The sequence below is a fragment of the Verrucomicrobiota bacterium JB022 genome (assembly GCA_030673845.1).
Lineage (GTDB): Bacteria > Verrucomicrobiota > Verrucomicrobiia > Opitutales > Oceanipulchritudinaceae > WOUP01.
On sequence record JAUTCQ010000013.1, the window covers coordinates 40001 to 96874 of the forward strand.

The following is a 56874-nucleotide window of genomic DNA, read 5'->3' on the forward strand; positions in this document are numbered from 1 at the left end:
AGCGGCTTCAGGATGAAATCCTCGTGAAAGACTTTCTAAAGAACGGAAAGATGATCACCACATCGGATTCTCAATCTTTCGTCAAGAATGTTTTTCAACTTTCTGAGAATTTTTCGTTTGGAAAAGAACAGTGAGAGCGAAGTGCTCTCGAAATCGGAAGGCAGAAGACACCGTACTAACGGGCTGTGTGCAAGTACTTTTGTGACAAATTTCAAAACTTCGTCACAAGATGCTGATCATGAGCCACTTGCTTCTACCTCTCGATCCTGCAATCGGGCGATCACTTCGATGATTTCAGCCTTGTTGTAGGGCTTGCAGAGCGCGGCGTTGAAGCCGAAGCGCTCTGGCTCCCGCATTACAGGGTCGTCCCAGAGGCCGCTGGTGACGATGGCGGGCAGCTGCGGGTAGGAAAGTCGCAGCTGTTGGATGACTTCCAGGCCTCCCATTCCTTCGACCACTGCCATGTCGAGGATCACGAGGTTGATGGGGCGGCCTTGTTTCTCGGCTTCCTGAAAGGCTTTGAGCGCTTCTTCGCCGCTGGCGGTGGGGATGACTTTGTAGCCGGCGGGAGCCAGCAGGCGGGCGAGACCGCGTCGGATAATGGGTTGATCTTCCATCAGCAGCACGCGGGGGGCGCTTTCATCGGGCAGCGCGACGGGGTCTTCGAGCGTCTCTTCGGCGGCGGCCGGCGCTTCGGGCTCATTCTCCGGCGGCGCGAGGGGCACGGCGGCGGGCAGGTAACAGACGAAGGTGGCCCCTTCCCCTATTTGCGAGCGGACACTGATGAGGCCACCATGCCGCTTCATGATCGCATAGGTGGTGGCGAGCCCGAGGCCGCTGCCTTCTCGCTTGGTGGTAAAGTAGGGGTCGAAGACGCGATCGAGGATGTGAGGGGGAATGCCGGGGCCGTTGTCCACGATCTCCAGCTTGAGGTAGCGCCCGGCAGGGAGGGTGAGGTTGTTGTCTTCCCCCAGGATGCAGTTGGAGAGGCGGGTCTCGATGCGGCCGCCATTGGGCATCGCCTGCTCGGCATTAATAAAGAGATTGCTGAGCACTTGCACGATCTGGCCGCTGTCGGCGTCGCCCGGCCAGATGTCTTCTTCGCAGTGGTGCTTCAGGCGCAGGAGGCGGTTGCGGATTGTGAACTGGCCGACTTCCTTGACGAGGCGGCGCACGTCGAGAGGGGCCTTGATCGGTTCTTCGCCGCCTTGGGCAAAGGTAATGAGCTGGCGGGAGAGGTAGCGGGCCTGGTCGAGCGCGCCGCGGCAATCGTCGAGGTAGGTGGCGGCGGGGGAGTTTTTGACGCTTTCGCGGATCAGGGCCAGGCTACTGATGAGGGCACCGATGATGTTATTGAAGTCGTGGGCCACGCCGCCAGCGAGCACGCCGAGGGTGTCGAGGCGGTCGGCCTGGATGCGGATACGCTCGACTTGCTTTTGCGCGGTCACATCGCGGATGAAGGCGATGACCGTCGTCACGGCGCCGTCTTCGTGGCGCTCGGGCGCGAAGAGGGCTTGATAGACGCGCTGGCGGTCTTCCTCGCCGACCACGACTTCCTTGAGCTGGCGCTCCCGGCGCTCGCGCACAAGCTGGCACTGCTCGCTCCACACGGTATCCCAGGGGGCGTCGAGCTGGAGTTCCTGCCCGGTGCAGCCTTCAAACTCGGCGGGTTGGCGGCGGAAAAAGTCGCCCACCACGCGGTTGACGAAGAGGAAGCGGCCCCGGGTATCGAGGCGGGCAATCATCTCTGGCGCGTGCTCCGTCACTGCCTGCAGCTCTGCGGTGCGCTCGGCAATGGCGCGCTCGCGCTCAAGGCGCCCGGTAATGTCTTCCACGATGCGGAGCCAGCCGATCATGCCGCCCGCGTCGTCTGTCACCAGAATGACGGTGGTCTCGCCGATAAAGATCGAGTCGTCGGCCCGACGGTAGGCTACTTTATAAGTAGTGGTGGTGCCGGCGTTGATTTCGCGCTGCCATGAGCCTTCGTGCTCACGAAAGACGCGGTCGTCGTCGTAGAGCATGCCTGCCTTGCGGTTGATCACCTCATCGGAGCGGTAGCCGAAGTGGCGGGAGAAGGCGGGATTGACCAGCAGGATGCTCTGGTCGAGGCGCGAAAAAATGATGGCGGAGGGGATCGACTTGAAGATGGCGTCGAACTGCAGCCGCTTGTTGCGCAGGCGCTCCTCCAGGTGGCTGGCTTCGATCAGGCCGCGCAGGCGCTCGCGCAGGATACCGAGGCGCAGGGGCTTGGGGATAAAATCGGTCGCCCCGGCGTCGTAGGCGCGGCGCACGGCAGCCGAATCGTCGAGACCGGTGATGATCAGGATGGGGATGCCGCGCCCTTTTTCCTTTTCGCGCAGGCGGCGGCAGACTTCGAATCCGTCGACGCGGGGGATGATGGCGTCGAGCAGCACGGCATCGAAATCTTCGCCCCGAAACCGCTCCAGTGCCTCGTCGCCGGTCTCCGCCTGCGCAACATTAAACCCGCGCCCCCTCAAGCCAAGAGCGATGGTCTTGCGCAATACAGCGTCGTCTTCGGCGACCAAGACTCTAAAGTCCGATCCCGGCCTGCCATTAACCTCAGACAAAGTATGAAAAGAATAGCATGATTCCTGCGGAGGTGAAAGCTGAAAAGCGCTTCCAAACGCTCCACTTTCTCTTTGCGCAGCGTTGCCTCGCCTCCGGGCTTCTCTCAGCGTGAAGCCCATGCGCGCGCTCCCGAAATCCGCCTGGGCCTGGGCCCTCTATGATTGGGCCAACTCCGCCTTCGCCCTCTCGATCCTCGTGATCTTCTACGGGCCCTTCTTTACCAGCTACTGGTACGATGGCCCCAAGGAGCAAGGGCTCTGGTGGGTCGCACTTAGCGTAACGGTCTCCAGCATCGCCGTCGCGATCCTTGCCCCCCTGCTGGGCGCAGTGATCGAGGGCGGGCGGCTGAAAAAGAAATGCCTGCTGGGCACGGCCACGCTGGGTATTGTCGCCACCGCTGGCCTCGCGGCAGTGCCCGCAGGGGCGTGGGAATGGGCACTCGGGATGCGCCTGCTCGCTTCGCTGGGTTTCTTTGGCAGCCTCGTATGCTACGATGCCTTGCTGACGGAGGTGTCGACGCGCGAAAACCGGCACTTCGTCTCCGGCCTGGGCTTTTCGCTGGGCTACCTGGGCAGCGTCATGTTGCTCATCGCCCAATTTGTGCTGGTGCAAAAGCCGGAACTGCTGGGGCTCGACGCAGCGGGAGCGGTGAAGGTGTCTTATATAACCGTGGCGCTCTGGTGGCTCGTCTTCACGCTGCCGCTGATCCTGTGGGTGCCGGAGCGCGCGGCCTCGGAACATCGCGACGGTATCCGCGCCGCCATTGGGCACACCTGGCGCGAGCTGCGCAGCACGGTCGGCTTTCTGCGCGCAACCCCCACGACAGCGATCTTCCTGCTGGCCTACTTCTTTTATACCGATGGGGCGAATACGCTCACCAACATGACGGCGACCTACGCTGAGGGCGCGGGCATCGCTTCGCAGGATTTGATGATGGCGATCATCCTGGTGCAATTCGTGGGCGTGCCCTGCGCGGTGCTGCTCGGCTTCCTCGGCCAAAAGATGCCGCCGCGCCTGCTGATTACCGGCTGTATCCTCGTCTACCTCGGGGTCACGCTCTACAGCTTCCGCCTCTCGCCCGTGCCGGTGGATCTATTTGGCTTCCAGGTCGGCTCGGTCTACATCCTGGCGGTGCTGATCGGCATCGTGCAAGGGGGGCTGCAGGCGCTCAGCCGCTCCTACCTCGCCAACGTGGTGCCGGAGACGCACATCGGCGGATGCTTCGGCTTCTATAATATGCTGGGCAAAGGCGGTGCGATCATGGGGCCGCTGCTGATGGGCGGCTTTGCCACGCTCTCCGGCGAGCAACGCTGGGGCGCGCTGGCGGTCGGGATCCTCTTCATTATCGGCCTCGTGCTGCTCTGGCGCGCACCCCGGCCGGTCGCAGCGGCGTAAACGCCTACCCGAGCACCCGCTCCAGCACCTTGCCGAGCGATTCCTCGGTGATGGGCTTGGCGAGATAGTCGTCCATGCCGGCTTCGATCGCCTTTTCGCGGTCGCCCTTCATCGCACCTGCCGTCACCGCGATGATGGGCAGCTCCGCCCAACGTGGGTCGCGACGCAGCAGGGCTGCGGTTTCATAGCCGTCGAGCACCGGCATTTGCACGTCGAGCAACAGCACGTCAAAGCTGTCCTGCTCCAGGCGCTCCAGCACCTCGCGGCCATTGGAAACCACGGAAGCCTCGCAACCGCGCCGGCGCAGCATCAGGGAGATCACCTTCTGGTTCACCTGGTTGTCATCCGCCACCAGCACGCGCAAGGAGGCCAAAGCGGGGGCGGCATCGTGGGCCGTCCGCTCCGAAGGCAGACCACCGGTCGCGCCGCCATCCTCCGCCAAACGACGGAGACTGTTGAGCACGTGGCCGGCCTTGAAAGGTTTCTGAATCATGATTTCGCGAGGGGATATTTGTAAGCCAGGTTTAAAGTAGCCTATGTAAGCCACTTTGGCCTGTCGAGCGTCATGATTTTCACGATACACATGGCGGATATTCTTTTCCGCTAAACACCGCTCCAGGAGCCAGGCTTCGTCTTCCGCCAAAACTTCGGGCAGATTACTATAGAACCCGTAATTCAAGCCTACAGGCTCCAGGATCATGCGCAAGGATTCACGCTGCGCGAGGTTGGGCTCGGCAATGTTCCAGCGCAGACCGCTGGCGCGCCCCAGGTCGAGAACCGGTGCACGAAAACCCGCCACCCGGCGCACCCGTACGTCGAAGGAAAAAGTGGCGCCGCGCCCCTCTTCGCTTTCGACCTGGATGCTGCCCTCCATCATGCGCACCAGCCGGTCGCAGATCGCCAGGCCGAGGCCCGTCCCGCCATATTGCCGTGCCGTCCCGGCGTCGATCTGGCTAAAGGGGCGGAACAGGCGGTCGCGCCGATCGCGGGGGATGCCGATCCCGGTATCGGAGACGGCGCAGTGCAGGCGCACGTGGTCGGCGTCTCGCAAGTCGGCCTCCGTCCAGATCCGCACGACAACCTCGCCCTCCTGCGTAAACTTGATCGCATTGCTCAGCAGGTTGAACAACACCTGGCGCATCCGGTTCATGTCGCCCACCACCGCCGGCGGCACGCGCGGGTCGAAGATCAGTGCCAGCTCCAGGCCCTTTTCCACCGCCAGCGGCACCACCAGATCCAGCGATTCCTCCACACACTGCCGCACGTCGAAGGTGACAGCCTCCAGCTCCAGCTTGCCCGCCTCGATTTTGGAAAAGTCGAGGATGTCGTTGATCAGGCTGATCAGTGAAGTGCCGCAGACCTCGATCGTGCGCACAAACTCCCGTTGCTCCTCACTCAAAGGCGTGCGCGAGAGCAGCTGCGCCATGCCGATCACGCCGTTCATGGGCGTACGGATCTCGTGGCTCATGGTGGCGAGGAACACGCTTTTGGCGCGGTCGGCCGCCTCCGCCGCTTCCTTCGCCTTGCGCATGACCGCTTCCGCCTCCTTGCGCTCCGTGATGTCGGAGCGAATGGCAACGTAGCGGTCGATCCGACCGTCGGCATCCTTGAACGGCACGATGGTACACTGCATCCAGTGCAGGCGCCCGTCTTTGGCCCGGTTGCAGATCTCGCCCCGCCACACATTGCCGGCCGCGATGACATTCCACATGCCGATGTAAAACTCGGGCGGATGCACCCCGCTTTTGAGCAGTGCATGCGTCTGCCCCAGCAACTCATCCTGCCGAAAGCCGCTGTGCTCGCAAAAGAGTTCATTGGCGTAGGTGATCACGCCATTGGCATCCGTCACCGCCACGATGGCGTGCTGGTCGAGCGCGTATTTATGCCGCGACAGCTCACGCAAGGCCTGCTCGACGGCCGCCTTGCTCCGTCGCAACTCCGCCTGCGCCTCCTTGTAGGGCGTGATGTCGTGGAACATCAGCAAAAAGCCGTCGCGCTCGTCGATGTAGATCGAGGTCAGCGTGGCATCGGCCACAAACGAGGACCCGTCCATGCGTTGCAACAGACACTCCGAGCGACAGGAGCCCTGCACGCGCGCCAGCTCCATCAGCTCACGAAACTTGTCGTGCGAAGCCCGGCCGTCGGGCTGAAACTCCGGGGCGAGGTTCGCCCAGGCCTGCCCGGAAAGGTTGCTCTTGCGCTCACAGCGCAACAGCAGCAGCGCGGCGCGGTTGGAATCGAAAATCTCTACCTGGTCGAGCAAGACGATGCCACTGGTTGAATGCTCGAACACGGTCAGAAAACGGGCTGCGCTGCGCTGCGCCACCTCGGTCTGCTCGTTGAGGGTCGTCAACATACGGTTGAGGTTCGAACCCAGCTCGCCCAGCTCATCCTTGCGCGTCAGGTCGACCCGTGCACTAGGGTCGCCCCCCGCCTGTCGCCGCACCGTCCGCACCACCTGGGAAATCGGGCTGATCAAGGTCCGCTCCAGATGGCCCGCCAGCCACAGCATCACCACCAGGAAGAGGATCGTCCGCCCCACGCCCACCACACGCACGATCCGGGCCGCCCCCGCTTCCAGCGAAGCGGTATCCAGCTGCAGGATCACCGCCCCGCCCTCCGGCCCGATGATCGCATCCGGCTGGATCAGCTCGACCGGCTCCACATATTCCAGCCGCCGCTCCGGCAGATAAACCGAAGACGCCACCCAGCCGCTGCGCTCCGCCGCGCCCAGGGCATCGCTGACCGCACCCGGCGGCAGATCCCTGACCTTGACGCCCACCCATTCCGGGCGCGTCCCGCCGACGATCATGCCGTCCTGCCCCCGCACAATCAGGATCAGGCGCACATCCTGCACCTCGCCGGTGGTGTCGACAAAGCTGGAGAAATTCTCCGGGACCGACATCGTGCCCGCCGCCGTCGCCAGCGCATGGACGAGGAAATCTCCCCGCAGCGCCATCTCGTTCTTCAACTGGCTGGTCAGGACCCGGTTTACCACCCAGAAACCTGGAATCGTCAGCAAAACGCTGATCAGGATCAACGGGCCCAGCAGGTTCCAACGCATGCTGTGCCCCTTCAGGACCTCCCTCAGCCTCATCGGGGCCAGCCTCCCAACCCAGTTTCGCCACACAAAACAGGCGGCTGCGCGACATCGAGCAACGCACCGGTAGAACTAAAAAGCAGCAGGGAGAAAAACAGCCTCAGCGAGATGAGCATAAGCACGCAGACAGCGGCGCCATATGATCACTTAAGTCCTCGCTAGTCTAGCACTTATCTCGTACGCAGAGCCTTTTCCAGCACTTTGATGATCTCCTCGACCGGCTCCGTCCCTACCGACAAACGGAGTAAATCCGGCGCCAGACCTGCACGATCCAGCTCATGTCGCCCCTGAGGGTCTGACACCAGGTCGTAGTGGGCCAGGTAGATAAAAGGGCAGATCATGGAGAAGCTCGCGCCAAAACTCGGCGTCTTCGGCATGGCCAACCGGTCGTAAAAATCCTGCCATGGCGTATGGAGGACAAAGGAGATGATCGCACCCGGGCCTGGCGCACGTCCGTCGCGCCCCAGGCGCTCGAAATGCTCCACGCAAGCCGCCTGCCCCGCCCAGTAGACCGCCTTGACCTCCGGCTGCTTTTCCAGCCAGGCCACCACCTCTCGCGTATTGGCGTTTACCTGCTCCACGGTGTCTTCAAAGCGGTCGATCTCAAAGGCCAGACGCTGCAGATCGGCCCAGAAGGGCGCGCAACGATGCCGGTCGACCAGCGCCGACACGCCCTCGTAAAAGCGCGAGGACGGGTTGACCGCCAGCACGCCGATCATCACGTCCCCATCCGGCGAAGCATACTTCGTGAGGCTGTTGACGTGCAGGTCCGCATACGGGAAGAGGTGCATGTTGACGGGGCTCGCCAGCGAAGGATCGAGCACCAGCGCCGCGCCATACTGGTCGGCCAGGGCGCGCAACCACGGCAGGTCGGGCGTCTGCACCAGCGGGTTGGTGGGGGCCTCGGTCACGATGCCAGCCACCCGGCGGCCCCGCTCGCGCATCAACGCTTCCAGCGCGTCGAGGCTGTCGACGCGCAACACCTTCTCCGGCTGCTGATAGCGCGGCGAGTATTCCTCCAGCAGGCGCGTCGTGTCCACATACAGCCAGCCCAGCTGGATCCACAGATCGCGCCCCTCCTTGGCCGCCACCGCACGCAAGGCACGGAAACCGGCGTAAAAGGCATTCATGCCACTGCGGCACAGGTAGATATCTTCCACCTCCGCGCCATAGAGCACCGAAAGATAGCCCCGGACCTTGGCATCGGCCACCATCGCCGGAGCCTCCAGGCGTGCCTCCGCATAAGGCTCCTCCAGCCCGCGCGCCACCAGCGCCGCCTCGGCCTGGCGCGAGCTGACCCCGCAGCCTGTGTGCACGAGGAAGGCGCGCGCGCGGCGGACTGCATCTTGACCGGCCCCGCGCGGCAGGCACACCCACCACGCCCCATCGACTTCGGCCACATCGGCCCCTTTGGCCACTTCGCCCACAAACTCCGTCCACTCGCGCACCGCCTGCTCGGTCGCGAGGCCAAAGCCCGCCCGCTCGCCCCAGCCCAGATCGCGCCACACCTCGGCCCGCCAGCGGCGGATCATCGGGTGGATGATGAAGCGGGGGTAGCCGCTTTCCATGGCCTGCAATACGCGCGGGTCTTTCTCTTCGTAGCCGATGACATCGGCGGCGGTGGGCAGGCTGACCGTTACGCTGTGCGGGCTGCCGGTGATCGAGTCGCCCAAGGGGAAGTGCTTCCCCATGGCATCGGCGTTAAAGGGGCGGTAAGGCAAAGCAGTATGACTTTAGGCGAGTGAAACCTCGTTGGCCAGCATTTGCTCCAGCGTCTGCCGGCGGCGGACCAGCGCAAAGCTGCCGTCGCTGCGGCACATGACTTCCGGAGCTTCCGGGAAGCTGTTGTAGTTCTTCGACGGCATGGCGGCGCAATACGCCCCCGTGTCGCGGATCAGCACAAAATCTCCCACCTGAGCCTCGGGCAGGCGACGGGGCTGCAGCGCCTCGGCGTCGCCCGGTGCGGGCGTCAGGATATCGCCCGATTCGCAGCAGTGGCCTACCAGAATGTAGTCCGCCTCGGCCGCACGCGGCTCTGCCGTCAGCAGCTCCATGCGGTGCTGTGCGCCATAGAGCGAAGGGCGCAGGATCTCCGTCATGCCCGTGTCGAGCTTGAGGAAGCGATAGCCCTCCGCGCCCGTATCCACAATATCCTGCACGCGCGAGAGCAGCGCGCCGGCGGTGGCAACCAGGTAGGTGCCGGGCTCGACTTCCAGCTTCAACTGGCGACCCGTCTCCTGGGCAAAAGCTTCGAAGCGGCCCTTCACCCGTGCACCGATCACCTGCAGGTCGGTCGTCTTTTCACTCGGGATACGCGCCACCTTGTAGCCGCCGCCGAGGTTGACCGATTCCACCGCCGGGAGGCGACGCACGATCTCGAGATTCAGCTCCACCACGCGCTCCCACACCTCCGGGTCGGTGCCCGAGCCAATGTGGCTGTGCAGGCGCTCGATCGTGAGGTTGTGGCGCGCCGCAATCTCGACCGCGCGGTCGAGCTGCGCATGCCAGACGCCAAAGCTGGAGGCCGGGCCGCCCACATTCGTACGGTTAACGTGGCCCGAGCCGAGGCCGGGATTCACCCGCAGGCCCACGCGGCCACCGGGGAAAGCCTGGCCAAAGCGCTCGAGCTGGTTCAGCGAGCAGGCGTTGACCTTGAGCCCCTGGCGCACGTATTCGGCAAAATTATCCGGCAGCTCCTGGGTCGAAAGCGAGATATGCGAGGCCGGCACGCCCGCGCGCATCAGCCGCTGGACTTCGTAGCCGCTGCTGGCATCGAAGTGCAGCCCAAGCTGGTGGAAGAGCTCGATCACCGCCAGCGTGGGGCAGGCCTTGACCGCGAAACGGGCCGTGAGGCCAAAGGCGTGCGGGAAGCCCAGCACTTTTGCCGCCTGCGCCCGCAGTCGCTGCTCGTCGTAGACATAGACGGGCGTACCGTGCGCTTCGGCCAGTTGACGGGCCTCCGAATAGCCAAGAAAGGGCTGCCAATCGCTCATGCGCCCAATCTGCCGTGCGGTCTCGCCGGGTCAAGCGGGGAGTAGGGCCCGCACCCTCGGAATATTGGATACCCCCCGCCACGCCGATTGACCTTTGCCGCCCCAGCCCCTATCTCATGCCCATGGCCAAGGATCTGCACGACATGCGGCAAGAATACGGCGCCTACTCTCTGGAGCGCCAAGACCTGAGCGACCAGCCCCTGCCCTTTTTCCGGCAATGGCTCGAACAGGCGGAAGCGGCCGGGCTGCTCGAGCCCAATGCGATGACCGTCGCCACCGTCGACGCCGACGGCCAGCCCTACACCCGCACGGTGCTCCTCAAAGAACTCGATGAGCGCGGCCTCGTCTTTTACACCAACCTCGGCAGCCGCAAGGCCGACCAGCTGGCGCACAACCCCCGCGTCTCCCTGCTCTTCACCTGGCTGCCCCTGCAGCGCCAGGTCAGCATCAACGGCACGGCGGAAGTCCTCAGCCGCGGCGAAGTGATGAAGTATTTCATCAAGCGCCCGCTCGGCAGCCGCCTTGGCGCCTGGGCCAGCCCGCAAAGCAAGGTCATCAGCTCCCGCAGCCTGCTCGAAGGCAAGCTGGCCGAGCTGAAGGCCAAATTTGCCCAAGGCGAAGTGCCCCTGCCCGACTTCTGGGGCGGGTACCGCGTGGTGCCCCAGAGCTTCGAATTCTGGCAAGGCGGCGCCCACCGCCTGCACGACCGCTTCCTCTATCAACGTGAGGATGGGGGCAACTGGGCCATCTCCCGTTTGGCACCTTGAGCAATGTGTAAAAATCCCCCGGCAGACCCAGAACATCGTTTACAGTCTCCGGCCATTTCCATGAGATAAGCGCCTGCATGCGGTTCGACTGTCATATGCACACCCCGCTCTGCGGGCACGCGCGCGGGACGCCCCAGGAATTCATCGAACGGGCGCAGGCCCAGCAGCTCAACCTGCTCACCTTCACCTGCCACATCCCGATGGAGAACCGCAAGTTTGGGGGCAGCGGCATCCGCATGCGCCGCGACCAGCTGCCGGAATACCTCAAGTGGGTCGACCAGGCCCGCGAGCTGGGCGCCGAGCGCGGCATCAAGGTGTTGACCGGGATCGAAGCCGAAGTCTTTCCCGACGCCGGAGAAATGAACCAGATGGACGAGGTGCTGCAAAGCTACCCCTTCGACTTCATCCTCGGCTCCCTCCACCACCACCTGCCCGCCTACCGCGACTGGCTCAACGACAGGGGCAAGAAGTTCGACGAGGAGATCATCCCCACCTACTTCGCCCACCTCTCCGTCGGAGCGCTCAGCGGGCGCTACCACAGCCTCTCGCACCCCGACGTCATCCGCCTCTACGGCACGCTGCGCGGCACCTTCCTGCCCCAGCTCTTCGAAAAAGACATCCGCCAGTTTCTGGAGACGGTGAAGCGCGCCGACGTGTGCCTCGAAGTCAACACCAGTGGCCTGATCAAGGGCGACTACGTCGTCCACCCCGACCCCATCATCATGACCTGGGCGGCCGAGCTGGGCATCCCCTTTACCATCGGTTCCGACTCGCACGCGCCGGAGCAACTGGGCCAGCACTTCGATGAAGTCGTCGAGCTGCTGCGGAGCAAGGGTATCCACCACCTGCACTACTTCGAAGACGGCCAGCGCATCGCCATGCCGCTCGAATCCTGGACACCCCTCCCCACCTCCCCCGACGCATGATCCTTTACCTCCTCCGCCACGCCGAAGCCGTCGACCTCGCACCCGATCCGCAGCGCCAACTGACGCACAAGGGCCGCGAAGATTCCCTCGCGCTCGGCCAATACCTGCAGTGCCAGCACCTGCTCGATGTCGGTGCGATCTGGCACAGCCCTTACGTCCGCGCCCGCGAAACGGCCGAGCTGCTGGTCCACGCGCACGGCGGTGGGCTGCCCAAACTGCAGGCGATAGACGGGATCACGCCGGAGGACGATCCGCGCGCCCTGGAGGCCAAACTGCAGATGGTCACCAGCCCCACGCTCATCGTCAGCCACAACCCCTTTCTCAGCCTGCTGGCGGCCTGGCTGCTCACCGGCAGCTTCTCCGCCTTCTCCGTCCGCTTCAAAAAAGCAGGCCTGATGTGCCTGGAAGTGCACGCTGGCCCCGGGCAGCCCCTGCGTGGCTCGGCCAGCTTCCGTTGGATGATCACCCCTGCGCACTACCGGAGCGACTTCTAGAAAATCCTCTCATGCAAACTGCATGAGGGCGCTGAGGCGAGACACGAAAACAGCATTGACAGGCGCTCTCGACGCGCACTTTGTAAGGGAAATTTTACAAACTCCTTTACGAAAAATCTTCGATGCAACAGCGTGACACTCGACAGCGCGCGGCCATCAAGCAGGCATTCCTCCAGGCACAACGCCCGCTGGGGCCAAAGGAAGTCCTGGAGATCGCCAGCGCCGACGTCCCCAAACTGGGCATCGCGACCGTCTACCGCAATATCAAGAGCCTCGTTGAACAAAACGAACTTCAAGTGGTGGACATCCCGGGCGGCACTCCTCGCTACCAGCTGCCGCAAGCCCAACGTGCCCACCTCTTTATCTGCGAAGCCACCGACCGCGTTTACACGCTGAGCGTACCCGCAGACCGCCTCTCGCCCGAGCTTCCGGTCGGGTTTACCCTGCGAGAGGCGCAGCTGATCTGTTACGGGCGCGGCCCGGATGCCGAGCTGGCCTGAGGCCACCAGTCGAGCGCCTGCATCAGCAGCAGCATGGCCTGATAGGCCAAGGCATGGCGGATTTTGCCCTCCTGGAACCACTGCCACAGCTCATCGAGCGGCAATGCGACCACCGCCAGCTCCTCAAAAGGCTCCCACGCAGCATCCATCGCCTTCTCCGCCTCTTCCACCAGCACGAAGTGGCAGCGATTGTTTTGCAGCGCCGGGTTGGGCCAGCCTTCGCCCAGGTAACGCGCCTGCGGGCCCGCATAGCCCGTTTCTTCGCGTAACTCCCGCTGCGCGGCCACCATGGGTGCCTCACCCGGGTCGATCAACCCGGCGGGGAACTCCCAGGTAAGCGCGTTCATGCCAAAGCGGAACTGCTGCACCAGCACCACCTTGCGGTCGCGCGTTACCGGCAGCGCCACCACCCAGTCGGGCATGTCGAAAACGAAAAAATCGCCCTCCGTCTCACGCACTGGATGCCGGAACCCCCGCCGATAGACACGGCAGACGCGGCACTCCGCATGGAGCGCATCATGAGTCTGGAGCCAGGAGGGCGGCGCGGAAGGCAGCGGCGTGGACGGTTTCATCACCCCCCAACCTAAGGCCTGTTTCGCGAATGTCTATGGCGATGACACCTCTGCCCGCTACTGCACCGGCAGGTTCAGCTTTTGATCTACCTTCAGCTTGGTGGGATCCACACCTGGGTTTGCCGCCGCGATCTGCTCGACCGTGGTGTTGGTCTTGCGCGCGATGCGGTAGTAATTGTCACCCGCCACCACCGTGTAGGTGCCGCCAGTCGACTCGCCTGTGCTGCCCGTGGCCGTCTCGGACGAACCGGAAGCAGTCGTCGGGCTCGGGCGGGTGGAGGAAGTGCCTGCGGTGCTACTGGTGGAAGGGGTCGAGCGGCTGCTGCCACCGCTGGTGCGCATCTCCGAAACACCCTGATTGAGCGTATTCATGTTGCCGGCAAGCTGGCCCATCGTGTTGCGCTGCTCCTGGATGTCGCGCGTGATGCCGTCGATGGCAGCCTGCATGCCGTCGCGCAACTGGCGATCGGTCCGGCCCAGCTTCACGATCTCGCTGCCCAGCGTCACCACTCGGTTGTCGAGATCGTCGAAACGCGTCTGCAGCTCCTGCGAAGGGTTGCCCAGCGCCTCGATCTGCGCGCGCAAAGTTTTCGCTTCCTGCCCCGCCTGGTTGGCCATGACGATGCCTGCTACCCCGGTAGCCAAGCCGCCCAGCGCCAGCAACATGGCAACGACCAACAGCTTCGAGCCGCCTTCGGCAGCGCGCTCTTCCGGCTCGTCGTCCGGCGTAAGCGGATTCAGTGGCTTATCGTCAAAATCCTCCATGGGCCTTCAGATTAGCACCCCCGCGCCCTCACGCAAGCGAGAACCAACACCGATGGCACATCCGCCATTGACTTTCCACCCAGTTGCACGAAGATGGCGTTTTGATCGGGGCGTAGCGCAGTCTGGCTAGCGCATCTGCTTTGGGAGCAGAGGGTCGCAGGTTCGAATCCTGTCGCCCCGACCAATTTTTCTCCGGAGGGAGATTCCGTCCTGGAAGAAACAGATTTTCAAACCAGGTACTACTCAAGGCTTGCCGCGTATCCAAAGTGGATTGGGCGACACAGAGAAACCCGGGCGCGTGATCGCTACCCGGGCTGATAAAGCGGCGATTTCGGGTTGTCCTTAGTGCTCCATCGCCCCTTCGATGTCGGTGGCGGGGGAGAAGCCTTCGGGCTCGCGCACGCCGTCGATCAGCGCCACCACTTCTTCCGACGGACGGGGCGTGAAGGGCGTAAGCACGAGGGTGACGACGAAGTTCAGCACCATGCCGATTGCGCCGATACCTTGCGGGTTGATCCCGTTTTCCACCACGCCGAAGGTCCACTTCTCCATGCCGAAGAAGACGACCGAAATGATGTAGTAGGCCGTGAAGCTGATGCCCGTGAGCATCCCGCAGATGGCCGGGATGGTGCCCACGCGCCGGCTGAAAATGCCGAGTACGATGGTCGGGAAGAAGCTGGCCGCCGCCAGACCGAAGGCAAATGCCACCACCTGGCTGACAAAGCCGGGCGGGTAGATCCCGAAAAGGCCGGCGATGACCACCGCAATCCCGATCACGCCCCGTCCTACGAGCAGGCGCATTTTCTCCGAGGCCCCGGGTGCCAGCGTCCGGTAAAACAAATCGTGCGCCACCGATGAGGAGATAACCAGCAGCAGGCCGCTCGCGGTCGAAAGTGCCGCCGCGAGACCTCCTGCCGCCACAAAGGCGATGATCCAGCCCGAGAGGTTGGCCATTTCGGGCGTCGCCAGCACAATGATGTCCTGGTCGGGGCCGTTGAGGCCCAGCGAACGCAACTTGGCCCGCCCGTCGACCCCACGCTCACCATTGGTATCGAGGTAGAGCTGGTGATTGGTATAAATGTGGCGCAGCTCACCTTCACCCAGGCTGCCGCGACGGAAAATCTCATTTTCGTCGCCCGCAGAATAGCGCACGAGGCCGTCGCCGTCATCGAGCCACAGGATCAACCCCGTCTGCTCCCAGCTTTCAAACCAGGTGGGCAACTGCTCCTGCCGCTGGCCGTTCAGGCTCTCCAGCATGTAGTAGCGGGCAAAACCGGCGATGGCTGGCGCGGTGAGGTAGAGGAACGCGATGAAGAGCAGGGCGTAAAAACCGCTCCAGCGCGCCGCCGAGGGCGACTTCACGGTGTAAAAGCGTACGATCACGTGCGGCAAGCCGGCAGTGCCCGTCATAAGGGCCAGCGCGACCAGGAAGACGTTCACCTTGTCCCAACTGCCGACAAAGGGCTCCGTATAGGAGCCGAAACCAAGGTCTCGCTGCACCTGGTCGAGTTTTTCCAGCAGCGGCATTCCCCTTTCCAGCAGCTTGTCGCCCAAGCCCGCCTGTGGGAACGGATTGCCCGTCAGCTTGAAGGAGATGGCGATAGCGGGCACGAGGAAGGCTGTGATCAGCACCCAGTACTGCGCGACCTGCGTCCAGGTGATGCCCTTCATGCCCCCAAGCGTCGCATAAATGAAGACGATCACCATGCCGATGACGACGCCGGTGTTGACGTCGACCTCCAGAAAGCGGCTGAAGACCACCCCCACCCCGCGCATCTGGCCGGCCACGTAGGTAAAGCTGACGAAGAGGGCGCAGAATACCGCGATGACGCGCGCCGGGTTATTGGCGATGCGGTTCCACACCGTATTGCCCGGCGCGTCGATCCCCGCCGGGAAGCGGTCGCCCACGAAGTCCGGCACCGTAAAGCGGCCGAATTTGCGCAAATAGGGCGCCAGCAGCAGGGCCAGCAGCACAAAGCCGCCCGTCCACCCCATCAGGTAGACGCCACCCGCGTAGCCCATGGTCGAGACGAGGCCCGCCATCGAGATGAAGGAGGCCGCACTCATCCAGTCGGCCGCCGTCGCCATGCCGTTGGCGGAGGCCGGAACGCCGCCGCCTGCCACGTAAAAGCCCTTGGTGTCGCGCACTCGACAGAGCCAGGCGATGCCCAGGTAGAGGGCGAAGCTCGCCCCGACAAAGAGGAAGGTCCAGATCTTGACGCTCATTGACCGCCCTCCTGCGCCTGCAGGGCCAGCAGCTCGGCCTTGTGCTTGCGCTCGATCCGGTTCATCGCGACGGCGTAGATCAGGATCAGGAACACAAAGGTGACGATAGAGCCTTGCTGGGCAAACCAGAAGCCGAGCGGATAGCCCGTGCCCAAAAGCTTGAATTGATTCAACCAATCGGCGAAGAGGACGCCACAGCCCAGGCCGACGAACGCCCACACCGCCAACAGGACGGACATGAGGGCAATGTTCTTCTGCCAATAGCTACGGAGCACCTCCCGCGCGGCGGCGGTATGCGTGGGGTCTTGCATATACTGAGGTAACTTGGAGTAGGAGTTAAGTGATGCTAACAACCTCCATTAGCTCCACTCAAGGCAAAAGCCAGCCCGTCAGCCCTTTACCAACGCTCCTAATGCCATGCGCCGTCTCGAATCAGTCGATCCGCACCCGCAACCGGTAAAATACTGGCGTCTCGGCAGGCTCAATTGCCGCCTCCAAGCGCTCCCCGACCACCATCGTGGGGAGCGGCTGCCAGTCAACCAAGTCGAAACTGCTCTCTACAATGGCCAGGCTGGTATCTGCCTCTGGCGCCAGCGGCACCGTCAAGGTACCTCCGCCGGTAGCGTCCAGCTCAAGTTTAAGCGGCGCAACGGCGTCGGCGATCAAAGGATCCGTGCCGATGAGGTATTCGACCGCGTTCGGCTTGCCGTCGCCGTCTGTATCCTCCCCCGGCGGCAGACGCTCTTCACCCAACGTAAGCCGGCTCCAGGTCGTGTAGCTGAGGGGCGTCGCCGACAACGCTGCCTCCGCATTGACGAGCCCCGCACCCGAGGACAGGTCGAACCCGGCCTCCCCCATATCCCACGCCGTCGCCTGCAAGAGGTCGACCACCTCTTTCGGTATCAGCGACCCCGGCCCACCCGCCTTTTCCAACATCAGGGCTGCCACCGCCGCCACGTGTGGGGCTGCCGCCGAAGTGCCGAAGAAATTGGGATAGGAATCCGTCTCCGCCGGGTAGGCGGAACTCAAGTCTTGCCCAAAAAAGGTGGTATTGCCGCCATCTGGGGCCGTGATGCAGGGCTGCCGGGTCTCCAGCGGCACCGCCAGACGGGTTCCGTCGTCGGCAATGACCAGAGGAGTCCCTCCGACCGAGGAGTAACTGTTGAGCCGCGGCGGCGTCACGCCGTAGGCGGGCGTATAAAAGTAGGCCGACGCGCCCACCGCGATGGCTCCGGTCGTGTTGGCGTGGCCGACCAAGGTCGAGCCCCCTTCCGTATACTCGTCGAGGGTCACGCTGGAAGCTTGGTCGAAGTAGATCAGCTTCATGCGCTCCGGCGCGACTCCGGCAAAAAGCTCGATCGCGAGGTTAAAGACCGTGTCGGCCCCTGCCTTCCCGTCTACGTCGATGCTCCCGTCGTTGCTCAAGCTGACGATTTCGACCGGGTCGCCTCCCACGTTGTTGCTGAGGGAGGCCGTCAAAATCCGGTTTTGGCCCCGACCGGAGCCCAGGACCAATAAATCGAGATCGGTCGCCGCGCCCGGAGCGCCGGAAACGCTGTAAAAGGGATCGTCCCACTGCAGGACAAAGCTCACGGACTCACCCACCGGGATCGTAACCTGCAACAAGGTATCCTGCGCACCACCGGGGTTGAAATCGTGCAGGCTTCCCCCGCTGACCCCGGCGGAGCGTGCAGGCGCGAAGGCCGCGTCGTAGCCCCTGTCGCCGGAATTGCCCGCCGCGCTGAAGTAGAGCACGCCCTGCGCGGCCACCTCGTTCACCGCTTGGGCGATCAGCCCGTTCTGGAAAAAGGGTTCGGCAAAGTAAAACACGTCGTCGACGATGATCGAGCAACCTGCTTCAGCCAGGCGGCGGATACCTTCGGCGAAATCGGCCTGCCCATTGTAGGCGGTGTGGAAGACCTGCTCGGCCCCCGGCGCGATGTCGTGCACGATCTGCATCATCGCACGCCCCTCGTCGGAGCCCACGCCACCGTAGTCTTTCAAGACGAGCACCCCCTGTGGCAGGTCGTCATTGGCCGCATCGACTGCGGCGGAAGTCGCCGCGCTGGCTCGGCCAAAGCTGTCCGAAAGCGTGCCCACGCGGATGCCCGCGCCGGTAAAGCCGGGAGCCTGCGCTCTTGCCTGCGGCGCGCGCAACGCCTTATCCCCCTGCGTAGTGACCAAGCCGCTGAACGTCGTGCGGTAAGCCGGACGCATGAAACGGATCTCCGAGCGTTCGGCCGCCTGCCCTACCTTCTGGAAAGGCAGCCAGGCGGTCGCGGTCTGCCCATGCCATTCAACCTCTTCGCTCCCCTCAGCGCGCAGGTAGGCTTCCATCGCGGCACGGTCCGCCCCCGGCTCGCAGGCAATCTCCACCAGGATGCGCTCGCCCTGCACGGGCAAGGTTCGGAATTCGCTCGCGAAAGGCTGCCCGGGATGGGTCGCCTTGAAGTTGGCCCACTCGTGGCACATTGCGACCAGCGCAAAATCCACCCGCCCTTGAGGCCCGTCGCCCCCCTGCCGATCGGGGCCGTGGTAGTCTTGCATCGCATCCTGAAACCACGCCTTGTCGCCGTTGACGAAGGCGGGCACGAAATCGCCAGGCCCGGCCATTTTCCTCGGGGCCGCCCAAGCCGGGGCCAAGGCCACCCCAATGGTGAGGCCGCCGAGAAGGGAACGCGTGCGCTGCTTCATCCTAAGGTTATACGGCCTATCCTGCCTAACCTTGCGCAAAACGATGACCGCGCAGATGTAAAAGACTCGCTAGTGCGCCACGGCGGCCGTGCCCTGTTCGAAACGCCCGTCGCGCATCGTCAACAGGCGGTCGCACTGCTGGGCGAGGTCGAGGTTGTGCGTCACGATGAGGATGGCCGGGCCGTAAGCGTGCGCCGCCTCCTGCAACAACCCCATCACGTTGGTCGAGTTCTGCGTGTCGAGATTGCCCGTCGGCTCGTCGGCCAGGATCAGGGCGGGCTCGTTGGCCAGAGCTCGCGCCACGGCCACCCGCTGCTGTTCACCGCCCGATAGCTGATTCGTGTAGCGGTTCACCTTCTCGCCCAGGCCAAAGCGGGTCAGCAAATCCTTCGCGCGCTCCCGCATCTCGTCTTCGCTCCAGCGGTTCAGCTTACGCATCGGCAGCAGGAGGTTTTCGAGCGCGGTAAACTCCGGCAGGAGGAAGTGGAACTGGAAGACGAAGCCGATATGCGCGTTGCGGAAAGCCGTGCGCTCCTCGTCCTTGGCCGCCGCCATCTCGATACCGCGCACGTGGATCGTGCCGTCGTTGGGGCGGTCGAGCAGGCCCAGCAGGTAGAGCAACGTGCTCTTGCCGCAACCGCTCGGCCCCACCACGGCGCAGGTCTGGCCGGGCTGCAGGTCGAGGTCGAGCCCGTCGAGCACCAGCTGGCGCCCCGGCCCTTCACCGAGGTAGCGGGTGAGCTTGCGGGTCCGCAAGATCGGTTCGTTGGGCTTGGTTTCGCTCATGCGCTCGTCCCCCGGATGATGTCGCCCGGCTCGATGCGGGCCGCCTTGCGGGCCGGAATGTAAGCCGCGCCCAGGACGATAATAACCGTCACAACGCCCGCCCACACATAGTGCATCGGGTCCCACTTCACCACAAAGTGATCGGTCGCAAAGATACCGCGGATGCGGATGGGCAGGTTTTCCACGCCGTAGGTCAGCGCGGCGGCAAAGATCCAGCCCAGCACGGTGCCCGCAGCGCAGACGATTGCGCCCTGCAGCAGGAAGATCTGCGCGATGTCGAAGCGGCGGTAGCCCATGGAGCGCAGGATCGCGATATCTCGCTGGCGCTCCATCACGATGATCGCAAGCGTGTTGAACATGCCGAGGCCAGCGATGAGGATGATGATGCTCATCGTGATGCCCGACGAAATGCGCAGGGCGCGGAATACCTCCAGCCACACGCGCTCGCTCTCCTGCCAGCTATCCACATCGTGCCAGATGGCGTGCTTCATCTGCTCGGCGATTTGAGGCGCCTTGTCGTTGTCGCGCAGGTTTACCTGCAGGTAAGTCAGCCCATCCATCTTGTTCAGGATCTGGCGCGCCTCCCGTTGAGGGATAAAGACCCAGGCTTTGTCGTAGTCGCGCACGCCAGTCTCGAAGATCGCCACCACTTGGTAACGCCGAGACTCACCTGCGTTTTTCAAGATCAGCTCGCTCCCGATGTCGAGGCTCAGGCGCTCGGCCAAAACGCTGCCGACCACTGCCGATTGCGGGATCTGGTCGAAAGTGGAAATATCACCGTAGCGGACTTGGTTGGCGATGCCGCTCACCGTCACATGGTCGCGCATCTTTACGCCCATCACCTCCGCCGTCTCGCTGCGGAAGCTGCTGCTGGCGGTGACTTTGCCCGAAAGCACGCCGGAGACGCCGATCACAGAGTGGAACTGCCAAACGGCATCCATCACACGCTCCGGGTCGTGCACGCCGGGGACATATTGCCGCCCTTCGCGCAGTGGGATGGCAAAGCCGCCTTGGCCGTCCGTCCCACGCGCGACCAACTCCGTCACGCTCGCCTGGTACTTGTCCTGCACGCGCAGGGGGCCGCGCGTCTGCCAGATGGTGCGGATAAAAAATTCCTCGAAGCCGCTGGTCTGGGCCTGCGTCAGCACAAAAAAGCCGACCCCGCAGATAATGCCCGCGAGGCTCATGCCCATGGCCCGTTTCTTGGCCCAGAGCAGGCGCCAAGCGATGAACAGGTTCAGCTTCATTAACGGAGTTCGTCTTCGGTGGCGCGCTGGACGTTCACCTTGTCTCCCGTGCGCAGGTCGGCCTGACCTTCGACGATCACCAGCTCGCCCTCCTGGACACCCTCGACGATCTCCGCCCGGTTGAGGCCGAGGAAGCCGGGCTGCACCTGGCGGATCTCGACCCTGCCGGAAGGGCTGACGACGTAGACTTCGTGGCCGATCAAGGCCCGGCGCGGGATGATCACCGTGTCTTGCCGCTCGTTCTTCACGAGGTAGCCCTCCCCTGTCAAGCCGGGCGCCATCACGTCGATCGGCGCATCTACATGGACGTAGACTTGCCGCGTCTTGTCCACCGTATTGGCCACGGGGGCAATCCAGCTCACCTCGCCCGTAAATTCTTCGTTGGGCCTGCTGGCGAGACGCACCCGCACGAGTTGGCCCAGCTCCACGCCATTAAAATCTTCTTCGGAGATGATCATACTGATCCGGCGCTCATTCGAAACGAGACGCATCAGATCGGTGGCCCCATGGACGAGGTCTCCCGGATAACGAAAGACGTCCACGATCTGGCCCTCGTAAGGAGCCGTCACCGTCAACTGCTCCAGCTCAAGCTCCAGCAGTGCGATCTGGGCCTGCAGGTAGGCCACGTTCTTTTCCTGCTCGATCCTGCTGCGCTCGGCCAGGTTTTCCGTTTTTTCCAGGTCGCGAGTCAATCGCTCGACTTCCACCGTGGAACGCTGGCCTACGTTGGCCGCAATCTTGGCCGACTCCAGAGCCTCTTCGAGGTTGGCGATGTCGAACTTCTGCGACAAAGGCAGCGCATCGACCTCCTGGGCCGCTTTCAACTGCACGCGGAAGGCTTCGAGCTTACGCTCCGTCTGGGTCGTCTCTTGCCGCGAGAGCACATCGCCCGCCTTGACAAACGCACCCTTGTCGACTGGCTGGCCGATAATCTTGCCGTAGGCCTCGGAGCGCACGTTGATGTCGTACCGTGCCTGCACGCTCACGTTGCCTGTAATGGCATCGACGGCAGTACCGCGCCCGGCGGCGACCACCAAAACGGAAGGCCGCAACATATAGCCGAGAAGAAACCAGACCGCCACAATCAAGAGCAACGGCAGGCCAAGACGTAAAAGCCACTTCATGAGTCGGATAAAATCGGGTCGTTAAAGGCCAGCAGCCCGAGACGGGCGAGGCTCAGCAAGTAGTTGATGCGCAGGTCGCGAGCGTCCTGCCTCAGGCTTTCGTAGCTCAACTGATGGCGCAGGCGGTCTTGGGCGGTCATTTCCGAGCGCCCTCCCAGCTCTGCGTCCAGCTCGAGCTGGCGATGGACGAGCTGCGCGCGGCGCTCGCGCGAATCGATCTGCAGGCGCAGGAAATTCAACTCTTCGACCAATGCCTTGGCTTGGCGGACATTTTCCTCGCGTCGCATGCGCTCCTCCAGGTCGAGGCGCAAGAGGCGAGAGCGGGCGATGCGTTGGTCCGCCTTCGCACGCCAGCCGTCCCAGATCATCCAGTCGAGCGAGAGGCCGCCGTAGCCGTAGGTGCGCAAGACCGAATCCTCGTTGTTGATATCGTCGAGGCGGTCGGTATTGATGCCGACTTCGAGATTGATGTCGGGCAGGTAGCGGCGCTTGGCCACAAAAATCTCCTTTTCCTGCTGCTCCTGCAGGGCGTCGTAGCGCTGCTGCTCCCAGTCGCCCAGCAGGTTGCCGGCGAGAATCTGCTGCTCCCAAGCCTGCAACTGCTCGCGGGTCCAAGGCTCGACTTCGGGGAATTCGACCCCTTCGAGCAAAGTCGCCACATCGTCGCGACCCAAGGCGCGCTCGAGCTGATTGAGGCGGTAGGTGTACTCGCGCTCGGAGGCGGTCACACGCTCCTCGGCTTCCTGAAACTGCACCTGCAGCTCCAGATACTGAGCTTCGGAGACCTGACCGTTTTCAAAGAGCTGGCGAACCCCGTCGACGGCGCGGTTGGCGATGCGGAGCGACTCGTCGGCCAAGGCCTTGCGATCCTGGGCCGCCAGCGCACGCAAATAGATCTCGCGCACGCTCAGCAGGTGGTTCTGCAGCTCCATGTTTACCTCCGCCGTCATGGCGGTCTTCTGCGCCACGGCCTGGGCTTCCCGAGCGTCGATCTTGCCCCAGTGGTAGAGCGGGCGACGGCCGACCACGTTGCCGTAGGTATACTGGCGCGTCTGGTTGTCGATGTCTTCGCGGATTTCGTAACCGCCGACATAGCGGGCGTAGGCCTGCACGTGCCAGTTGTAATCCGTCCGGGCGCGGTCTAGCAATGCATCGGTCTCCTCCAGACGCGCGCCCTGCACGATCGCGGCGGGCGAATCCTGGATACTCGCCAGCAGCACCGGTTGCAGCGCCGGGAAGTAATACTCCGGGAAAAACGCCCGGGGATCGCTGGCGCCAACCATTTGACGCTGTTCGGGTGACTCCTGCGCCCACATCGCCACCGGGAGAGCCAGTGGCAAGAGCGCCAAAAGGGTTGAGCGGGAAACGAGCATGCGTGGGTTCTAAGGGATAAACGAGCGAGAGCGGAAATGGTTACGGCAGATCCGGCTGCGGAAGCGGAGGGGGCCAACCTTTTCCACCGGACAAAGCGACACGGTTTTCCAGAAAACGCAAGACGGCATCCGCCTGCGGCACCGGGGCAAACCGTACCTTGGCATGCGCCGCCGCCGCCTCGCCCATCCGGCGCCGCAGCTCCGGATCTAGGGCCAGCTGCTGCAAGGCCGCCACCATGCCCGGCAAATCGCGTTGGTCGATCAACACGCCCGACTCGCCTTCGACAAAGGTCTCCGCCACCCCTCGATAACCGATCGCCACCGCCGGAAGGGCCGACGACTGCGCCTCGACCAGGAAATTGGGCAACGAATCTTCCCGCGAAGACGATACCGCTACATCCGCCGCCGCATAAAAGGTCTGCGGATTGGTCTGGTAGCCGAAAAAGCGGACCTGCTTGCTCATCTGCTGCTGGCGCACCCAACGCTGGCAAGAAGGCGTCTCCGGCCCCTCGCCCACCAGCCACAGCTGGCAATCCAGCCCGGGGTTTTGCTGCAGCAGGTTTTGAAACGCCTGCAGCAGGTCGCGGTGGCGCTTGCCCCGGCGAAAACCGGCCACCTTCAGAAAAACGCAGGTCTCGGGGCTCACCCCATTGGCAGCTCGCAACTGTTCGCGGGCCTGCTGTCGGCGCTCCGCGTCGTTTGCCTCGGGCCAGAGCAGCGAATTGTAGACCGTCGTCACCTGCTCGGGCGCAAAGCCCTGCCGCAACAGCCGTTGCCGCCACCACTCGCTGTTGGCGATGACGCCGCGGGTGCGCTTGAGCGACCAGTAAGAAAGGGGCGAGAGCGCCTTGCCCGTCCGCACCGTACCCACCACAACGGCCTTGGGGCAACGCAACTGGACCCAGCCCGCGTAGAGGTTGGCCACCCGCCCCATGCTGAGGACGACGCACGGCCCCACCTCCTGCAGGTAGCGCGTCAACTTGGGAGCCCACATGTCGCTCGTCGAGGCACGAGGTTGCAGCACGCGCACCTTGAGCCCGGAATCGGCCGCCTGCTCGTAGAGCCGCCCACCAGCGCGGTGCAGCAGCAGCTCGACCGCGTGCTGCCGCTCCTGGAAATGGCGGGCCAGCCAGAGCGTCTGCCGCTCTGTGCCCCCATTACGCAAATGATCCTGCCAGACAACGATTTTCACGCGCCAATTTCCTTCACCCCGTAGTAAGCGAGGTGTGCGCGTCGGCGCAACCGGGGAGGCAACAGACCGGCGCCGAACGGAGCCAGCCGCGTTTGAAAGAAGGTGCCCGCCCGCAGCCGCCCACGGTGGCCCCGCTGGATCGCGCGCAAGAGCACGCCCGCCACCGCTTCTGCCGGCGGACCGGCCTGCAGGTGCCGCTCCAGGTGTTGCCACACCCGGTCCATCCTCGAGTCACTGGTGCCGATTCGCCGCATATTCTGGTTGAAGGCAGTACGGAAATCTCCGGGCTGGAAGTCAATGACCGACACGCCGGCGGGGGCTTCCAGCAGCAGCGACTGGGATAATTGGCTTAGCCCCGCCTTGGCGGCATTGTACACCGGCAGGTAGGGCAGCGGAAACTCGACCGAGAGCGAGCTGACGTTGACGAGGCAACCGCTGCGCCTACGGCTCATCGCGGCAAAAACCGCATGGCTCAAACGCATGGGCCCGGCCAGCAACACCTCCAACTGCTCGCGGACCGAGTCGGCCGGCCAGTCCGCAAAGGGCCCGCAGCAGCCTGCACCCGCACTGTTGATCCACACCTGCGCCTGCTCGACGAGGTCGACATTCTCGGCCAGAAAGCGCTCGACCGAAGCCGGGTCGGCCAGCTCCAGCGCCCGCCATTCGCCCGACCACGCCGGGTCCACGCTTCGGCTCGTGCCCACCACGTGATACCCGGATGCCCGCAAGCCTTCCGCGATAGCGGCGCCCAAGCCGGAGCGCGCTCCGGTCACGACAGCAAGGCCTGGGGTAGGACTGGGCATAGAGGGGGAAACATCTAACTTGCGTCGCAGTGGGAAGTGCGACAAGTCATTTTGTATGTCTTGGCCGCGCGGAGTACACTTGCTCACGCATGAATTCTACCCCCGGCGCGGCGGAATCGCGACCTACACCCTCGGGCTGGCCCAGGCGGCCGCCCACGCGGGGCACGACGTCCACGTCTGGGCACCTCAACACTCCGCCCTGCGCGAGCAAGACTGGCCCTTTACGCTTCACGAGCTGCCCATCCCCGGCACCGAAGACTGGAGCGACCGCTGGAAACTGCGTCAGGCTCTACGCGCCGCGCAGGTCGACTGGGCCCAGGCGCAAGTCTGCCTCGTCGACCCCGGGCCGCTGCGCCTCTGGCTCTACGCCCGTTGGCTCGGGCTGCCCCGCCCGGCCCGCCTCAGCGTCGTCTTCCACGGCTCGGAGCTCAACCGCTGCACGCGCTGGCTCCACCGGCGCCTCCTGCTGCGCCAGTTGACCTTGCAGGCCGACCGCGTGGGCGTCGTCTCCAGCTATGTCGGTCAGCTCTACCTGCAACATTACGATCGACCCCGCACGGGCAGCCTCGTCCGCATCCCCGGCGCGCCGCTGGAAAGCTTCCAGCCCCTGCCGCCGGAGGGGCGCGACCGCCCGCGCCTGAAGCTGCTCACGGTGGCGCGCATCCACCGGCGCAAAGGCCAGCACCGCGTGATCGAGGCCCTCGGGCAGCTCTCGCTCGACCTGCGCCGCAGGTGGGAATACGTGCTGGTGGGCCCCGCCCGCGACCCTGCCTACAAGGCCGAGCTGGAGCAACTGGCGCGGCAACACGGCATCCGCGTGACCTTCGCGGGCGCGGTGCCCGATGCCGAGCTGCCGCGCCACTACGCCACTGCCGACGTGTTTGTGCTGCCCAGCGAGCCCCACGGGGCCAGCGTCGAGGGCCTGGGCCTCGTCTTGCTGGAGGCCGCCGCCGCCAGCCTGCCCGTCGTCGCCCCCCGCCACGGCGGGATGCCGGAGGCCGTAGCGCATAACCGCAACGGGCTGTTGCTACCCCCTGGCAGTACAAACGCCCTCGCCGCCGCCCTCGAACGCTTGACGCAAGACGCTTCCTTGCGTCATCGTCTCGGGTCAGCAGGGCCCGACTGGGTCCGGGAGCAGTTCAGCTGGGCGCGCAACGTCCAGGCTCTGTTTTCCGACCGAGTCCCGTCATGCTGCAACTTTGGCCGCCCCATGGGGTCTAACTAATCGAAGCCCGATGATGCCACGCACTCTGAACATCTCTCTTTGGGGGCTCTGTCTGCTTGCTGCCGGTTCTCTTACCGCCAGCAACCTGACGGAAAACTCGCCGTTCCTCCCCTACGGCTACCAACCGCCGAGCGATAGCGAGACTCGCACGGCGCCAGCTCCCGCCGCCAACAATACGCAGCTCGAATTCCAAGGCGTTTACGAGCTCAACGGCGAGCACTACTTTCTCATCTACAACAAGCTGGATCGCAGCTCCTCTTGGGTGAAGATGAACGACCAAAGCGCCGCCTTCCGCGTCACCCACTTCAACGAAAAGCAGTATGAAGTCGACGTGAACGGGCAGCACCTGGCCTTGGCCAAGATTGCCAACGCCACCGGTGCCGCGCCCGACCCATTGGCCGCCGCCCGCGTAGCCGAGCGCAACAACATCGTGCGCAGTCGCAACGTCGCCAGCGCAGACAGCTCCAGCGGCGGGTTCGGAGGTAATAGCAGCAGCAACGGAAGCAATGGCATCAACGGCAACGGCAGCAGCAGCTTTGGGCCCGGCAGCGGTGGCGGCGGCATGGCCGACTCCAGTGGCGGCGTTTCCCGGCGTCGCGTGATCCCACCTGCCCCGACCAGCCCCCCAACCTCGCTCCCGCCCAATTTTACCCCGCCTCCCCCGCCCAGCTACGTACCCGAGCCGCCTTCGCAAGAGATGATCGACAACGTGGGCTCAAATGATCCCGGAGATGCGCCGGGCGGCTACCCCGGCGACTCGCCCACGGGTGAGCCGACCGATTCGGGTAACAACGGAAATACCGGGAATAATGGCAATACCAACCTCCCTCCTGGCGTCCCGCCTCTTCCCAGTGGCGGTTTGATGCCGCCGGTCAGCAGGCCTCCGGGCTACACGCCCCCGGGCCGATAGGAATGACGTGCACACTTTCAAGCGGAGCCTCAAGGCTCCGCTTTTTTGTGGCCGGAAAACATGAAAGATCAGGCCCCCACTCGCCCCCAAAGACGTTGGCGGTAGCGCTGCTGGTAGAGCATTTGCGGCCACCAACCGACCACGGGCGGGCGCGCGAGGTTGGCTTTGCGCTGGCCCAGGATCCCTTCGAGCGTCTGCGGCCATTGGTGCACTGCGGCCATGTGCTCCCACAGCACGTCTTGCCCTGCCGCAGCAAGGCCTTGCCAGGCAAAGCCGGAACGCTGCTCCAGCGCCTGCCACACCTGCACCGCCGCCTCCATCTCGTGGTAGGGGTAGCGGCAATCGGCCAGCGCGGGCGAATGGGGCGTCTCCGCCTCTTCCGGGTAGATGGGGATGACACCCGCCGCCCAGGCTTCCAGGCGGGCCAGCGGCGTCGCTTCAAAACTGCTCACGCTCCAGGCATAGCGCCAATGGGCCAACGCTTCGGGGGCAAAATCCCGAGCCGGCGGCGGCACGATCTGCAAATCCACCCCCTGCTTGCGCGCCTGCTTCTCCAGCCACTCCACGTCCGGCCCCTGGCCAAGGACCTCAAAGCGGCCTGCCCAGCCTGCTTCCCGCAAGAGGCGCACGAGCACCAGCAGGCGCTCCACCCGTTGCTGCGGGCGTCGGACCCAGCCGTTGAAGCCCATCACGTCTTGCGACGGCGCGGCGGCCTCTTCCACCGGGCCGGTGGGCCGCCAGACCAGCGGCAGCGCCTGCACATGCAAAAGCCGCTCTGGCAACCAGCGGATCGCCTGCCGCAACTGGGCCTTGGTCGCCTCGTCGGGCAACACAAAGGCGTGGACGTAGCGCGCAAGGTAATCGCCGATGAAGCGCAGCTGCGGGTAGGGGGCATGCAACAAAGCCACGCGCCAGTCGTCTTCGCCCGCCGGAGGCAGCAAATCCGCGCCCCAGCCGTCGTGAAAAATCCAGATCCGGGGGCCGCGCAGGCTTTCGGCGAGGTTGGCCAGGCGTTGGCGCCACCGGCTGACGCCCCGCCAGCTGCCACGCTCGCCCGGCAACCATTCGTGCCAGACCTCGCCCCGCTGCTCCGCCAAATGGCGCCAAGCCTCCAGCTCACGCGTCACCTCGGCAGGTGGGCACACGTGTACAACCGTGGCCTCCGATACGGAACGGTGGGTCGACTGAGGGTGGCTGAGAGCTTGCGTTGACACGCCAATTACAGCAGATTACAGATTTCCCCCCTTCTCTCAAGCCCCCAGATTTATCGTGAATCCAGAAGATACCCGTATAGAGCGCAACACGTTTGACTTGCCGGTGACTGCCTCCGCCACGGTGGCCCCCGACAGCCCGAAGAAGACCATGCCCGGCATCCTGCTCGATGCCGCCCACGGCCTGATCCAGCCGACCGAGCGTGTTTTCCTCTGGGGTATGCTGCAGTCCCTCAATTTCGACTACATCCGTGGGGTCGAGATCGGGACCTGGAAGGGCACCACGATGCATGTGATGCGCCGCGCCTGCGACGAGCTCTACTGCATCGACCCGGAGCCGCAATGGACGCCTACGGCTGAAGACGTCTGCCGCTCCGGTCGCCCGGTCGACCTCATTACGGGTTACAGCCCCGATGCGCTCAAAGGCATCCCCACCCCCTTCCACTTTGCCTTTGTCGACGGCGACCACTGTGAGGAAGGCGTCTACCGCGACGGCATGGCGCTCGAGCCCCTGATGGCCAAAGGCGGCATCATCTGCTTCCACGATGCCTACCACCCGCCCGTCGCCGCCGCCATCCAGCGCCTGGTCAATGACTGGACCCGCCAGGTCGATCATTACACCCACGCCTGCGACACCATCTCGAAAACGCCCTACGGCTACTTCGGCGGGCTCGCCGTCTTCATCGTCGAGGCCGAAGAATACACCGGCCCCCGGGAGCCAGCCGTCAACTGGCAACGCGCCTGATCATGTCCGAGCCCTTACCGGCATCCGAAGAGTGCCGCATCCGCCTGCGCGGCGTTTCCAAGCGCTACGACATCGCGCAGGCCACCGCCGCCTCCCATCGTCAGCCGATCCGCCGTCTGGCCCACTGGACGCGTGACCGGCTGCGCGGGCAGCACCTCAAGCCGCAGTTTACCGCCCTGCGCGAGTTCGACCTCGAGTTGCGCCCCGGCGAGTGCATCGGCATCCTCGGCCCCAATGGCTCCGGCAAGAGCACCCTGTTGCAGATCATCTGCGGCATCCTGCAGCCGAGCGAAGGCACGGTCGAGACATCAGGCCGTATCGCTGCGCTGCTGGAGCTGGGCTCAGGTTTCGACCCCGACTTCACCGGGCGCGAAAACGTCTACCTCAACGCCTCGATCCTCGGCCTGAACAAAAAGGAAGTCCGCACCCGCTTCCGCGAAGTCGAAGAGTTTGCCGATATCGGGGGCTTTATCGACCAGCCGGTGCGCACCTATTCCTCGGGCATGCTCATGCGCCTCGCCTTTGCCGTGCAGGTGCTCGTGGAGCCCGATGTGCTGATCGTCGACGAGGCACTTTCGGTGGGCGACGCCGCCTTCCAGCGCAAGTGCTTCAGCCGCATCGAGCAACTGCGCAAAAAGGGCATGACGATCCTCTTCGTCTCGCACGACATCTCGGCCGTGCTCAACCTTTGCGACCGCGCGGTGATGCTCTACCACGGCGAAAAGCTCTGCGAAGGCCCCGCCAAGATCGTAACCGAATACTACGAAAAGCTGATCCACAGCCCCCACTCCTCCCGCCCGCAGCTGATCGAAGCGATCAAGCGCGACAACCTCCGCCGGGAAGAAGAAGGCCCCAAGGATCTCGTCACGGACGTAACCCAGGATACCGGCCTTGTGAGCAAAAGCCAGCAGGTCTACCCCTCGCGCGGTGCCCGCATTCTCCGCCCCCGCCTGCTCGACCGAGACGGCAACGAAGTCAACCTGATCAAACGACGCGGCGAATACACCTTTGCCTACGACGTCGAGTTTACCGAAGACGCGCGCAACGTGAACTTCGCCATGCTGATCAAGACCAAGGAAGGGCGCGAACTCGGCGGCTGCCGCAGCTTCCCCAACCTCCAGCGGCTCGAATTCGCCCCTGCGGGCACCGTCAAGACGGTCGAATTTCACTTCACCGCGCTGCTCAACCACGGCGTCTACTTCACCAATGCAGGCGTCGAAGGCTACGTGGAGGAAGAGACCACCTACCTGCACCGCATCGTCGACGCCCTGGCCTTCCAGGTGGTGGCGGAGCGCGACCCCCACCCCACCTGCCTCGTCGACTTCCTCTTCGAGCCGAAAGTCTCGGACGCCGTGATCGAGGCGGAGGCGTAAGGCTTATGGACGCTCGCGCCTGCCATCGTGCAGAAACAGCTCGAGGTGCTCGCGGATGACGCCCTGGTGGGCGAGCCGCACGCTACGGGCAGAGTCTTCGCGCGAGCCAAAGCCGAAACGCCCCGCCACCGGCAGATCGAGCGGCGCCCCGGCATTGCGCACCAGCGGCAACGGAATCTGCGCACCTTGCCAACCGGCCTCCAGCAGGCACAGGCAGACGTCGCGCAGGCGGTCGTCGAGGTAATGGCCCGCGCGCGGCGGGGTTGGCAGATTCTCCCACGCAGAGCGTCGGATAAACCAGTACTCCGGGTATTGCGCAGGATGGACGAGGCTGGCCGCTTCCACGCGGTGGGCCACCTGCAGCTTGCCGTCGCCCCCTTCGCGCCAGACGGTAGCAAACCCGACATCCGGGCGCGCCGCAAAGAACCGGCCGACGCGCAACAGCGCCTCTTCCGCCAGTTCGACACCCTCCGGCAGCCAGCCGATCACGTCGGCCGCATCGAGGAGAGCCAGACCGGCGTCGCGCCGCACCTCAACCGTCAACGGCTCGACCGCCGGGGCCTGTTCCGCCGCCTGCCAGAGCGTGGCGTAAAAATCTTCGTGCGCACGCACCACGGCGGCGTCGTCGCAAAAGTCGTCGATCCGGCGACGTGCCGCCGCTCCCATCGCCTCCGCCACTGGCAAAGGCGTGGCCAAGGCCTCCCGTAGCGCCTGCTCCAGGCTATCGACCAGCTGGGCTCGACCGACCGCTCCAGGGCCTCCCGGCGCAATCCAGCCCGTAATCCCCGGCAGCACCATCTCGGCCTGCCCGCCCTGATCGCTCGCCAGCACCGGGCGGCCCGCCTCCATCGCCTCCACGCAGGTATTCGGGAAGTTGTCCCAGCGCGAGGGGACGACGCAGACCTGAGCCGAGGCGTATTCGCGACCCAGCTCCGCACGCGGCACCTTGCCCACCCATTCGAAGCGGTCCTGCAACTCCGCCGGGATCAGGCGCCGCAGCAACTCGGCCGTCTCGCCATCCCCTTCGCGGCCCAGGCGCACGTGCGGGCCACCGACAAAGCGGAAACGCGCCTCCGGGAAATCGCGCGCGACGCGGCAAGCCGCCTCCACGTACTCAAACACCCCCTTGCGCGGCTCGACGCGGCCCACGTGGAGGCAGCGCCCCGGCACCACCACGGCGTCGCCCGGCACCTCCAGGAGCGGCCCCACCGGGTAAGGGATCACGATCAGGCGCTGGCGAGTCAGGCGAGTCCATTGCGCCACCTGCTCGGCCAAAAAGCGGCTGGGCGAGAGCACGGCGTCGGCGAGCGCAATCGCCTCGTGCTCATGTGTGCGACGCGCCTCGACCCAATGGTTGTCGAGCACGTCGTCGTTGTGGGTAAAGATCGAGTGGCTGGGCGAGTGGAGGTGCGTGATCACCGGGATCCGCCGCGCCGGGTGATCGTGCGGATACGTGAGGCGGCGCAGTTGCCAGATGAGCCCCGGGGCCTCGTACTCGGGTGCCTCGACCACCTGAATCGGCTCTTGTGCGACGAGTTGGTCGAGCGCTTCCGCCACCACCCAGGCAAAAGTCGCGATCAAATCGCGCGACGCCAAGGCTTCGGTCTCCGCACACCACGCCTCCGGGTAGAGCGCCCAGTTGGCGTCCACCAGCGGCAGGTAGTGCACCCGCAATCGACCCTCGTGGGAGAGCGCGGGCTGGTCGAGCCCCTTGGTCGGCGCCTCCGCGCACCACTGGGTCAGCACCGTCACGGTATGCCCCGCCTCGGCGAGCAGATGCGTCATGTTCATGACGTAGGTCCCGATACCGCCCATGGGGTTCGGCGGGTATTCCCGGCTGACAAAGCACACGTGCATGATCGCATCTTGGCGGGGCCGGGGTGGCGGGGGCAAGTCTGGCCTTTTGCGCAAATCGCGTTGTCAATTTTATCACCCTGTGGCTATGTGGCTCTGTCCCAACAGCCTCCCATGAATGCCCGTGTCGCCATCATCACCCGCACGCGTGACCGCCTGCCCCTGCTGAAGCGTGCCATCGAATCCCTGCTGGGCCAAAGTCTGCGCGAGTGGCAGCACGTCATCGTCAACGACGGTGGAGACGCCGCCGCGCTGGATGCCTTTCTCGAACCCTACCGCGCACGCTACGACGGTCGGCTGCAGGTGATCCACCACGAGGCCTCCAAAGGCATGCAACCGGCGGCCAACACGGGCATCAGGGCCAGCCAGAGCGAATTTCTCGCCATCCACGACGACGACGACGCCTGGCATCCGGACTTCCTGCAAGACACGGTCGCTTTTCTCGACCGAAAGGGAGCCGACAGCCGCTACCAAGGCGTAGTCGTCCAAACCGAACGCGTGTGGGAGCACGTAGACCCGGACGGCACCGCGAGCGAGACGCGCCGCGAGCCCTACCTGCCGCTAAAAGAGGTGAACCTCTTCCGCGTCGGTTACGAAAACCCCTTCCCCCCCATCGCTTTCCTCTACCGCCGGGCCGTGTTGGAAAACCTCGGCGATTATCGCCCGGAGTTTGACGTGGCAGGCGATCTCGACTTCAACCTCCGCTTCCTCCTGCACTACGAGATCGGGGTATTGCCGGAGGTACGCGCCTATTACCACTGGCGCGAAAACAAGTCGGGCGAATGGGCCAACAGCGTAACTGCCGCCCAGCAGCACCACGCCCTGAAGCTCAACGAGGTCAAGAACCACTACCTGCGCGCTGGCCGCACTCCTGCCGAAGGCGCCCTTGGCCTCGCGCTCGAGATGGCCCAATACCTCGTGCTCCAGCAGTGGGAGACTCGCCAGATCATCACCCGGCTGGATGGCTTCAATGGCAGCGAAATCCTCAAGGAGCTGCACCAGAAGACCGAGGACCTGCGCTATGCTATCCAGCACGAGGACCACGGCGCTGTTGAGCGCGCCCAGTCGTTCCTCGCGAAGGAGATCGCCGACAAGGCCGAGGCCACCCTTTTCCACCAGTCGGAACGCCTGCAGAAGCTCGAAGCCTTGCTGCAGGAGCAAAGCGAGGCCCACCAGCAACAGCTGTTGAAGGAGCTTTACGCAAAGGCGGAAGACCTGCGTCACGTCGTCCGCCACGAAGATCACGATGCCCTGCTGCGGGTGCGCGACTTCCTGGCCAAGGAAATTTCCGACAAAGCCGGAGATGGATATTACCGCACGGAAGAGCTTTTACGAGCCATTGCAGCCGAGCAGCAAGCAAGCCTCATCCAGGAATTCGCCCGCAAGGCAGAAGACCTGCGCCACCAGATCTTGCGCGAAGACCACGATACCGTGCAGCGAGCGGTGGACACCCTGCGGGGCGACATTGCAGACAAGGCCGAGGCGAGCGTCTATCACCAGCGGGTAGCGATCGAACAAGTTGTGCAGGAGCAGCGGGAACGCCTGGGCGCACTGGAGCAGCGTCTTGACAATCGGCGCGTCATCTTACGTCTCGGGCCGCTGGAATTTAGCTGGCAAAAAAAGACGCGTTCGTAAAACCTGCCTGCAATGCTTCACCGACCGGCACGGCCCCTGCCCCGTAGCACGGAGCTGGAACCCCTCATGTATCGCCACCTGGGCTGGGAAAGCCAGGAAATGGGCTGGATCCACCTTACCCTGATACCCCAGCGCGTGGAGGGCGACCTGTGGCGCGACCTCAGCGCAGAGCTGCAGGGCCTGCACGCTGCCATTCAGGATGGTGCGAAGCTGGGGCCACTGGCCCGCATCGGCCGCCCACAAGGCCGCATCAACCGGCACCTCGCCTCCACCCTACTGCTGGAGCTGCATACGCTGGAGCAGATGGAGGGTGCGCTGCCCCCGCTCGCCCGCCGCCGTCTGACTAGCCGCGACGATCTCGACACGCTCCGCCAACAGGCCCAGCAGGTCCTGCACATGAATGCGGTCGGGACTGGCCAGCACTGGATCCGCCGCCGGATTCAACGAGATCAGGAGACGATCAACTTCCACCTCGGGCGCCTCGTGGTGCGGGTGCGCGAGCGGGCTCTGCGCATGGCCGAGCTGCGCCTCAGCCGCTCCGACACCGAGAGCTTTCAGGGCTTCAAGCCCCGCGAACTCCCTCCCCGCGTCTCCGAACTCGCCACTTCCCCCCATCAAACGGTGCGCTGGCGCCGCCCGCAGCAGCAGTACAACCGAGCCCTGCGTGCCGCCACCACCGAGATCCACGACCTGTTGCGCTGGATCGACCAATTGAGCTGACTCTCTCCCCATGCGTATCGCTATTGCTACGACCCAAGTGCCTTTTGTGCGCGGCGGTGCCGAGATCCACGCCGAATCGCTGTTGCAAGCCCTGCGTGAGGCCGGCCACCAGGCCGAGATCGTCGCCATCCCCTTCAAGTGGTATCCGCCCGAACAGATCATGGACCACCTGCTCGCGTGTCGCTTGCTCGACCTCAGCGAAAGCTGCGGCGACCGGATCGACCGCGTGATCGGCCTCAAGTTCCCGGCCTACCACATCCAGCACCCGCACAAGACGCTCTGGGTGCTGCACCAGTACCGCAGCGCCTTCGACCTCTGGGGCCTCGACGATTGCGACCTCGCGCACTTCCCACATGGCCGCGAAGTGTGTGAAGCCATCCGCACGACCGAAGATCACTTGCTGAACGAGGCTCGCGGCCTGTACGCCAACAGCAAAAACGTGGCCGACCGGCTCCAGCGCTTTTGCCAACGCGAGGCCGAGCCCCTCTACCACCCCCCGCGCGGCGCGGACAAGTTTTACCACCGCGAGGCCGAAGACTTCCTTTACTTCCCCAGCCGCCTCAACGCCCTCAAGCGCCAGAGCCTCGTGGTCAAGGCGCTCGCACACACCAAAGAGCCCGTAAAGGTCCACTTTGCCGGTGCGCCCGAAGGCCCCGAGATCATGCAACAACTGATCGAGCTGGCCGAGCGCTGCCGCGTGAGCGACCGCATCGTGTGGCATGGCCGCGTGACCGATGAGGCGATGCTCGAGGGCTATGCGCGCTGCCGGGGCGTGCTTTTTACCCCGGTGGATGAGGATTATGGCTACATCACGCTCGAAGCCTGCCTTTCGCACAAGCCGGTGATTACCTGCACCGACAGTGGCGGGCCGCTCGAGTTTGTGCGCCACCGCGAAAACGGCTGGGTCGCCGACCCGACGCCGGAGAGCCTGGCACAAGGCATGGACTACTTGTGGCGCGAGAAGGCCTGGGCGGCCGAAGCGGGGCAAAAGGCGCACCAGACCTACCTCGACCTCAATATCAACTGGCCCCACGTCATTTCCAAGCTGCTGGCATGACGACCCCGCTCAACTGGTTCTCGCCCCTGCCCGCGCACCGGACGGACATCGCCAACTACACCGCGCGCGTCCTGCCCTCCCTGCTCGAAGGCGGCCCCGTGGCCCTCTGGTCCGACCTGCCGGCCGACGCCAACCTGCTGCCCGGCGCGGAAGTCCGCCAGTTCCACGGGCTGGACCTGCCGTGGCCCCAACTCAACTACCAGTCGCCCAACGTCTACCAAGTCGGCAACGATGGGCGCTTCCACCGGCAGATCGTGGAAGTCTCGCAGCGCCAGCCCGGCGTACTCGTGTTGCACGACCTGGCGGTGCACGACCTCTTGCGCTTTTACTGCCTCGAAGGGCACGGCCCCGGGCAGGGCACCTACCTGCAGCTGATCCGCCGCCACGCCGGCCCGCTCGCGGCCAAGGAGGCCAAAGAGAGCCTGGACGGCAAGCGCCCGGTCGACGAAATCGTGCAGCGTTACCCGATGTTTGAGTGGCTGACCGCCGGTGCTTGGGGCGTGGTGGTGCACAACCCCACCAACTTCGACCGTGTGGCCGAGTCGACCCGCGCGCCCGTCTGGGCCGCACCCCTGCCCTATTGGCCCAAGGACAAGCTGCACCGCGTGGAGCCCCCGCAGGACTACGCCCGCCGCCGCCTCCTGCTCTTCGGCTTTCTCCACTCGCCCAACCGGCGACTGGCGCAGGTGCTCGAAGCCCTCGCCACCTTCCCCCAGCGCGACCGCCTGGAGCTGACCATCGCCGGCGAATACCCGGATGCCGATCAACTGCCGCGCCGCCTCCACGAGATGGGGCTCGCCCAACAAGTGACGCTCAAGGGCTTCCTCAGCGAAGCCGAGCTGCGCGAAGAGCTCGACGGGGCCGACCTGATCCTCAACCTGCGCTGGCCCTCCATGGGCGAGGCCTCGGGCACACTCCTGCGCGTGTGGGACCACGCCCGCCCGGCCCTCGTCACCCGCACCGCCTTTTACGCCACGCTGCCGGATTCGGTCGTCGCGTTTGTCGACCCCAAGGACGAGCAGGCCGAGCTGCACCGCCACTTCACCCGCCTGATCGAGCACCCCGAGCACTACCGCCAGATTGGCGAAGCTGGCCGGGCCTATCTCGAAACGCACCACACCGCCGAATCCTTCGCCCAAGGCATGCGCGACTTCCGCCAGGAAGCCGCCAACTACGGCAAGATCGCTTACCCGGAGAAGTGGGCGCTGGGGCTGGCTGAACGGCAGCTCGCCCGCCTGCCCACCACTGCCCACCCGGCCATGATCCGCCGGTTGACCGAGGCCGTCCAGGGCTGCTACCCCTTACAGTGATGTTGGCGATCGACCTGACCCACTCGGCCCATTCGCGCGCGCAGACCGGCATCCAACAGGTCGCGCGCGGGGTGACTGCCGCCCTGCCCGACGCCGATCCCATCGTCTACGACCGCTTTGCCCACGAATGGCGCAGCCTCGATGCACGCGAGCGCAAGCACCTGCAGACGGTCGACCAACTGCAGAAAGTAAAGCGCAAGCGGCCCCACTGGAGCACCTGGCAACGCATCCGCGGCAAGACCCTCGCCAACCTGCGCGGCAAGCGCTTCGTATTACCCCCCGCCGGTCGCTACACCGGGCTGCTGGTGCCGGAGTTTTTCGGGCAAGACGTGGGCCCGCGACTCGCGCCGCTTTTTGAGCGCATCGCCGGGCCGTGCGTCGCCGTCTTTCACGACGCCATCGCCTTCCGCCACCCCGAGCTGGGCATGCCGGAGACGACCAAGCGCTTCCCCGAATACCTGCGCGATCTAGCCCAATTCGACGCCGTGGCCGCGGTCTCCGAAGCCTCCGCCGAAGAGCTGCGCGAATGCTGGGCCCGCCTCGACCTGCGCAACACCCCGACCGTCCACGCGGTGCCCTTGGGCCTGCGTCGCGCGCCCGACCAGCGTCCGCTTGTGCCCACCGGCGAACGCCCGGCCGTGCCTACGCTGCTGATGGTAGCCACGCTGGAGACGCGCAAGAATCACGAAGCCTTGCTCAAAGCCGCCGAAACGCTCTGGCAAGAGGGGCAGCGGTTCTCCGTGCACCTTGTCGGGATGCCACACGCGGTTACGGGCAAGCCGGTGGTGGCACAGGTCAAGACGCTGCAGGAAGCGGGGCATCCGCTCGTGTGGGAAGGTGGGCTCGATGCCGCTGCCTTGGCCGAACGTTACCGCGCCTGCTGGGCCACCGTTTTTCCGTCGCACCTGGAAGGCTTCGGCCTGCCGGTGCTGGAAAGCCTCGACTACGGCAAGCCAGCCGTCACTACCGCCTGCGGAGGCCTGAACGACTTCGTCCACGACGGCGGCTGCCTGATCGTCGAGCCCAATACCGAGAGCGTCACCGCCGGGTTGCGCCGGCTCTTGACCGAGCCCGAGCTGCACCCGCGCCTGGCACGCGAAGCCGCCCAACGCCACATCCGCACGATGCAGGACTACGCGGCTGACCTGCAGGCGCTGCTCGCGGCTACAAAAAAGCGGTAAGACTTTTTAACCACAAAAGGCACAGAAAAAACACAGAAAAAGAGAGCCTGGAAAGGGCTGGAAGTGCGCGCGCCCATCGGCTTCACCCAAAATTTGAAGGAAGCTTGAGCACAGAATCTTGTGCCTTCTGTGCTTTTTGTGGTGAAGCCAATTTACTCCGCCCAGGGCCCGCCTAATCGAGCTTGAGGCCGGGAGGATTGACGGGCCAGAGCTCTTCGTTTTCGGCCACTTCCTCCTGCACGGGCGGCAGGGAAAGCTCGGACGGGCGGGTGAGCAGGGGGCTCATCAGGCCGGGCACGTATTCGGAGAATTCCTCTTCCTGCGCGGTCGCACGCAGGCTGTGCTGGACCATGCCCATCTTCGCGTCGAGGTTGTCGACCATGCTGACGAAGACGGCTTCGGGCGTCGCAGCGCGCACGGCAGCGCCCCACTCCGGTTCGCCCTGGTGGCTGAGGATGATGTGCTCCAGACGCTCGGTCAGGTCGGCCGAGAGCTTGGCGCGGATCGCGGCGCGACGGGCAAGGCGGTAGCCCAGCACCACGTGGCCGTTGAGCGTGCCTTCGCGGGTCTTGCGGGTGGCCCAAGGTCCCGTGTATTCCAGCGCCTTGCCGATGTCGTGCAGGATGATGCCCGAGAGCGCCAGATCGGCCGGAACTTCCGGGTAGAGCGGCAGCAGTACCTTGGCCGCGCGGGCCATGCGCACCGTGTGCTCCATCAGGCCGCCACGGTAGGCGTGGTGCATCGCAATCGCGCCCGGCATGCCCTTGAAGGTCTCGCCCAGGTCGTCGATCGCCACCTGCACCGTCTCGCGCAACTCTTTGTGCTCGATGCTCTTGATAAAGCCGTGCAACTCGTTCCAGAGGTCGTCGAGGTCTTCCGGCGCGCTCTCCACGAGGCTTTCGGACCACTTGATCACCTCTTCCTCCGGCACCACGGCAATGGTCTGCAGCGTGGGCGAGAAGCGGTTCTGGTAATAGTCGGTATTGCCCGTCACGCGCACCACCTGGCCCTCGCCGATGGCGTTGAACAACTCGAAGTTGGCCGAGTTCTCGAAGCACACCGTGTGGAACAGCCCGGTCTTGTCGCCCAATTCCACGGTCAGGAACTGGCTGTTGTTGCGCGCCTTTTTCATGGCGAGCTTACGCACGAGCAACACCGCCTCGAACGTGGTCTTTTGTTCCTTGGGAGCGCTCTTCAGTTGCGCGACGGTAAACATGCCCCACCTTCAGGAATTTCCGCCTATCCTGACAAGGAAAAGGATAAACAGAAGAACACAAAGAGCGCGAAGTAATGAAAATAGAATACAGTCATCTCCTTCGTGCCTTTGTGTTCTTCTGTTGAGAATCTTTTCTTCTACAGCAAGAGCCAGCTACCGAGGGCGAGGAAGATCAGGAAGCCGCCCGTATCCGTCAGCGCGGTGAGGAAGATGGAGCTGCTTTGGGCCGGGTCGCGCTTCAGAGCGCGCAGCGCGAGAGGGATGAAAGCGCCCGAGACACCGGCGATGGCCATGTTGGCGATCATCGCCATCAGGATGACGAGCGACAACATGGGCTCTCCCGTGATGAAATACGCGATAACCGCCGCGACGCAGCCGACTGCGAGGCCGTTGATCAGCCCGATGCTGAGCTGCTTGAAGAGAATGACGCGCTTCTCCGCATCGTGAATCTCGCCGATCGCCATGCTCCGGATGGCCACCGCGAGCGCCTGCTGACCGGAGTTGCCGCCGATCCCCGCCACGATGGGCATGAAGGCCGCCAGCACCGGCATGGCGCTGATCTGGTCGTTGAAGGCCATGACCACGGCGGAGGCCATGAAAGCGGTGGCGAGGTTGACGTGCAGCCACGGAATACGGCGCTTGACCGAGTAGGCCACCTTGTCGGTCAGGCTCTCGTCACCACCCGCACCGGCCAGCTTCTGGATGTCTTCGGTAGCCTCCTCGTACACAACGTCGAGGATGTCGTCGTGCGTGATGACGCCCAGCAGGTGGTTCTCGTCGTCCACCACCGCGATGTCGGGCAAATTATATTCGGCCATCAGCCGGGCGACGTCTTCCTGGTCGGTCTCCGGCTTCACGATGCCCCGGATGTCCGTCTTCATGATGTCGCGCACCTTCTGGGTGGGGCGCGCCTGGATGATGCGGCGCAGCGACACGATACCCATCAGGTGGCGCTTGCGGTCGACCACGTAGACGTAGTGCAGGTCCTCAAACTGCTCGGCGTAGCCCCGGATACGCTCGATCGTCGCGTCGATGCTCATCACATCGAAGACGGTCGCGACCTCGGTCGTCATCAGGCCGCCCGCCGTATCGGGGTCGTATTCGAGCAGGCGCTCAATCGTCTCGCGCCAACCGCTCTCGATCTTGGCCAGCAGGCGCTCGCGGTCTTCGTCTTCCAGCTCGGCCACCACGTCGGCGGCGTCGTCAGCGTCGAAGCTATCGAGCACCTTCACCGCGCGCAGTTCGCGCATCGCGCTGAGCACTTCGGCCGCGTTTTCCTCGTCCATCTCGGAGAGGACGTGGGCGGCGCGCTCGTTATTGAGCTGGCGGAGCACCACGCGGCGCTCGTCCACCTCCAGGCGGTCGAGGACGCTGGCGATGGTGTGGGCGGAGGTCTCGGCCAGGCGCAGGTGATCAAGCCGCCCCAGGTCATCCGACGGCCAGGCCATCAGCTCCTCCATCGTGTAGGGGCTGACCTCGTTGGGGGTCATGATGACTTCACCTTCGGACATGGCGGACGCGCGGTTCAGAGACGACGGGCAACGAGCCTGACTCAATTCAGCGGCGAGACGAGCAGGAATTGCAGGGACGGCCCCCGGCGCTTCACCTTACACGTCTCGCCCGCTTCCTCAACTAATCGGACGACTCCCTTAGCCTTTCACCAGTTTCGTAAACGCACGAAACTGCGGGTGTTCGGCCGAATGCAGCAGGCTGTAAAACACCGTCTCGCTCGGCAGCAGGCTAACGCCTTCGATGCGCGAAAGCAGGTCGCACACGTCACGGGCATCTTGTGCGCGGCGGGCCCCAATGGCATCGGTCAGCAGCGTCACGTCGATCTCGCGGCGCAGGGCGTCGACGACGGTCTGGTAGACGCAGATCGGCGTCTCGATCCCGGCGACGAAGAGGACTTCCACGCCCAGGTCTTCCAGCGTTTCTTCCAGCCCGTCGGCCCCGAAGGCGGAGAAGGCCGTCTTGGCAAAAACGCAATCGTCGTCCACGCATTCGAGCAGCTCCGGCAACGTCGCGCCCAGCTTCTCGGGCGCCTGCTCGGTCGCGAGCACGGGGATGTCGAGCAGCTTGGCGGCGCGCGCGGCAAAGAGGCAGCGCTGGACGACTTCGTCGCGGTTGGGGATCGCCTTGAGGAAGCCGTCCTGCAAGTCGAGCAGGAGCAGGGCGACGCGCGGTTGTTCGGGAGTGTCTTCGATCATGACGTACGGGGCGGTTTGATGCCTGCGCCCACAATGGAGAGCGCGGGCGCAGGTTTTTCGGCCGGGTGTTCCGGAAAATACTGGTGGTGGAAGTGCCGGTGGTCCCGCACCTGGTAGACTGCGCCCTCGGGCCACACAAAGGCCGTCAGGCGCCCGCCCGTCACCGCCCCGGTGTCGATGCAGATCGAGCCGCATTTGACGAGCGGGGCCGGGCGTGGCGTGTGCCCGTAGATCACGAATTCCGGCCCGGTCCACTCGTTGGCCCAGGCGTGGCCGCGGGGGCACTCCTGGCGCTTGGCCGGGCGCCCGTCGTGGTCGATCACCTGGATTTTCGTCACGATGTCGGCCCCTTGCTGGGTCCAGTGCGGCTGCGGCAAAAAGCCCCCGTGCACGATGATGCTGTTGAAGGCCGGCTCAGTCAGGGTCAGCGGCATCTGGGCCATGTAATCCCAATGATGAGGCTTGAGCTGCCGCAGCGTCACCCGGTCGTAGTCCTTCAGTGCCGTGGGGTCGCCGGATTCACGGAAGCGGAGCAGGCGCAGCTCGTGGTTGCCCAACACACATTCGGCCTTCAACTCCAGCGCCATGTCGATCACCCAGGCGCTTTTGGGGCCCTTGTTCACGAGGTCGCCCACAAAGATCACGCGGTCGTCTGCCCCCGGCCGGAGCCACGCCAACAGCTCCGCGAGCTGTTCCGCGCAGCCGTGCACGTCGCCGATGGTGATGAGTCGACCGATTGCCATGACAGGGTAAGATTGCCAAACCGAGAGCTTACGCGCTACACTGCGCTCCTGTTTTTCTTCCGTAAACCGTAAAATTCGTGGACGTCTCCTTAAAAACCGCCGCCCGCCACTGCGCCGTGACGCAACAGCCCTTCCGCCCGGGCGACCGTCGCGTGTGCCTACTGGTACGCGGCGCGGGAGGCGAGTTGGAACGTTGGGACGTGCTGCCCGATGCCGCCAACCAGGCCGCACCGCTGGGCGAAGTGCTCTGCCGCTGGACGCATGTCGTGCGCGACCCGGGCGAAGCTTCCCAACAGCGTCGCCAGCTCCTGCAGGGCACCGAAGATTTGTTCCTCGCCCTCTGCGGCGAGCCGGAGCTGCTGGCCGGGCTGGAAGACGACGAGATGCCCATTTCCGAAGCAGGCGAGGAAGAGCGCGCGACCCTCAAATACCTGCTCGCCCTGCAACTGGAGCGCAAACGCGTCTTGCGGGCCCAGGAAGACGGGCACTACTGGCACATCCGCCGCAAACGGGCCTACCCCGTCGAGCCCATCGACCTCCAGCCCGAGCGCATCGCCGCCGTCCAAGGGCAGTTGGCGTTGCTGGTGTAGGGTGAAACGGGGCTTCGAGCCTGCTGGCACCCAAAGGGTGCAGTCCTAGGGGCAACGTATCCCGGAAGTCTTCGCTCCGCTCGACATCCGGCTAGATCGCTTACACCCTGACGGGTGCCATCCAGCAGCGTTCACAGAGGCAAAAAACACCGTTTGCAGCAGGTCGACGAGCTACCTTTCTCCCTCGGACCCCAAGCATCCGCAGGATGCCAGCCGCTAGCCGTGATGTCGCCGCAGGCGACTTCCGGATCCGCAGCATGAAGCCTATGCACCCCGCATGGGGTGCCAGAGCGGCCGCGGCCTCCTAGCGGGCCAGGAGGAACTTCAGCTTTTCGGCGGGGCCGTCGATCTCGACGCCGTTGAACTGGGGCCAGAAACCTGCGACTTCCTGCCCTTCGGGGGAGGCGACGAACGGCTTGAGCACGCCTTTGAAAATCGACTGCTGCAAGGGGCCCGTCAGGGCGAGCGGCGCGGCGTTAAGCTGGCTTTGCTCGACGCCGAAGTAGATGTCGTCGCTATTGCCGTCGCGATAAAAACGACCGCGGGCGACGTAATAGTAGGTGCGCTCGGGCGCAAGGCCCGGGAACTCCAGCGGCACCGCGATCTGGAGCTGCCCGTTTTCCAGCACGCTGAAATTGGGCTGCGACGCCTGGAAGGAAAGATCGAGCACGCCCAACACCTTGCCTTCTCCCTCTGCCGTCGAGACGGCGCGGAGATAGCGGTCGCTCCAGCGGTTGAGGTCGCCCGGCGTGAGGTCCATCGCCGCCGCCTCGGAACGCGCGAGGATCGACCGCTTCTCGGTCCAGTTTTCGCCCCCCGCATCGCTGCCGCGCACGTAATAGGCCGTGCCCGGCTCGATCTCCTCCAGCTCGCCCCGGTCTTTGGCCACCACCACGGGCTCTTGCGCGAGGCGGTAAAAGCCGAAGCCGCTGCCGATCAGCAGGAGCAGAAGCGCGCCGGTGACGACCCGCCAAACGGGTGGGTTGGTAAGTTCGGGTTCTTTGCGACGCGGCATGGCAGGGAGGGGGCGAAACGGTTAATCGGCGCTCTTGGGCGCGTTATCGGCCTTTTTGGCGCTGGAGCCGCTGTCGCTCGACTTGCTCTCGGTGCCGGAGCTCCCCTTCTTGGCCTTGAAGTCGGTCTCGTAGAAACCGCCGCCCTTGAAGATGATTCCAGCCCCGGTGCCGATCTTGCGCTTCACCGGCTCGGCGCGGCCACAGTTGCAAGTGGTGTGAGCGTCTTCCGACATCCGTTGGAAGACTTCGTATTCACGGTCACATGTTTGGCAGACGTATTCGTAGGTAGGCATGTCGAGAACGGTTATTCCCAAACCTGCGAAAATACGTGGAAGTAGTACGAGATCAAGATGCTAAAGCCAAGGAAAATGAGAAAGCCCAACAGGGGCCAGCCCAGCGCCGCCAAGCCCCAGAAGGCCAGCGTCGGCGCGATCAGCTTTGGCACGCTGCGCTGCACGAGGCCCAGAATCACGTGGGTCTGCAGCAGCACGCGCCAGTCGTCGCCCGTGCGCACAAAGGCATAGGCGGCAGCGAGGAAGAGCACCGGCGAAATAGCCAGCGCCGCCATGGCCGGCACCCAGGCGATCGTCCACGCCAGCAAGTCGAGCATCAACAGGTGGAACAAACCGGCCAGCAGCAGCGACAGCAGGCCGCCGACCAGCACCGGCAACACGCCGAACGCCAGCTTGATCCCCAGCATCCGCACCGAATCGACCAGCAGCTCTTCCCAGCCCTGCCACGCGGGCAGCATGGGGCCTCGCCCGACTGCCTGGCGCCGCAGGTAGCGCAGCCAATAGCCGAGCACGAGCAGGTTGAGCAAAGGTAGAGACAAAAGCAGGCCGCCCAGCAACCACTTGCCCCTTAACTCGCGATCCCTCAGGATGCTTTGACTGAGACTTTCCAACTGCGCCATTGCAAGTAACCTACTACGTCATGAGTCTTTCCGCCACAATGGAATTCGCCCAGCGACACGAGGCTTATCGCCAACAAGTGGAAGCCGCCCTCGATGCGTGGCTGCCCGCCGCCTCCACCCAACCCGCCCGCCTGCACGAGGCCATGCGCTATTCGGTGGATGCCGGAGGCAAACGCCTGCGCCCGGTGCTGGTGCTCGCCTGCGCGGAGCTCTACCCCCAGCGCGTCGACCCCAAGGCCGCCGCCGTCGCGATCGAGCTGCTCCACACCTACACCCTCATCCACGACGACTTGCCGTGCATGGACGACAGCGACCTGCGTCGCGGCCGCCCCTCCGCCCACGTGCAGTTCGATGAAGCCACGGCAGTGCTTGCCGGCGACGCCCTCCTGACCGAGGCCTTTTCGATCCTCGCCCGCGCCTATGCGGACGCGCCGGAAGTGGGCCTGCGCCTCGTACGCCTGCTGGGCGAAGCAGGAGACAGCCGCCGCCTGATCGGCGGTCAAGTGCTCGACACCCTCGCCGAACAGCAAGAGATCGGCCCCGATGAGCTGGACTACATCCACCTCAACAAGACCGCCGCCCTGCTCCGCGCCGCCCTGCGCATGGGCCTCGCCTGCACCGACGCTCCCGTAGTGGCCGACACCCACGCCGACGCCATCGGGCGCAACCTCGGCCTCGTCTTCCAGATCGTCGACGACATCCTCGACGCCACCAGCAACCCCGAAACGCTGGGCAAGACGACTGGAGCCGACGTGGAAAACGAGAAGAACACCTACGTACGCCTCCACGGCCTCGAAGCCAGCCGCACCCGCGCGGCCGACCTCACCCGCGAAGCCCTCGAACACTGCACCGCCTGGGAAGCCGACACCAGCTTCCTCGAAGAACTCATCCGCCAACTGGAGCACCGGCTGACGTAGAGAGGAGGGACGATAGGGATTCTCCCGCAAAGACGCAGAGGTACGCAGAGAGAGACCGAAAAATTGATCTTTGTGCCTTGGTGTCCTTTGTGAGAGAATCTTCTTACAAATCCCACCTACGCCCGCGGGGCGATCCAGGTCTCGCCGGATTCGCCGCGAAGGGCTTGCAGACGCAGGCCGAAGACGCGCTCGAGGTTGTCGGCGGTCAATGCTTCGGCCACGGGTGAAGGCGGCACCGCAACTTCCCCGCGTTGCAGGATCACCGCCCGGTGGGCGAAGCGCAGCGCGAGGTTCCAGTCGTGCAGGATTGCGGCGACGGCGGCGCCTTCTTCCGCCCAGCGTCGGGCCAGCGTCAAGATGTCGTGCTGGTGGTGCGGATCGAGGTTGTTGGTCGGCTCGTCGAGCAGCAATACCCGCAAGCCGGTCGCGCTTTCCGTCGGCCACACTTGCGCAAGAGCCCGCGCCAGGTGCACCCGTTGGCGCTCGCCCCCGCTCAAGGTGAGGTAGGAACGCTTGGCGAGTCCCGTCAGCCCCACCAGTTGCAACGCCTCGTCGATGCTCTCGCGCTCGGCCTGCCCATGCGGCAAGCGGCCCAGCGCCACCACCTCGCGCACGTTGAAGGGGAAATGCAGCTCCACCGCCTGGGCGAGCACGGCACGTTGACGCGCCAAGGCATCCGCGCCCCAGTCCGGGAGCGGCTTGCCCTCGAAGAGCACCCGCCCCTCCGCCGCCGGCAACGAGCCGGATAGCGCGTTGAGCAACGTGCTCTTGCCCGCACCGTTGGGCCCCATGATCGCCAGCAGCTCGCCCCGGCGCACCTCCAGCGACACGTGGCGGATGAGGAAACACCCGCCCGCTCTCACGCCCACGTCTTCCGCGCGCAAACTCATGCCTGGCCCTCCCGCCAACGCTGGTCGCGCCAAACCAGCCAGAGGAAAAAGGGCGCGCCCACCAAGGCCGTGAGCAGGCCGATCGGCAAGACGCGAGGGGGATCGACCATGCGTGCGACCACATCGGCCAGCACGAGCACGCCCGCGCCCCCCACCGCCGACCACGGCAGCAGCTGGCGGTGATCGGGCCCCATCAACAACCGCACCATGTGGGGCACTACGAGGCCGATAAACGCGATCATGCCCGAGGCTGCGACCGCACCGGCCACCATCCACGCGCAGCCAAAAATCACAAAGCGCCGTACCCGCTCCACCGAAACACCAAGGTGATAGGCCGCCGCCTCGCCCAACAACAACGCGTTGAGCGAGCGGGCCAGGCGCGGCATCAGCACCAGCCCCGGCACCACGATCAGCGTCAGCACGAGGCAGCGGTCCCACGTGGAGGCTTCGAGGCTGCCGAGGGTCCAGAAATTGTAGCGGCGGAGCTGGGCATCGCTCGCGAGGTAGAGCATCAGGCCCACCAGCGCGGCGGCGAGGGCATTCAGCGCGAGCCCCACCAGCAGGATGGTCAGGATGCGGCTCTCCACGCTGCCCCGCGCCAGTCGATAGATCAGCCAAGTGACCGCCAGCCCGCCGATCAGGGCCGCGAGCGGCAGCAGCCAGGCCTCCAGCCACGCCGGCCAAAGCAGGTTGGAGCCGATCACAATGGCCACCACCGCACCGACGGCCGAGCCGCTGGAGACGCCAATCAGCGCCGGATCGGCCAAGGGGTTGCGAAAGAGCCCCTGCAGCGAGGCCCCCGACACCGCCAACGCCGCACCGACGAGGGCACCCAGCAGCACGCGCGGCACTCGCAGGCTCCACACAATGGCGTGGGTCGGCCCTTCGGCCTGCCCCAACAAAGCCCGCACGATCTCGCCCAGCGAAAGGTGAGTCGGCCCCAGTAGCAGCCCGAGCACGGTCGCGAGCAGCAATAAGCCCCCAAGGATCACTCGGGCGGTCACCTGCTTTTGTCGGCTCGTATCCACCCGCCGACGCTGGCTTCCCGGCAACGCATTGTCAAAAGCTTTGAAAGTGGGCAGGCGGCGAGGCTAATCAGTTGCCAACCGCCACAACAGCTTTGACTTCGACAGCGCTTTGCGGGATGACGATACTACTAGCCGGCAGAGGCCGGCACTCTGTTCTCCTCCGAACACTTCTTAATTCGATGGCATCCTTTAATCTCACCCGCTTCGCAGCCGTCCTGCTTCTCTCGATCGCTGCTCACTCCACCCAGGCAGTCACAAACGTCGAGGCCGTGATTCCTCCCGAGTTTACCGACACCGAGGCTGATGCCACATTCGGGCTCTTCGCCAATACGGGGCGGACCTACCAGGCCCAGTACGCAGCTTCTCACCTGATCAACCTGCCCATCGGCACCGCGATCACCGGGCTCTCCATGCGTACCAACGGCGCGTTTACCTCGAACCTGCCGGGCAGCGACGTCACTTTTGGAGACTTTGAGATTACGTTTGCCCAAGCGGGCAATCCCCTTAACGCCTTCAGCAGCACGGTGGCGGACAATATGCTGAACCCCTCGGTCGTCCGCAGCGGCGCCTGGACGATTGAAGCTGGGAGTTTCCCCGGCGCCGACGACGGTCAAGCGAACGCCTGGGGCCCGCTGATTTCCTTCGACAGCCCCTACACCTATCAGGGCGGAGACCTCGTGATTCTCATCCGGCACACCGGGGGCAACACGAGTAGCGCCGCGCCCGACGCGGCCTCCTATAGCGTCGAAAATGGCTATTGGGCCCGCTGGGGTGCCACTGCAGATGCCACCACGATTACCAATACCGCCAACGTGATCGTCTTCAACCTGCACTATACTGCCGTGCCGGAGCCCAGCGAAATGGCCCTGATCGTCGCCCTCGGCGGCTTCGCTTGCGTGGCCTTCCGCCGCCTTCGCCGGCAGTAGGCGCAATACCAGTCCAGTCCTTTGGAACAGGCGCTTCCCCCCTCGGGCAGCGCCTTTCTTATGCCCTCACTCCTCCTTCGGCTCGGCGTTCATCGCGGCGGCGTGCAGGCCGGCTTTGCGGAGGAGGCGGGCCATCTGGAGGCGTTCCTTGGCGTCGAGCACGGAGAAGGCCTCGTCGAGCTTGGCGGCGTGGGCCTCGTAGGCACGGGCGATGACGCGGCGGCCCTCGTCGGTGAGGTTGACGTAGACCACTCGGCGGTCGTCGGGGCTGGAAACGCGGGTGACGAGACCCGCGCGCTCCAGGCGGTGCACGGCAGTGGTGATCGAGCCGCTGGTGAGGAACACCTTGCGCCCAATCGTATTCACCGGCTGCGGACCCTTGTGGTAGACGATCTCCAGCACGGCGAAGTCCGACATGTTGCGAAAGCCCAGCTGCTGGATGCTGGCACGGTCCACCGCTTCGACGGATTTGAACGCGCGCCAGAGCAGGATGTAAAGACGGGCACCATCAGGAGTCGATTCGCTGGCCATACCTTACGCTATACATTGTAGAGGGTTTGCCAACCTTGCTCCTGCACCCAACGCACGGTGCGATCAAAATCCTCGTGCAGCAGGTTGTGCCCCGCCGGAAGGAACTGATGATCGACGGCCGCCCCGCCCACTGCCAGCAGGCGAGCCAGCCCCTCGACATCCTCGCGCGTAGCCATGCCGTCGTGCGTGCCCGAGAGCATGAGCACCGGTGCCTGCCCCACCCGCGTCTCCACGGGCTGGTAAGGCGTCATCGGTCGCCACAGCACGGCACCGCCCAGGTGCTTGCCGCCCGACAGCAGGTAGCTGGCAAGCAGATTGGCACCGTTGGAAAAGCCGAGGCCCACCAAGGGCACATCCTGCAGCCGGTAAGCTTCCACTGCGCGGGCGAGGAAGGCGTCGAGCCGGGACGTCTCCACCCGCAGGCTCTCCTGGTCGAAGACGCCCTCACGCAGGCGCTTGAAGAAGCGACGCATCGGGCCTTCGAGCACGGGACCCTGCAGCGCGAGGTGGCCCGCGCCCGGGTTGATGCGGTCGACCACCGGCACAAGGTCGTGGGCGTCGCCGCCGGTGCCGTGCAGGAGCACCCACACGGGCGCGCCCGCAACGGACGGGCGCTCGAAGAGGTGTTGATACTCGGTAGGCTGGCTCATGACTTCAAAGCGGGGATGGGCGGCAAGACGCGGACGATCTCGCTGCGGTGGGCTTCGTATTGCGGCGGCAGCTTGAGGCTGCTGCCCAGGCTTTCGACCGGCTCGTCGAGCGTGAACCCGGGGCCGTCGGTCGACAACTCGAACAGGATACCGTTGGGCTCGCGGAAGTAGCCTGCCGTGAAGTAGCTGCGGTCGATCGGGCCGTTGAGCGGCAGACCGGCGCGGCGCACTTGCTCGCTGACTTGCTGGTGCGTTTCGATATCGGGCACGCGGAACGCCACGTGGTGGATGCTGCCGCGGCCGGGGCGGGCCGGAGCCGAGGTGCGGTCTTCCAGCAAGTCCACATACTGGCCATACGTGTGGCCCTTGGCAAAGAAGCGTTGGCGCGCCCCCTCGGTAGGCCCGGCCTCGAAGCCCAGCAGCGACGTGAGCACCGTAGCGGTGGCGCTGGGGCGCGGAACCCGCAGCGTGATGCTGTGGAAGCCGCGCAACTGCTCCGCCTCCGCGATGGAAGACTGCGGCCACGTGGCGACCGGCGAATCGGGCGACACCGCGCCGACCAGCTCGACCGTAAAGCCGTCGTTGTCCTGGCTGATGAGTACGGGCTGGCCAAAGCGGTCCTCACGCATCACCGGGCGACCGGCCTCACGCAGGCGGACTTCCCAAGCGTCCAGGGCGTCGGGCGACACGTGGTAGGCCACCGCGCTCGCCTCGTGGTTGCCGGGCTTGCGCTGGGCCAGATGCGGCCACGGGAAGTAAGTCAAAGCCGTCCCGGGCAGGGCCTTGTAGTCCCCATAATAGAGGTGGTAAGTGCCCGGGTCGTCGAAATTCACGGTCTGCTTCGTCAGCCGGAGTCCCCAGAAGTCGCGGTATTCACGCACGTTCGCTTCCGGGCCAGCCGTCATGGCCGTGATGTGATGGATTCCAGTTACTGCTGCCATAATCGTGATAGGTTTATGAGAGCAACATGGCAAATAATGTCTTGATGTCAAGACATTGAGCCTATTTCTGTTTGCTCTAGACCAAACATGCTCTACATGAGTGAAGCGCGTTAAGCCCAGCCCGTGATTTAGGGCGGGTGAGTGGTACCGCCCGGATGCCATCCGATGCTGGGCTTCAAGCCTGATCTTCAACTCCCCGAGTTTCACTACGAGCGATTCGAGGTAAGAGCCTACTCGGTGTCTTACTACGCTTACCGGGGGCGACTCTTCACTGCCTATCGGTGGGATAAGCAGAAGAAACGCTGCTTCTACTACTTCAACGATCCGGAGAAGATGAAGGCCTACCTGGCCCCCGTCGGGCAGTCCGAGCGGGCACCTGAGACCTACGCCGTGCCGGAGGAGCTGCTGCAGGACTGACTGTCGCTGCACCACGCCTTCCCCTCAGGATGACTGGAGAAATGACTTTTCATCCCGCCCTCGATCCGACACGTTTGGCAAGATGTGCCCTTCTCTCTCCTCCGAGTCACAGCCTGCACCCATCATCATTGGCGACTACCCGGTAGTACCCCGCCAGCGTTACACGCCAGAGAAACCGCATCCGCAGATTCATCAAGCCTGCCTGGACGTCAGAGGAGAAATCCTTGAGCTGTTGCGCTCCTTCCAAGCCTACGAACAGGAGTTGCTGAGCGTCCCGACGGAGCCCCAAGCGGATGCACCCCAACAGTTCGCCTGGAATAACGGCTTTTTGGCCTTTTTGGATGCGATGGGCCTCTATGGTTTCCTTGCCCAGCAGAAGCCACGCAATTATTTGGAGATTGGGTCCGGCAATTCCACCCGTTTGGCCCATGCGGCTCGGCAAAAGCACAGCCCACACACCCGAATTACCTCAATAGACCCGTTTCCCCGGGCGGAAATCGATGCCCTCTGTGATGAAGTGATTCGTGCGCCGCTAGAAGAAACCGACCTGAAGTGGATTGAGCGACTGGATGCGGGCGATATTCTGTTTTTCGACGGTTCACACCGCGTGTTCCAGAATTCCGACGTAGAGGTGTTTTTCCTGGAGGTGCTGCCGCGGCTGCGGCCCGGGGTCCTAGTGCAGGTCCATGATATTTTCTGGCCGATCGACTATCCTCAGGGGATCATGGACCGGTTTTACTCCGAGCAGTACATGTTGGGTATGCTCATCGCTTTTGCCCCGGAAAAGATCCGTATCCGGCTGCCCAACACGTTTATTTCCCTCAACGAAGCGCTCGAACCCCATTTCCCTCGCCTGCTCGGGGGCGGGAACGTCCCGCGCGAGCACTGGCACGGCTGCTCTTTCTGGTTTGAGTGGCTGGGATAACTTAGCAAAAAGCCTCCCGCCGTGGCAACTGCGAGAGGCTCCTGAAAGCTAACGGCTTTCGTGCCCGGCCTACGCGCGCTTGCGGCGCAGGGCGATCAGGCCGAGGGCACCGAGACCCGCAAAGGCGGCCACCGTCGAGGGCTCGGGCACGGCCCCGACCTGGCTCCAGTTGGCTGGGTCAGTGACACCGAGGGAATTGGAGGCCTGGACCGAGCCGGTGCTGGTCAAGAGGTAATCGTAGCCTGCGTAGAGGGACCAGAATTGGACGGAATCTCCATCCGTGACCGTGTAGTTCGTAGAGTCAGCGCTGTAGCCATAAAAGTTCGAGCTGCTGACGTTACCGTCTGCATCGGTCTCAAAGGTATTCCCGGAAACGAAGGTACCGCCAAACGGGGTGTAAATCGTGGCGACATAGCCGCCATTGCCAATGTTGAACTCGATGCTCTGCAGGTCGGCCGGGGTCCAGATCTGGCTTTCCACCGAAGTACCTCCGTTGTCGAGCGCAATGGTAATCGTCACCGGCGTCTCGGCGTCAAAAGCGCCGAAAGCCTGGGAGAGCGTGTCTGAAAAGAGAAACGAAAACTCGAGCGCCTGAACGCTCGGGACGATGGCTAACGCCGCTAATGAAAAGAGGTTACGCATGTTCACGACACGCGAATTATGTAAACCCAAGACCCTGGTCAACCTGATAAAACAACCTATCAACAAGCGGGCCAGTTTTGCGGCTGTGTAATAAGCAACCGCCATGAATCTTCCCTCCACGGGCCCATTTGCAGCCATTGAAAATCAGCGTAGTGCGTTCGTATGCCCTCACCTCCGCCCTTGCCTTGTGCGGGCGGATGGGCATGATGCGGCGTTTCATGGACGCAGCCAGCATGATTCCGTTCCTCAAGCACCTCAGCGCCGAGAGCGCCAAGGTGATCAACCCGCTCTTCTTCAACCCCGACCTCCAAGTCGAGTGGAAGGAAGACAACACCCCGGTGACGTACGCCGACAAGAAGGCCGAAGAGGTCTTGCGCGAGCTCATCGGCAAGGAATTCCCCGACCACGGCATCGTGGGCGAGGAGTTCCCCAACGTAAACGAGGAGGCCGAATACACCTGGGTGCTCGACCCGATCGACGGCACGCGGTCCTTCGCCGCCGGCACCCCCCACTTCGGCACGCTCATCTGCCTGCGCAAGAACAAGCAACCCATCTGGGGCGTCATCCACATCTGCGCGCTCAACCGCCTCTACATCGGTAACAACGAGACGTGCTGGATGAACGACCGCCCGGTGAAGATGCGCGAAACGCCGGACCTCAAGAACTGCTTCCTGCTCACCACCGACCCGAAGCGCCCCTACCTCCACCACAGCACCGAAGGCTGGAACAAGCTGCTCGCCTCCACCGACCAGTTCCGCAGCTGGGGCGACTGCTTTGGCTACACCCTGCTTGCCAGCGGTGGCGCCGACATCATGTGCGACCCCAAGATGAGCCTGTGGGACATGGCCGCGCTCCTGCCCGTGATCCGTGGCGCCGGTGCCGCCGTCTCCAACTGGAACGGCAACGACCCGGTCGGCTCCGACAGCCTCATCGCGGCCCACCCCCGCCACCACGCGAAGATCATCGAGATCCTCAACCCGTAGGCTGGCGCACAACTCCTTTTGCACCAAGCGTGGACTGGCAACAGTCCACGCTTTTTTGTTTGTCGCGACGTAAGCAGAACCTCTTTTACAATTGGGGGTTATATCTCATAGGTCAGATTACTTAAAGGTTAACAGGCGGGAACCGCTTTAAAGGATAACCCAACATCCCCATGACAATCGCCCGCAAACTTCTCGTCATTCTGGCCGCCTCGACCCTCGGGCTGGCCCTCCTCCTCGCACTTGGGCATTACATTATCCGTGATAGTATCGACGAGGCCCGCCACTTGGTTCAAGGGACCTACGCCCCCATCGTCGAGCGCGACCTGCCAAAGATGGCTGCCATGGAAGGTGCCATCACGCTGCTGCTCAATGCCGACCGCGACGCCTACCAGGCCGAACTCGCCCAGCAAAAAGGCGCGCATACCAATCGCGAAGAAGCCCTCCAGAAATATATCGCCGAAGCCGACGAGAACATCGGGCAAGTCATTGAGCGGGTGACGCTGGCAAGCGAAGAATTTACGCCCGAGATGGACGAAACGTTCGCCCGGGTCCAGAAGCAGCACATTGCCTGGAAGGCCGAGCTGACCGAGTCCCTCCAACTGAGCGCGCAAATTCTGGCCGAGACCGATGCCGAAGCCGACGAGGCCCTCATCGAGCAGCGCCGCGCCCAGCAGGAGCATGTCGACAAAACCTTTAGCGCCATGCGCGCCAGTATCGACGAGCTGGTCGGCTTTTTCGAAGGCTACATCGCCACCGCCAATGAGCAACTGAAGGCGAAGAATGAAGCCGCCCTCGTAGCCCGCGCCACCAACGAAGCCCACGCCCACCAGATGCTGATCATTTTCTACGCCGTCGGCGGCGCCATCGTGCTCATCATCGCCCTGGCCCTGATCCAGACTACGCGCAGCATCGTCAAGGCGCTCACCAGCTCCATCACGCACCTCAACGAAAGCAGTCAGTCGGTCAATTCCGCCTCCGAGCAGCTCAGCGCCGCCAGCAACACCATTGCCGACGAAGCCGCCGAGCAGGCCGCCGCGCTGGAAGAAACCCTCGCCTCGCTCGAAGAGCTCAACGCCACCACGCAGATGAACACCGAACACGTCTCGCAGACCAGCGACCGCGTGACGGATATCCGCCAAAAGGTGACGCACGGCAGCGAAGTCATGGCCCGCATGCTCGAAGCGATGCAGCAGATCAGCCACAACGCCAACCAGACGGCCACCGTGATGCGCACGATCGACGAAATCGCCTTTCAGACCAACCTCCTGGCGCTCAACGCTGCCGTGGAAGCCGCCCGGGCGGGCGAAGCAGGCCGGGGCTTCGCCGTCGTGGCCGAAGAAGTCCGCAACCTGGCCCAGCGCAGCGCCGAAGCCGCCCGCTCCAGCAGCGGCATGATCGAAGCCTCCCACCGCAGCGCCAAGACGGGCATGGAAACCAGCGAACGCCTCGACGCCTTCCTCCGCGAGCTCGGCGGCGAGATGGACCAGATCGTAAGACTTTCCAACGAAGTGGCCACCGCATCCCGCGAACAGGCCCACGGCATCCAGCAGATCAGCAGCGCCGCCTCGCAGATCGACCAGTCCGTCCAACGCGGTGCCGCCACCGCCGAAGAGACCGCCAGCGCCAGCACCGAGCTCTCCAGCCTCTCGCAGCAGATGCTCCTGGTCGTGGGCGAGCTGCAAAAGATGGTCCAACGCGACGGCAAACGCCGCACTCGCGATGAAGACGGCGACGACCTGCCCTCCGCTTATGGGCACGAAGAGCCCAGCTTCTTTGTCGGCCGCAAACCCGGCCTCGAACCCAAAAAAGCTTCAACTCCTAAATCCCAAACCGAACGCTCTCAGCAGGAACTGATTGAAACCTTCTAAGAGAGTAACATGCGCAAGACAGCATTGATCATCGGCCTGGCCAGCATCGCCGCCCCCCAGCTTCGGGCGGAGGAGACGCAATACTGGGCCGCCTGGACCTTCCCGGAATGGCAAAGCGGCGGTTTTTCCACCGCCACCGCCCTCGAACAATATCACTTCGACGACGGTGACTTCAGCTTCTTCTACATCGGCCAGAAGATCAATTACGCCCTCAACGAGACCTGGAGCATCGGAGCCCACCCGGCCGTGGAAAACTGGCGGCGCGATGGGCGCTGGCAGCAGTATTACCGCCTCGAGCTGGAGGTGACGCCCACCTTCCAGCTGAGCGACAAACTGAGCCTCTCCCTCCGCAACCGCTACGAACTGCGCCGAGAAGAGGGCGAGATGGGAGACTCGGCCGACCGCTACCGCCCGTTGGCCACCGTAACCTACCAGGCTGCGTGGCTGCCCCGAATGACTTCTTACAGCGCATCTTACGAAATGTTTTACAGCTTCGACGCCGAACGGCCCATCGTCCACCGATATTCACCCATTCGCCTCACTTTTAAGCTTAATGAAAACATCTCCACAGCCGTATATTACCTTTATCAAAGCAAGCGTCAGGGCCTGAGCAACGAGTGGGATGGCACCCACGTCCTCGGCCTCTCCAGCAAATTGAAATTCTGACGCCCGACTTTTCACAGAAGAGAGCGAGATAGAGAGAC

General features: G+C 64.1%; 52 protein-coding genes and 1 tRNA gene. 23 read left to right on the forward strand and 30 right to left on the reverse strand.

All coding sequences use genetic code 11. The features are described 5' to 3' along the window. Positions 1–236: 236 nt before the first annotated feature. Positions 237–2546, reverse strand: a complete 2310-nt coding sequence (locus Q7P63_09000) for a response regulator (GenBank protein ID MDP0500222.1) — start codon at positions 2544–2546, stop codon at positions 237–239. Between the two features lie 160 nt (positions 2547–2706). Between Q7P63_09000 and Q7P63_09005 the strand changes: the two genes are divergently transcribed. After that, on the forward strand, positions 2707–3984 hold the full coding sequence (locus tag Q7P63_09005) for an MFS transporter (GenBank protein MDP0500223.1): 1278 nt from the start codon (positions 2707–2709) through the stop codon (positions 3982–3984). 4 nt (positions 3985–3988) lie between these two features. Here Q7P63_09005 and Q7P63_09010 read toward each other — a convergent pair whose 3' ends face one another. The 3 genes from Q7P63_09010 to Q7P63_09020 all read right to left on the reverse strand — a co-directional run bounded on the left by Q7P63_09010 (position 3989) and on the right by Q7P63_09020 (position 10077). Continuing rightward, positions 3989–7048: an ATP-binding protein gene (locus Q7P63_09010; GenBank protein ID MDP0500224.1), complete on the reverse strand. Its 3060-nt coding sequence runs from the start codon at positions 7046–7048 to the stop codon at positions 3989–3991. A gap of 206 nt (positions 7049–7254) precedes the next feature. Then, positions 7255–8805 (reverse strand): PLP-dependent transferase, encoded by a 1551-nt coding sequence (locus tag Q7P63_09015; protein MDP0500225.1) that lies wholly within the window; start codon positions 8803–8805, stop codon positions 7255–7257. A gap of 12 nt (positions 8806–8817) precedes the next feature. Further along, positions 8818–10077, reverse strand: coding sequence for a diaminopimelate decarboxylase (locus Q7P63_09020; protein MDP0500226.1), 1260 nt, complete (start codon positions 10075–10077; stop codon positions 8818–8820). Positions 10078–10199: 122 nt separating this feature from the next. On the opposite strand from Q7P63_09020, the gene pdxH reads away from it, so the two are divergent. The 4 genes from pdxH to Q7P63_09040 all read left to right on the forward strand — a co-directional run bounded on the left by pdxH (position 10200) and on the right by Q7P63_09040 (position 12764). After that, a complete protein-coding gene (pdxH, locus tag Q7P63_09025) occupies positions 10200–10844 on the forward strand; it encodes a pyridoxamine 5'-phosphate oxidase (protein ID MDP0500227.1) in 645 nt (214 codons plus the stop codon). Between the two features lie 95 nt (positions 10845–10939). After that, the gene (locus tag Q7P63_09030) at positions 10940–11770 is read left to right on the forward strand and encodes a histidinol-phosphatase (GenBank protein MDP0500228.1); all 831 of its coding nucleotides are present in this window, start codon (positions 10940–10942) and stop codon (positions 11768–11770) included. Beyond that, positions 11767–12264 (forward strand): phosphohistidine phosphatase SixA, encoded by a 498-nt coding sequence (gene sixA / locus Q7P63_09035; GenBank protein ID MDP0500229.1) that lies wholly within the window; start codon positions 11767–11769, stop codon positions 12262–12264. The genes Q7P63_09030 and sixA overlap by 4 nt, the downstream gene beginning before the upstream one ends. Positions 12265–12386: 122 nt before the next feature. Further along, the gene (locus Q7P63_09040; protein ID MDP0500230.1) at positions 12387–12764 is read left to right on the forward strand and encodes a transcriptional repressor; all 378 of its coding nucleotides are present in this window, start codon (positions 12387–12389) and stop codon (positions 12762–12764) included. On the opposite strand, the gene Q7P63_09045 is transcribed toward Q7P63_09040, so the two are convergent. After that, complete coding sequence (locus tag Q7P63_09045; GenBank protein MDP0500231.1) at positions 12731–13336, reverse strand: NUDIX hydrolase; 606 nt, start codon at positions 13334–13336, stop codon at positions 12731–12733. The genes Q7P63_09040 and Q7P63_09045 overlap by 34 nt on opposite strands. 57 nt (positions 13337–13393) lie before the next feature. Next, positions 13394–14101: a LysM domain-containing protein gene (locus tag Q7P63_09050; GenBank protein ID MDP0500232.1), complete on the reverse strand. Its 708-nt coding sequence runs from the start codon at positions 14099–14101 to the stop codon at positions 13394–13396. Between the two features lie 106 nt (positions 14102–14207). Between Q7P63_09050 and Q7P63_09055 the strand changes: the two genes are divergently transcribed. Next, positions 14208–14285 (forward strand) — tRNA-Pro (locus Q7P63_09055). Positions 14286–14443: 158 nt separating this feature from the next. On the opposite strand, the gene Q7P63_09060 is transcribed toward Q7P63_09055, so the two are convergent. The 9 genes from Q7P63_09060 to Q7P63_09100 all read right to left on the reverse strand — a co-directional run bounded on the left by Q7P63_09060 (position 14444) and on the right by Q7P63_09100 (position 25546). Continuing rightward, entirely contained in the window at positions 14444–16327 is a 1884-nt protein-coding gene (locus Q7P63_09060; GenBank protein ID MDP0500233.1) for a sodium:solute symporter family protein, read from the reverse strand. Beyond that, positions 16324–16638 (reverse strand): DUF4212 domain-containing protein, encoded by a 315-nt coding sequence (locus Q7P63_09065; GenBank protein MDP0500234.1) that lies wholly within the window; start codon positions 16636–16638, stop codon positions 16324–16326. Before Q7P63_09065 ends, Q7P63_09060 begins: the two co-directional genes overlap by 4 nt. 121 nt (positions 16639–16759) lie before the next feature. Next, entirely contained in the window at positions 16760–19021 is a 2262-nt protein-coding gene (locus Q7P63_09070) for a S8 family serine peptidase (protein MDP0500235.1), read from the reverse strand. 69 nt (positions 19022–19090) lie between these two features. Then, positions 19091–19807, reverse strand: coding sequence for an ABC transporter ATP-binding protein (locus Q7P63_09075; GenBank protein MDP0500236.1), 717 nt, complete (start codon positions 19805–19807; stop codon positions 19091–19093). Next, a complete protein-coding gene (locus tag Q7P63_09080) occupies positions 19804–21054 on the reverse strand; it encodes an ABC transporter permease (protein MDP0500237.1) in 1251 nt (416 codons plus the stop codon). Before Q7P63_09080 ends, Q7P63_09075 begins: the two co-directional genes overlap by 4 nt. Continuing rightward, positions 21054–22178, reverse strand: coding sequence for an efflux RND transporter periplasmic adaptor subunit (locus Q7P63_09085; GenBank protein ID MDP0500238.1), 1125 nt, complete (start codon positions 22176–22178; stop codon positions 21054–21056). The genes Q7P63_09080 and Q7P63_09085 overlap by 1 nt, the downstream gene beginning before the upstream one ends. Continuing rightward, positions 22175–23518, reverse strand: coding sequence for a TolC family protein (locus tag Q7P63_09090; GenBank protein ID MDP0500239.1), 1344 nt, complete (start codon positions 23516–23518; stop codon positions 22175–22177). The genes Q7P63_09085 and Q7P63_09090 overlap by 4 nt, the downstream gene beginning before the upstream one ends. A gap of 73 nt (positions 23519–23591) precedes the next feature. Continuing rightward, positions 23592–24743 carry a glycosyltransferase family 4 protein gene (locus Q7P63_09095; protein ID MDP0500240.1) on the reverse strand — a complete coding sequence of 384 codons (1152 nt, stop codon included), beginning with the start codon at positions 24741–24743 and terminating at the stop codon, positions 23592–23594. Beyond that, complete coding sequence (locus Q7P63_09100) at positions 24740–25546, reverse strand: SDR family NAD(P)-dependent oxidoreductase (protein ID MDP0500241.1); 807 nt, start codon at positions 25544–25546, stop codon at positions 24740–24742. Before Q7P63_09100 ends, Q7P63_09095 begins: the two co-directional genes overlap by 4 nt. Positions 25547–25601: 55 nt before the next feature. Here Q7P63_09100 and Q7P63_09105 point away from each other — a divergent pair, with 55 nt between their 5' ends. Together Q7P63_09105 and Q7P63_09110 are read left to right on the forward strand one after the other, a co-directional pair. Further along, the gene (locus Q7P63_09105) at positions 25602–26771 is read left to right on the forward strand and encodes a glycosyltransferase family 4 protein (protein ID MDP0500242.1); all 1170 of its coding nucleotides are present in this window, start codon (positions 25602–25604) and stop codon (positions 26769–26771) included. A 10-nt stretch (positions 26772–26781) separates the two neighbouring features. Continuing rightward, a complete protein-coding gene (locus Q7P63_09110) occupies positions 26782–27681 on the forward strand; it encodes a hypothetical protein (GenBank protein ID MDP0500243.1) in 900 nt (299 codons plus the stop codon). 68 nt (positions 27682–27749) lie between these two features. Here the strand turns inward: Q7P63_09110 and Q7P63_09115 are convergent, their stop codons facing one another. After that, on the reverse strand, positions 27750–28826 hold the full coding sequence (locus tag Q7P63_09115) for a hypothetical protein (GenBank protein MDP0500244.1): 1077 nt from the start codon (positions 28824–28826) through the stop codon (positions 27750–27752). 124 nt (positions 28827–28950) lie between these two features. Here Q7P63_09115 and Q7P63_09120 point away from each other — a divergent pair, with 124 nt between their 5' ends. Both Q7P63_09120 and Q7P63_09125 read left to right on the forward strand, forming a co-directional pair. Continuing rightward, positions 28951–29637 (forward strand): class I SAM-dependent methyltransferase, encoded by a 687-nt coding sequence (locus Q7P63_09120; GenBank protein ID MDP0500245.1) that lies wholly within the window; start codon positions 28951–28953, stop codon positions 29635–29637. A gap of 2 nt (positions 29638–29639) precedes the next feature. After that, positions 29640–31010, forward strand: a complete 1371-nt coding sequence (locus tag Q7P63_09125; GenBank protein MDP0500246.1) for an ABC transporter ATP-binding protein — start codon at positions 29640–29642, stop codon at positions 31008–31010. A gap of 3 nt (positions 31011–31013) precedes the next feature. Here Q7P63_09125 and Q7P63_09130 read toward each other — a convergent pair whose 3' ends face one another. Further along, positions 31014–32867 (reverse strand): glycosyltransferase family 4 protein, encoded by a 1854-nt coding sequence (locus Q7P63_09130; protein MDP0500247.1) that lies wholly within the window; start codon positions 32865–32867, stop codon positions 31014–31016. A gap of 111 nt (positions 32868–32978) precedes the next feature. Between Q7P63_09130 and Q7P63_09135 the strand changes: the two genes are divergently transcribed. From Q7P63_09135 to Q7P63_09155, 5 genes are read left to right on the forward strand one after another with little or no spacing between them, the layout of a single operon-like run. Beyond that, positions 32979–34499 (forward strand): glycosyltransferase, encoded by a 1521-nt coding sequence (locus Q7P63_09135; GenBank protein MDP0500248.1) that lies wholly within the window; start codon positions 32979–32981, stop codon positions 34497–34499. Between the two features lie 12 nt (positions 34500–34511). Next, positions 34512–35219, forward strand: a complete 708-nt coding sequence (locus Q7P63_09140; GenBank protein ID MDP0500249.1) for a hypothetical protein — start codon at positions 34512–34514, stop codon at positions 35217–35219. 10 nt (positions 35220–35229) lie between these two features. Then, positions 35230–36276: a glycosyltransferase family 4 protein gene (locus Q7P63_09145; protein MDP0500250.1), complete on the forward strand. Its 1047-nt coding sequence runs from the start codon at positions 35230–35232 to the stop codon at positions 36274–36276. Next, positions 36273–37586, forward strand: a complete 1314-nt coding sequence (locus Q7P63_09150) for a glycosyltransferase (GenBank protein ID MDP0500251.1) — start codon at positions 36273–36275, stop codon at positions 37584–37586. Before Q7P63_09145 ends, Q7P63_09150 begins: the two co-directional genes overlap by 4 nt. After that, a complete protein-coding gene (locus Q7P63_09155) occupies positions 37586–38767 on the forward strand; it encodes a glycosyltransferase (GenBank protein MDP0500252.1) in 1182 nt (393 codons plus the stop codon). The genes Q7P63_09150 and Q7P63_09155 overlap by 1 nt, the downstream gene beginning before the upstream one ends. 172 nt (positions 38768–38939) lie before the next feature. Here the strand turns inward: Q7P63_09155 and Q7P63_09160 are convergent, their stop codons facing one another. The 4 genes from Q7P63_09160 to Q7P63_09175 all read right to left on the reverse strand — a co-directional run bounded on the left by Q7P63_09160 (position 38940) and on the right by Q7P63_09175 (position 42933). Further along, positions 38940–39983, reverse strand: coding sequence for an HD domain-containing protein (locus Q7P63_09160; GenBank protein MDP0500253.1), 1044 nt, complete (start codon positions 39981–39983; stop codon positions 38940–38942). 137 nt (positions 39984–40120) lie between these two features. Further along, on the reverse strand, positions 40121–41494 hold the full coding sequence (gene mgtE / locus Q7P63_09165) for a magnesium transporter (GenBank protein ID MDP0500254.1): 1374 nt from the start codon (positions 41492–41494) through the stop codon (positions 40121–40123). A 138-nt stretch (positions 41495–41632) separates the two neighbouring features. Further along, complete coding sequence (locus Q7P63_09170) at positions 41633–42190, reverse strand: isochorismatase family protein (GenBank protein ID MDP0500255.1); 558 nt, start codon at positions 42188–42190, stop codon at positions 41633–41635. Further along, the gene (locus tag Q7P63_09175; protein MDP0500256.1) at positions 42187–42933 is read right to left on the reverse strand and encodes a metallophosphoesterase; all 747 of its coding nucleotides are present in this window, start codon (positions 42931–42933) and stop codon (positions 42187–42189) included. Before Q7P63_09175 ends, Q7P63_09170 begins: the two co-directional genes overlap by 4 nt. 77 nt (positions 42934–43010) lie before the next feature. On the opposite strand from Q7P63_09175, the gene Q7P63_09180 reads away from it, so the two are divergent. Then, on the forward strand, positions 43011–43523 hold the full coding sequence (locus Q7P63_09180; protein MDP0500257.1) for a hypothetical protein: 513 nt from the start codon (positions 43011–43013) through the stop codon (positions 43521–43523). 304 nt (positions 43524–43827) lie between these two features. On the opposite strand, the gene Q7P63_09185 is transcribed toward Q7P63_09180, so the two are convergent. Genes Q7P63_09185 through Q7P63_09195 form a run of 3 tightly spaced genes read right to left on the reverse strand, consistent with a single transcriptional unit; the run spans position 43828 to position 45452 of the window. Then, positions 43828–44538: a hypothetical protein gene (locus Q7P63_09185; GenBank protein MDP0500258.1), complete on the reverse strand. Its 711-nt coding sequence runs from the start codon at positions 44536–44538 to the stop codon at positions 43828–43830. Between the two features lie 21 nt (positions 44539–44559). Continuing rightward, positions 44560–44832, reverse strand: a complete 273-nt coding sequence (locus Q7P63_09190; GenBank protein ID MDP0500259.1) for a zinc ribbon domain-containing protein — start codon at positions 44830–44832, stop codon at positions 44560–44562. A gap of 11 nt (positions 44833–44843) precedes the next feature. Then, entirely contained in the window at positions 44844–45452 is a 609-nt protein-coding gene (locus Q7P63_09195; protein ID MDP0500260.1) for a DUF4013 domain-containing protein, read from the reverse strand. Positions 45453–45472: 20 nt separating this feature from the next. Between Q7P63_09195 and Q7P63_09200 the strand changes: the two genes are divergently transcribed. Then, positions 45473–46369 (forward strand): polyprenyl synthetase family protein, encoded by an 897-nt coding sequence (locus tag Q7P63_09200; protein ID MDP0500261.1) that lies wholly within the window; start codon positions 45473–45475, stop codon positions 46367–46369. Positions 46370–46485: 116 nt separating this feature from the next. Here the strand turns inward: Q7P63_09200 and Q7P63_09205 are convergent, their stop codons facing one another. Together Q7P63_09205 and Q7P63_09210 are read right to left on the reverse strand one after the other, a co-directional pair. Next, positions 46486–47259: a heme ABC transporter ATP-binding protein gene (locus Q7P63_09205; protein ID MDP0500262.1), complete on the reverse strand. Its 774-nt coding sequence runs from the start codon at positions 47257–47259 to the stop codon at positions 46486–46488. After that, the gene (locus Q7P63_09210) at positions 47256–48287 is read right to left on the reverse strand and encodes an iron ABC transporter permease (protein ID MDP0500263.1); all 1032 of its coding nucleotides are present in this window, start codon (positions 48285–48287) and stop codon (positions 47256–47258) included. The genes Q7P63_09205 and Q7P63_09210 overlap by 4 nt, the downstream gene beginning before the upstream one ends. Before the next feature lie 179 nt (positions 48288–48466). On the opposite strand from Q7P63_09210, the gene Q7P63_09215 reads away from it, so the two are divergent. Beyond that, on the forward strand, positions 48467–49213 hold the full coding sequence (locus Q7P63_09215) for a PEP-CTERM sorting domain-containing protein (protein MDP0500264.1): 747 nt from the start codon (positions 48467–48469) through the stop codon (positions 49211–49213). Positions 49214–49279: 66 nt separating this feature from the next. On the opposite strand, the gene Q7P63_09220 is transcribed toward Q7P63_09215, so the two are convergent. Genes Q7P63_09220 through Q7P63_09230 form a run of 3 tightly spaced genes read right to left on the reverse strand, consistent with a single transcriptional unit; the run spans position 49280 to position 51335 of the window. After that, on the reverse strand, positions 49280–49744 hold the full coding sequence (locus tag Q7P63_09220; GenBank protein ID MDP0500265.1) for a MarR family transcriptional regulator: 465 nt from the start codon (positions 49742–49744) through the stop codon (positions 49280–49282). 8 nt (positions 49745–49752) lie between these two features. Next, positions 49753–50394, reverse strand: a complete 642-nt coding sequence (locus Q7P63_09225; GenBank protein ID MDP0500266.1) for a dienelactone hydrolase family protein — start codon at positions 50392–50394, stop codon at positions 49753–49755. Then, positions 50391–51335 (reverse strand): ring-cleaving dioxygenase, encoded by a 945-nt coding sequence (locus Q7P63_09230; GenBank protein MDP0500267.1) that lies wholly within the window; start codon positions 51333–51335, stop codon positions 50391–50393. Before Q7P63_09230 ends, Q7P63_09225 begins: the two co-directional genes overlap by 4 nt. 237 nt (positions 51336–51572) lie before the next feature. Here Q7P63_09230 and Q7P63_09235 point away from each other — a divergent pair, with 237 nt between their 5' ends. Next, positions 51573–51752, forward strand: coding sequence for a hypothetical protein (locus Q7P63_09235; GenBank protein ID MDP0500268.1), 180 nt, complete (start codon positions 51573–51575; stop codon positions 51750–51752). 82 nt (positions 51753–51834) lie between these two features. Then, positions 51835–52677, forward strand: coding sequence for a class I SAM-dependent methyltransferase (locus Q7P63_09240; GenBank protein ID MDP0500269.1), 843 nt, complete (start codon positions 51835–51837; stop codon positions 52675–52677). Positions 52678–52746: 69 nt separating this feature from the next. Here Q7P63_09240 and Q7P63_09245 read toward each other — a convergent pair whose 3' ends face one another. Then, positions 52747–53319, reverse strand: a complete 573-nt coding sequence (locus Q7P63_09245) for a PEP-CTERM sorting domain-containing protein (GenBank protein ID MDP0500270.1) — start codon at positions 53317–53319, stop codon at positions 52747–52749. Positions 53320–53456: 137 nt separating this feature from the next. Between Q7P63_09245 and Q7P63_09250 the strand changes: the two genes are divergently transcribed. The 3 genes from Q7P63_09250 (at position 53457) to Q7P63_09260 (ending at position 56836) form a co-directional block, all read left to right on the forward strand. Continuing rightward, positions 53457–54302, forward strand: a complete 846-nt coding sequence (locus Q7P63_09250; GenBank protein ID MDP0500271.1) for an inositol monophosphatase family protein — start codon at positions 53457–53459, stop codon at positions 54300–54302. A 170-nt stretch (positions 54303–54472) separates the two neighbouring features. Continuing rightward, positions 54473–56170, forward strand: coding sequence for a methyl-accepting chemotaxis protein (locus tag Q7P63_09255; protein MDP0500272.1), 1698 nt, complete (start codon positions 54473–54475; stop codon positions 56168–56170). Between the two features lie 9 nt (positions 56171–56179). Further along, complete coding sequence (locus Q7P63_09260) at positions 56180–56836, forward strand: DUF2490 domain-containing protein (GenBank protein MDP0500273.1); 657 nt, start codon at positions 56180–56182, stop codon at positions 56834–56836. Positions 56837–56874: the final 38 nt, after the last annotated feature.

Excerpts from the sequence above, each read along its gene's own strand:
- Q7P63_09110 (MDP0500243.1), top strand. The coding sequence starts at position 26,782 with ATGATGCCACGCACTCTGAACATCTCTCTTTGGGGGCTCTGTCTGCTT.
- Q7P63_09245 (MDP0500270.1), bottom strand. The coding sequence starts at position 53,319 with ATGCGTAACCTCTTTTCATTAGCGGCGTTAGCCATCGTCCCGAGCGTT.
- Q7P63_09125 (MDP0500246.1), top strand. The coding sequence starts at position 29,640 with ATGTCCGAGCCCTTACCGGCATCCGAAGAGTGCCGCATCCGCCTGCGC.
- Q7P63_09130 (MDP0500247.1), bottom strand. The coding sequence starts at position 32,867 with ATGCACGTGTGCTTTGTCAGCCGGGAATACCCGCCGAACCCCATGGGC.
- pdxH (MDP0500227.1), top strand. The coding sequence starts at position 10,200 with ATGGCCAAGGATCTGCACGACATGCGGCAAGAATACGGCGCCTACTCT.
- Q7P63_09170 (MDP0500255.1), bottom strand. The coding sequence starts at position 42,190 with ATGATCGAAGACACTCCCGAACAACCGCGCGTCGCCCTGCTCCTGCTC.
- Q7P63_09230 (MDP0500267.1), bottom strand. The coding sequence starts at position 51,335 with ATGGCAGCAGTAACTGGAATCCATCACATCACGGCCATGACGGCTGGC.
- Q7P63_09070 (MDP0500235.1), bottom strand. The coding sequence starts at position 19,021 with ATGAAGCAGCGCACGCGTTCCCTTCTCGGCGGCCTCACCATTGGGGTG.
- Q7P63_09185 (MDP0500258.1), bottom strand. The coding sequence starts at position 44,538 with ATGCCGCGTCGCAAAGAACCCGAACTTACCAACCCACCCGTTTGGCGG.
- Q7P63_09050 (MDP0500232.1), bottom strand. The coding sequence starts at position 14,101 with ATGGAGGATTTTGACGATAAGCCACTGAATCCGCTTACGCCGGACGAC.
- Q7P63_09040 (MDP0500230.1), top strand. The coding sequence starts at position 12,387 with ATGCAACAGCGTGACACTCGACAGCGCGCGGCCATCAAGCAGGCATTC.
- Q7P63_09215 (MDP0500264.1), top strand. The coding sequence starts at position 48,467 with ATGGCATCCTTTAATCTCACCCGCTTCGCAGCCGTCCTGCTTCTCTCG.
- Q7P63_09200 (MDP0500261.1), top strand. The coding sequence starts at position 45,473 with ATGAGTCTTTCCGCCACAATGGAATTCGCCCAGCGACACGAGGCTTAT.
- Q7P63_09155 (MDP0500252.1), top strand. The coding sequence starts at position 37,586 with ATGTTGGCGATCGACCTGACCCACTCGGCCCATTCGCGCGCGCAGACC.
- mgtE (MDP0500254.1), bottom strand. The coding sequence starts at position 41,494 with ATGTCCGAAGGTGAAGTCATCATGACCCCCAACGAGGTCAGCCCCTAC.
- Q7P63_09195 (MDP0500260.1), bottom strand. The coding sequence starts at position 45,452 with ATGGCGCAGTTGGAAAGTCTCAGTCAAAGCATCCTGAGGGATCGCGAG.
- Q7P63_09175 (MDP0500256.1), bottom strand. The coding sequence starts at position 42,933 with ATGGCAATCGGTCGACTCATCACCATCGGCGACGTGCACGGCTGCGCG.
- Q7P63_09080 (MDP0500237.1), bottom strand. The coding sequence starts at position 21,054 with ATGAAGCTGAACCTGTTCATCGCTTGGCGCCTGCTCTGGGCCAAGAAA.
- Q7P63_09100 (MDP0500241.1), bottom strand. The coding sequence starts at position 25,546 with ATGCCCAGTCCTACCCCAGGCCTTGCTGTCGTGACCGGAGCGCGCTCC.
- Q7P63_09065 (MDP0500234.1), bottom strand. The coding sequence starts at position 16,638 with ATGCAAGACCCCACGCATACCGCCGCCGCGCGGGAGGTGCTCCGTAGC.
- Q7P63_09075 (MDP0500236.1), bottom strand. The coding sequence starts at position 19,807 with ATGAGCGAAACCAAGCCCAACGAACCGATCTTGCGGACCCGCAAGCTC.
- Q7P63_09030 (MDP0500228.1), top strand. The coding sequence starts at position 10,940 with ATGCACACCCCGCTCTGCGGGCACGCGCGCGGGACGCCCCAGGAATTC.
- Q7P63_09190 (MDP0500259.1), bottom strand. The coding sequence starts at position 44,832 with ATGCCTACCTACGAATACGTCTGCCAAACATGTGACCGTGAATACGAA.
- Q7P63_09205 (MDP0500262.1), bottom strand. The coding sequence starts at position 47,259 with ATGAGTTTGCGCGCGGAAGACGTGGGCGTGAGAGCGGGCGGGTGTTTC.
- Q7P63_09240 (MDP0500269.1), top strand. The coding sequence starts at position 51,835 with ATGTGCCCTTCTCTCTCCTCCGAGTCACAGCCTGCACCCATCATCATT.
- sixA (MDP0500229.1), top strand. The coding sequence starts at position 11,767 with ATGATCCTTTACCTCCTCCGCCACGCCGAAGCCGTCGACCTCGCACCC.
- Q7P63_09255 (MDP0500272.1), top strand. The coding sequence starts at position 54,473 with ATGACAATCGCCCGCAAACTTCTCGTCATTCTGGCCGCCTCGACCCTC.
- Q7P63_09220 (MDP0500265.1), bottom strand. The coding sequence starts at position 49,744 with ATGGCCAGCGAATCGACTCCTGATGGTGCCCGTCTTTACATCCTGCTC.
- Q7P63_09150 (MDP0500251.1), top strand. The coding sequence starts at position 36,273 with ATGACGACCCCGCTCAACTGGTTCTCGCCCCTGCCCGCGCACCGGACG.
- Q7P63_09045 (MDP0500231.1), bottom strand. The coding sequence starts at position 13,336 with ATGAAACCGTCCACGCCGCTGCCTTCCGCGCCGCCCTCCTGGCTCCAG.
- Q7P63_09260 (MDP0500273.1), top strand. The coding sequence starts at position 56,180 with ATGCGCAAGACAGCATTGATCATCGGCCTGGCCAGCATCGCCGCCCCC.
- Q7P63_09085 (MDP0500238.1), bottom strand. The coding sequence starts at position 22,178 with ATGAAGTGGCTTTTACGTCTTGGCCTGCCGTTGCTCTTGATTGTGGCG.
- Q7P63_09020 (MDP0500226.1), bottom strand. The coding sequence starts at position 10,077 with ATGAGCGATTGGCAGCCCTTTCTTGGCTATTCGGAGGCCCGTCAACTG.
- Q7P63_09105 (MDP0500242.1), top strand. The coding sequence starts at position 25,602 with ATGTCTTGGCCGCGCGGAGTACACTTGCTCACGCATGAATTCTACCCC.
- Q7P63_09010 (MDP0500224.1), bottom strand. The coding sequence starts at position 7,048 with ATGCGTTGGAACCTGCTGGGCCCGTTGATCCTGATCAGCGTTTTGCTG.
- Q7P63_09005 (MDP0500223.1), top strand. The coding sequence starts at position 2,707 with ATGCGCGCGCTCCCGAAATCCGCCTGGGCCTGGGCCCTCTATGATTGG.
- Q7P63_09225 (MDP0500266.1), bottom strand. The coding sequence starts at position 50,394 with ATGAGCCAGCCTACCGAGTATCAACACCTCTTCGAGCGCCCGTCCGTT.
- Q7P63_09160 (MDP0500253.1), bottom strand. The coding sequence starts at position 39,983 with ATGTTTACCGTCGCGCAACTGAAGAGCGCTCCCAAGGAACAAAAGACC.
- Q7P63_09135 (MDP0500248.1), top strand. The coding sequence starts at position 32,979 with ATGAATGCCCGTGTCGCCATCATCACCCGCACGCGTGACCGCCTGCCC.
- Q7P63_09060 (MDP0500233.1), bottom strand. The coding sequence starts at position 16,327 with ATGAGCGTCAAGATCTGGACCTTCCTCTTTGTCGGGGCGAGCTTCGCC.
- Q7P63_09140 (MDP0500249.1), top strand. The coding sequence starts at position 34,512 with ATGCTTCACCGACCGGCACGGCCCCTGCCCCGTAGCACGGAGCTGGAA.
- Q7P63_09145 (MDP0500250.1), top strand. The coding sequence starts at position 35,230 with ATGCGTATCGCTATTGCTACGACCCAAGTGCCTTTTGTGCGCGGCGGT.